Below are 57,671 nucleotides of genomic sequence, written 5' to 3'. Positions count from 1 at the left end.
CAGGTAGGCCATGTCGATGTTCACGTTCATCGGGTGCGGCGCCCAGCCGAAGAACACCACGGCCTCCTTGCGCCGCACCGCGCGGTCGACGGCGGCGAGCATGCCGGCCTCGCTGGACTCGACCAGCTGGAACTTGCCCAGGTCGAACTGGTTCTTGGTGATCATTGCCTTGATCTGCGTGTTGGCGCCGGAACCCGGTTCGATGCCATAGATCTTGCCGCCCAGCTCTTTCTCGAACTTGTGGATGTCGGCGAAGGTCTTCAAGCCCTTGTCGTAGAGGTATTTCGGCACGGCCAAGGTGGCGCGCGCGTCCTCCAGGCTTGGCTTGTCCAACACTTTGACCTGGTTGGCATCGACGAACGGGGTGATGGTCTGGGTCATGATCGGGTTCCAGTAACCCAGGAACATGTCCAGGCGTTTGTCGCGTATGCCGGCGAAGATGATCTGTTGCGAGGCACTGGTCTGTTTGGTCTGGTACCCCAGGCCGTCGAGCAGTACCTGGGCCATGGCGCTGGTGGCAATGACGTCGGTCCAGTTGACCACGCCAAGGCGCACGTTTTTGCAGGCGGCGGGCTCGGCGGCGAAAAGCGGGGTGGCGACGATGCTGCTCAGGGCAAGGGGCAACAGGCTGCGGCGGATCAAGCTGTGCATGGTGGCTCTCCATCGGCAGTGCATATTGTTATTGAGGGCGGCCTCTGCGGACCGTGTGAATACGCTACGCTGGCGCCACCTTGCCCAAGCGCACGCTAGCGACAGGAATTAGCACCGGGGCGACCAGTTTTCTGTGGAGGAGGGGATGATGGAGACGATAGCCTTTCTGTTGGTGCCCGGCTTTTCCGCCATGGGGTTCATTTCGGCGGTGGAGCCACTGCGGGTTGCCAATCGTTTTGGTGGGCAGTTGTATCGGTGGCAGGTGCTTAGCCTGGACGGTGAGGCGGTGCTGGCGAGCAATGGCATGTCGATCAATGCCGATGCCGCCCTGGGGGAGGGGGAGCCAGCCAACATTCTGCTGGTGGTTGCGGGCTTCGAACCGCTGGCCAATGTCGCACCCAAACTGCTGCATGCGCTGCGCCGGCTCAACCACGAAGCGGTCATGCTCGGTGGCATCGACACGGGCGCGATGGTGCTGGCCGAGGCAGGGCTGCTCGAGGGCTACCGGGCGACACTGCATTGGGAGGCCCTTGAGGCATTCAAGGAGCGCTATCCAGGCCTTCAAGCCACCCAGGAGCTGTTCGAGATCGACCGCAGCCGCATCACCTGTGCCGGCGGAACGGCCTCGATCGATCTGATGCTGTACTTGATTGCCCAGTCCCACGGCAGCGAACTGGCGGTCAAGGTGTCCGAGCAGTTCGTGCTGGGTCGTATCCGTCAGCGCCAGGACCACCAGCGCATGCAGATCGGTGCGCGTTATGGCATCAGCAACAAGAAGCTGATCCATGCCATTGGCGAAATGGAAAAACACATCGAACCACCGCTGAGCACGCTGGATCTGGCTGCCGCGATCAAGGTGACCAGGCGTCAACTGGAGCGTTTGTTTCGCATGCACCTTGATGCAACACCGAGCAGTTTCTATCTCGCGTTACGGCTGGACAAGGCGCGCCAGTTGCTGGCCCAGACCGACATGTCGGTGACTGAGATCAGCCTTGCGTGTGGGTTTGAACTGCCTTCGTATTTCACGCGGCGCTACAAGCTGAGGTTTGGGCGGTGCCCGCGGGAGGAACGTAGGCCTGGCGCTGCAAAGTGAGCTTCAATCCAGCTCGCGCTCGAGAATCGCCCTCAGTTTTTCGCGGTTCCTCGCTTGCAGGTCCTTGCGAAGCGGGGCGAAGCCCGCTGCATTGAAGCGTGCACCCAGATGGTCGAATATCAGGTTCAACTTTCTGGTGGGCTCGATCGGGTCGGTAATGCAGTAGGCATAAAACAGGATTGCAACCGGGACTTGGTCCCCTTCATGGTCCATTTCGATACTGAGATGTGAAGAGGCGTTCATGACGGTGAAGGTACGCGTACCTGCCGACTGCAGAGCGGCTTGAACATTTTCGTCGAGGCTCTTGAACCAAGGCCCTTTCTCGCGGGGCGGGGGTAGATAGCCACTGTAAACATCGCTTAATGCAAGCAAGTGCGGCTCATACACGATGGTTTTATGAGTATGTTCGAACAGGGTGAATTTCAGTGATTGCAAGGTGGCGAGAGCGACAGTGAACCATTGCTGAGGCTGGGTTTCCATCGAGTATTTTTCATTGGCCACTGCTTGTGAATAACGCAGGCATAGCTGCAAATCTTCCCATGTATCGAGTGTCAGCCAGGGCGCAGGCTTGATGCTTAGCCGCTCCTCGAATATTCGGGTGTCCAGGCTCGTATCGTCCATGTGGCATTGCTCCTTGATGGATGCAGATGACCAGAACCGGGTACCAGCGCGCGCGGGTACCCGGCCTCGCTAATCAGATAGCGAGAAACGCGCCGAGGTCGCCTTTGATCTTCTCATTCACAAGGTCACGTGCAGCGTCGAAGTGACGAACGCTGAACGTGCCTTGTTGCGAAGCGCGATAAACGCGGGTAGAGGTTTTGTCGACCTTGCGGGTCAGGGCGCCTTCACGCTCGACTTTCGAGTCGTAGCTGGCCTGGAAGCTGGTCATGTGCATCGCGGGCAGGCCTTGTGGCGTCATTTCGCACTGGGCGACCACGAAGTTGCTCGATTTGCCGGTTTCGCTATGGCTGTGCTTTTCCAGGTGCGCCTTGACTTCCGGTTTCTGCACGACAATTTGCAGAACACGCCGGGCGCAGGCGGCGCGACGAGGGTCCGCGGAGACGCTGATGGTGACGGACTTGGTGATCAGCTCTGCCAGGGTCAGGTTGTCCTCATCAATGGCATCTTCGGCATGTGCAGCACCTGTCATGGTCCAGCCGAACTTGATCAGGCCATCGTTGTAGAAGTTGTACCACTCGCGCTGCTGGGTTTCCTTGTCGAACTTCTTGTTGGCCAGTTCGGTCATCAAGCGCATGCCGGCCAGGATGTCTTCCGCAATGTTGGCAGGCACATTGTCAGCGAAGATGCAGATGGTCTGGCCGGTAGCGGCTACGCGCTCTTGACCCTCTTTGCGGATTTTTTCCATTTCAACTTTGATGTCAGCCACTTTGTAATTCCTTGATAGTTGTGAGTTCCAAGACGCACATGGGGAGCACGTGGTCTGAGGGCACTATCGAGCAATCAAGCAGGGGGCATCAGCGGCATGTTGTTCCTCTGGAGCTGATCCTTCACTCGCGCGAGCTGATCAATCTTCGGGTGCCAGCTCTTCACTGTTTTGCAGGCCCAGGCTGCGCAAGTACTCCGCTCGCTCATCGCTGCGCTGTGCAATGCAGCTGTTCCAGGCGATCTGGTAGGCCTTGCTGCCTGGTTGTTCAGCATGGGTTTCGACCTTGCAGTCTGCATCGCGCAGTTGGCTCCAGACTTGCTCGGCTGCGTCAATTCGCGACATCAGGCCAGCCTCGTCGCCAAACTGATCACGCATGCGCTCGATCAGGTCGTCGTAGGCCGACTGCAGTTCACGCTCGGCGATCTGCTTGTTGAATGCTGCGCAGGCGAAGGTCTGCTGGTCGGTCTCCACATTGTCGCAAGGTGTGCTTTCTTCCTCGCTGGCCTGGGCACCGCTCACGATGGCCAGCAGCACCAGCCATGCCATTGATTTCATCCGTTTTCTCCTCAACAGGCTGTCGAATCGCAGGGATTCTCGCTCAGCCTGAGGTCCGGTGGTAGCTCCCTGGTCAAATGTTCATGTACCGGCCGCAAATGGCGTTATCGAGACTGTCTCTCATCCCCGGAACACGCGCCAGACGCGCTCTTGTCGCGCATTGACGCTTTCGGCAAACCCCCTGTCGTTTTTGCACCGGGGCGCCTCGGGGCACAGGCATATGCTGGCCTCAAAGCGCCGGCAGAAGGTTTGGCGCGACCCAACTCTATAAAAGGGGACAGCCTGATGAGCCCAGCCGAATTACACGCCGACAGCATCGTCATCGATGGCCTGATCATCGCCAAATGGAACCGCGAGCTGTTCGAAGACATGCGCAAAGGCGGCCTCACTGCGGCCAACTGCACGGTGTCGGTCTGGGAAGGGTTCAAGGCTACTGTCGACAACATTGCGTCCAGCCAGAAGCTGATCCGCGACAACAGCGACCTGGTGATGCCGGTGCGCACCACCGCCGACATCCGCAAGGCCAAGGAGCTGGGCAAGACCGGCATCCTCTTCGGCTTCCAGAACGCCCATGCGTTCGAAGACCAGATCGCTTATGTGGACGTGTTCAAGCAGCTGGGCGTGGGCATCGTGCAGATGTGCTACAACACCCAGAACCTGGTTGGCACCGGCTGCTACGAGCGTGACGGCGGGCTGTCCGGCTTCGGTCGCGAGATCGTTGCCGAGATGAACCGTGTCGGCATCATGTGCGACCTGTCCCACGTCGGCTCCAAGACTTCCGAAGAAGTCATCCTCGAATCGAAAAAGCCGGTGTGCTACTCGCACTGCCTGCCCTCGGGCCTGAAAGAGCACCCGCGCAACAAGTCGGACGAAGAGCTGAAGTTCATCGCCGATCACGGCGGTTTCGTCGGCGTCACCATGTTCGCGCCGTTCCTGGCCAAAGGCATTGATTCGACCATCGATGACTACGCCGAAGCCATCGAGTACACCATGAACATCGTCGGTGAAGACGCCATCGGTATCGGTACTGACTTCACCCAGGGTCACGGCCAGGACTTCTTCGAATACCTGACCCATGACAAGGGCTACGCCCGCCGCCTGACCAACTTCGGCAAGATCATCAACCCGCTGGGCATTCGCACCGTCGGCGAATTCCCCAACCTCACCGAGACCTTGCTCAAGCGCGGCCACTCCGAGCGTGTGGTGCGCAAGATCATGGGCGAGAACTGGGTAAACGTCCTCAAGGATGTCTGGGGCGAGTAAGCCGCTCTCCAAGCCTGATAGCCCCTGCCAGCAACGCCGGGGCACCCACAAAAAATTTTTATGGAGTTGAGTTTCCATGGCCAAAATCGCCCCGCAATTGCCAATCGAAGTCGACAGCGAGACCGGTGTCTGGACCAGCGACGCCTTGCCGATGCTGTATGTGCCTCGTCATTTCTTCGTCAATAACCATATGGGCATCGAGGAAGTGCTGGGCGCCGACGCCTATGCCGAAATCCTCTACAAGGCTGGCTACAAGTCCGCCTGGCACTGGTGTGAGAAAGAGGCCGAGTGCCATGGCCTGGAAGGCGTAGCGGTGTTCGAGCACTACATGAAGCGCCTGAGCCAGCGTGGCTGGGGCCTGTTCGAGATCCAGGATATCGACCTGGATAAAGGTACCTGCAGCGTCAAGCTCAAGCACTCTGCGTTCGTGTACGTCTATGGCAAGTGCGGCCGCAAGGTCGACTACATGTTCACCGGCTGGTTCGCCGGCGCGATGGACCAGATTCTCGCTGCCCGCGGCAGCAAGATCCGCACCGTGGCCGAACAGGTCTATGGCGGGTCGGAAGAAGGCCACGAAGATGGCCTGTTCGTTACAAAGCCGTTGTAAGCCGGAGATAGCGTCATGGCATTCGAAGCAATGTTCCAGCCGATTCAGATCGGCAAACTGACCATCCGCAACCGTGTGCTCAGCACCGCGCACGCCGAGGTCTACGCCACTGACGGCGGCATGACGACCGACCGCTATGTGAAGTACTACGAAGAGAAGGCCAAGGGCGGCATCGGCCTGGCCATCTGTGGCGGCTCGTCGGTGGTGGCCATCGACAGCCCGCAGGAATGGTGGGCATCGGTCAACCTGTCGACCGACCGCATCATCCCGCACTTCCAGAACCTTGCCGACGCCATGCACAAGCATGGCGCCAAGATCATGATCCAGATTACCCACATGGGCCGTCGCTCGCGTTGGGACGGCTTCAACTGGCCGACGCTGATGTCGCCATCGGGCATTCGCGAACCTGTGCACCGCGCCACCTGCAAAACCATCGAGGTGGAAGAGATCTGGCGGGTAATCGGCAACTACGCGCAGGCTGCGCGTCGCGCCAAAGAGGGCGGCCTGGACGGCGTGGAATTGTCGGCGGTGCACCAGCACATGATCGACCAGTTCTGGAGCCCACGGGTCAACAAGCGTACCGACGAATGGGGCGGTACCTTTGAAGGCCGCATGAAATTCGGCCTGGAAGTACTGAAAGCCGTGCGCGCCGAAGTGGGTGACGACTTCTGTGTGGGCATGCGTATCTGTGGTGACGAGTTCCACCCCGATGGCCTCAGCCACGAGGACATGAAGCAGATCGCCGCCTACTACGACGCCACCGGCATGCTCGACTTCATCGGTGTGGTCGGCTCGGGTTGCGATACTCACAACACCCTGGCCAACGTCATCCCCAACATGAGCTACCCGCCGGAGCCGTTCCTGCACCTGGCGGCCGGTATCAAGGAAGTGGTCAAGGTCCCGGTGCTGCACGCGCAGAACATCAAAGACCCGAACCAGGCCACGCGCATCCTTGAAGGCGGCTACGTGGACATGGTCGGCATGACCCGTGCGCACATGGCAGACCCGCACCTGATCGCCAAGATCAAGATGGGCCAGATCGACCAGATCAAGCAGTGCGTCGGTGCCAACTACTGCATCGACCGCCAGTACCAGGGCCTCGATGTGCTGTGCATCCAGAACGCCGCGACCTCCCGTGAATACATGGGTGTGCCGCACATCATCGAGAAGACCACCGGCGTCAAGCGCAAGGTGGTGGTGGTTGGCGCAGGCCCTGCGGGCATGGAAGCGGCCCGTGTGGCTGCTGAACGCGGCCACGATGTGACCCTGTTCGAGAAGAGGGACCAGATCGGCGGGCAGATCACCATTGCCGCCAAGGCCCCGCAGCGTGACCAGATTGCCGGTATCACCCGCTGGTACCAGCTTGAGCTGGCTCGCCTGAAAGTCGACTTGCGCCTGGGCACTGCCGCTGATGTGGCCGCCATCCAGGACCTGCGCCCGGACGTCATCGTGCTGGCCGTAGGTGGGCACTCGTTCCTGGAGCAGAACGAGCACTGGGGCGCCGCTGAAGGGCTGGTGGTCAGCAGCTGGGATGTGCTCGATGGCAAGGTAGCGCCGGGCAAGAACGTGCTGGTGTACGACACCATCTGCGAATTCACCGGTATGTCGGTGGCCGACTTCATCGCCGACAAAGGTAGCCAGGTCGAGATCGTCACCGACGACATCAAGCCAGGCGTGGCCATGGGTGGTACCACTTTCCCCACCTACTACCGCAGCATGTACCCCAAAGAAGTGATCATGACCGGCGACATGATGCTGGAAAAGGTCTACCGCGAAGGCGACAAGCTGGTGGCGGTACTGGAGAACGAATACACCGGCGCCAAGGAAGAGCGCGTGGTCGATCAGGTAGTGGTCGAGAACGGCGTGCGCCCTGACGAAGAGCTGTACTACGCGCTCAAGGAAGGTTCGCGCAACAAGGGCCAGATCGACGTGGAGGCGCTGTTCGCCATCAAGCCACAGCCGATCCTGAGCCAGCCGGGCGAAGGCTACCTGTTGTATCGCATCGGCGACTGCGTGGCCCAGCGCAACGTGCATGCGGCGATCTACGACGCCTTGCGCCTCTGCAAGGACTTCTGATCGTTAACAGTCGCCGCCATCGGGCGCGATCCCTGTAGGAGCGGGTTTACCCGCGAATGCGTCAGCACTGACAACACTGTTGCCTGACCGGACGCATTCGCGGGTGAACCCGCTCTTACATGGGGCCAGTCTCGCCCTCTGGTCGGCGCAAGAATCCAGCTGTTTGTGGGAGTCTCCCATGTTGAACACCCTTCTACCCATCCTGCTGTTCGCTGCCCTTGGCCTGGCAGTGCTCGGTGCCTTGCGCCGGGTGCGCATGTGGCGCCGTGGCCGGCCATCCAAGGTCAACCTGATCGGCGGCCTGCTGGCCATGCCGCGCCGCTACCTGGTGGACCTGCACCACGTGGTTGAGCGCGACAAATACATGTCCAAGACCCACGTGGCCACTGCGGGCGGCTTTGTGCTGTCTGCTGCCCTGGCCATTCTGGTGCATGGTTTTGGCCTGCAGAGCAAGATCCTCGGCTACGCACTGCTGGTAGCCACGGTGATCATGTTCACCGGTGCCATCTTTGTCTTCAAACGCCGCCTCAACCCGCCTTCTCGCCTGTCCAAGGGCCCGTGGATGCGCCTGCCGAAGAGTTTGCTGGCGTTCGCCGTGAGCTTCTTCATTGCCACCCTGCCGGTCGCCGGTATCCTGCCGGCCAACACCGGAGGCTGGGTGATGGTCGCCATTCTGGGCCTGGGTGTGCTGTGGGGTGTGTCGGAGCTGTTCTTTGGCATGACCTGGGGCGGCCCGATGAAGCACGCCTTCGCCGGTGCCTTGCACCTGGCCTGGCACCGCCGTGCCGATCGCTTCGGCGGCGGCCGCTCCACCGGCCTAAAGCCGCTGGATCTGGAAGACCCGAACGCCCCTCTGGGTGTGGAAAAACCGGTGGACTTCACCTGGAACCAGCTGCTGGGCTTCGATGCCTGCGTGCAGTGCGGTAAATGTGAAGCCATGTGCCCGGCCTTTGCCGCTGGCCAGCCGCTGAACCCGAAAAAACTCATCCAGGACATGGTCATCGGCCTTGCCGGTGGCACTGACGCGCAATTCGCCGGTAGCCCGTACCCTGGCAAACCGATCGGCGAACACGGCGGCAATCCGCACCAGCCGATCGTCAATGGCCTGGTCGACGCCGAAACACTGTGGTCCTGCACCACCTGCCGTGCCTGCGTCGAAGAGTGCCCGATGATGATCGAGCACGTCGATGCCATCGTCGATATGCGCCGCCACCTCACCCTGGAAAAGGGCGCTACCCCGAACAAGGGCGCCGAGGTGCTGGACAACCTGATCGCCACCGACAACCCCGGCGGCTTCGCCCCCGGCGGGCGGATGAACTGGGCTGCCGACCTTAACCTGCAACTGCTGTCTGAAGTCAAAGCGACCGAAGTGTTGTTCTGGGTTGGCGATGGTGCCTTCGACATGCGTAACCAGCGCACTTTGCGTTCGTTTGTCAAAGTGTTGAAAGCCTCGGGTGTGGATTTTGCCGTACTCGGCCTGGAAGAGCGCGACAGCGGCGACGTGGCGCGTCGCCTGGGCGATGAGGCGACCTTCCAGCAACTGGCCAAGCGCAACATCCAGACCTTGGCGAAATACAAGTTCCAGCGCATCGTTACCTGCGATCCGCACAGCTTCCATGTGCTGAAGAACGAATACGGCGCCTTGGGCGGTGACTACCAGGTGCAGCACCACAGTACCTACATCGCCGAACTGATCGCGGCCAAGAAGCTCAATCTCGGCCAGCACAAGGGCGGCAGCGTCACCTACCATGATCCGTGCTACCTGGGCCGCTACAACGGCGAGTACGAAGCCCCGCGCGAAGTGCTCAAGGCGCTGGGAATCGAGGTGCGCGAGATGCAGCGCTCGGGCTTCCGTTCCCGTTGCTGCGGTGGCGGTGGCGGGGCGCCGATCACTGACATCCCTGGCAAGCAGCGTATTCCCGATATGCGCATGGACGACATCCGTGAGACCGAGGCCGAGCTGGTAGCCGTGGGTTGTCCGCAGTGCACCGCCATGCTTGAAGGCGTGGTCGAACCGCGCCCGCAGATCAAGGATTTGGCTGAACTGGTGGCCGACGTGCTGATCGAGGAGGACGGCTCCACTGTCCCAAAGCCGCAAACGGCTAAACGTGAACCTGCGGAGGTGCACTGATGAGCGACATTATCCGCCGCGACCCACGCGCCGAGTGGATCGCCCGTAACCGTCTGCACCCGCTGCATGCTGCGATGCAGACGCAACAGACCAGCTGGATGGGGCCCAACGGCATCATCCGCAAGAACCCGCATGCGATTGCCGCGGGCTTTGTCGGCCCGGCCGGCATCAAGCGTATCGATCGCAGCGGCGCCCAGCAGGGCACCGGTGCGGGTGGACGGCGCACGGCAGCGGTCGAGGTCAAGTTGCCATTGCACCAGGTGCCGGAGCCGGCGTTCTACATTGCCGTTGTGCCGGACATGGTTGGTGGCCGCCTGAGCAGCCACGACCGCGACCTGCTCGGCCTGGCTCACAGCCTGGCCGGCAGCGACGGGGCAGTGCTGGCCGTGGTGTTCAACGAGCACAAGGAAAGCAACTTTTCCACAGCCGGTGTCGACCGCCTGCTGGTTATCGAAGGCGAGGCCTTTGAAGGTTATGCACCGGAGCAACTGGTGCAAGGCCTGTGGACTGTGGATAACCAGTTCACGCCGCGCCACTGGCTGCTGCCCGACAGCCGCACCGGTGGCGGTGAACTGGGTCGGCGCCTGGGCGCAGCGCTGGGCGAGCGCCCGGCAACGCGGGTATGGCAGGTCAAGGACGGCCAGTGCATCGGCCGCGCCGGTGCCGGCCAGCAAGACCTGCAACGCGCCGTGCCGCGTCTGATCCTGGCGGCGGCCGAGTGCGCCGAACCGGTCAGCGAAACCCGTCACGAAGCCTTGCCGGTAGAGTTGTCCACAGGTGTGGTGCGCAGCCTGCCGCGCATCGAAGACCTTGGTTCGGTGGCCGTCGACCCGGCCACCATTGCCATGGCCGAAGCCGAGTTCATCGTCTCGGGCGGCAACGGTGTCAAGGACTGGGACCTGTACCACAAGGCCACTGCAGCCCTCGGCGCTACCGAAGGTGCCTCGCGGGTGGCAGTGGACGACGGCTTCATGCCGCGTAACCGCCAGGTGGGGGCTACCGGCACCTGGGTTACCGCGCGTGTCTACGTGGCTGTGGGTATCTCGGGCGCGATCCAGCACCTGCAGGGTATCGGTGCCTGCGACAAGGTGGTGGCGATCAACATGGATCCGGGCTGCGACATGATCAAACGGGCTGACCTGTCGGTGATTGGCGACAGCTCGGCGATTCTCAAGGCGCTGATCGAGGCTGTGGACAACTTCCGCAGCGGCGGCCATCGCGACGCGGCATAAGGGCACGAGCATGAGTACGAAAGTGATCAGCCTGGTTTCCATTGGTGCCCACCCCAGCTCTGGCCGCGCCCGCCGCGCCGAGCAGGATGCCCGCGCCGTGGAGCTGGGTTTGCAGCTGGCTGGGGATAACTTGCAGGTGGTGCATGCGGGCGACCCGCGTGAAGAGGCGCTGCGCGCCTACCTGGGCATGGGCCTGGACCACCTCGACGTGCTGGAGCAACCGGCCGGTGCCGATGTGCTGGGCGTGCTGGGCGATTATCTGCGCGACGCCGGGGCCCAGTTGGTGCTGACCGGCAGCCAGGCCGAGACTGGCGAGGGTTCGGGCATGTTGCCGTTCCTGTTGGCCGAAAAGCTTGGCTGGCCACTGATTGTCGGGTTGGCCGAGGTGGAGTCGATCGATAACGGTACCGCCCAGGTGTTGCAGGCTTTGCCACGTGGTCAGCGGCGTCGGCTGAAGGTGCGCCTGCCATTGCTGGCGACTGTGGATAACGCTGCGCCCAAGCCGCGCCAGAGCGCTTTTGGGCCTGCGCGCCGGGGGGTGTTGGCGGCGCGTAATGTGGCCATCGTCGAAGACGAATTGTTGGCCGAAGCCGAGCTGCAACCGGCCCGGCCTCGACCCAAGCGCTTGAAGGTGATCAAGGCCAAGAGCGGCGCCGATCGGATGAAGGCGGCAACCGCCAAGGCCAGTGGCGGTGGTGGCAAGGTGATGAAGGACGTTTCGCCGCAAGAAGGCGCTGAGGCGATCCTCAAGCTGCTGGTGGAAGAGGGTGTCCTGCGCTGAAGCAGCAGGGCTAGAGGTCTCTTTGTGGGAGCGTCCCGGCAAGGCCGCTCCCCTCATTCAATACTCAGCATCGAGCGAGCGCTTTTGCCCACCGAATCTGTTCGCCAAGGTGTGGATAAAGTGTTTGTGCATGTCTACAGGCCTGTTGTGACGGGCTCTCCAAGGTTTTGGTCAAAAAACGATCAGGCACTCTTCCAATCTTCGCATGCGCGTATGTCAGCATTTTTCTGATTTTGCCCACAATCGCTGTTAGCCGGTCTGTGGATAATCTGTTCGGTTACGGCTGCAGGCTGCGTAGTTGAAGGCCTGGAGAGATTTGTTCAAAAAATGATCAATATCAACTTGATCCTACTCAATCCTTGCTAATCATGGCCTTTAGCCGTTTATCCACAACCGATTGCATTAAATTATTGGGTTGCTCACAAAGTCTGTTGGTGTCTCTGTGGACAAGGTGTATGAACTCCGCTGTAGCCCAGTGATAATGCGGGCTAGGCCAATATGATCAAATAATGATCAGTATCGTGCCTGACATTTTTGCCAGTACTCAAGCACACGATCGCTCATTACCCTGTCCACATTATGCAAGTAGTGTGGATAACCATGACGACATGCCTGCTTGACATCGACCAGCAGCAATCGGGATTGGGGGCGGGATATTACGAGCCGCGCGCCTACTCGCCTTACGGTGGCATGAGTGCAGTCTCGGTACGAGGTCTGGCTTTCAGCGGCCAGTACCTGGATCTGGTGACAGGTAGCTATCCATTGGGCAATGGCCATCGCTTCTACCGGCCGAGCCTCAGGCGGTTCATAAGCCCTGACGTGTTAAGCCCGTTCGGAAAGGGCGGGCTCAATGCCTACGCCTACTGCCAAGGTGACCCTGTAAACTTTGCTGACCCTAGTGGCCGTTTCCCCGCCATCATTGCGCCAGTCAGAAACCTCGTCACGGGAGTGATCAACCTAGGCATCAGTGTCGTGAAAATGTACCGAAACTACCGTACAGGGCGAGACTTCGCCCTCAATAGTGGTTACCCGGCGAGCCGCTCAGGGGTTTTCACGTACGGTACGTCGGAGCATGCGGTCGCGCGATGGTCTGTAGCGGATAAGGTGGTGTCGGCCGCGGGAAGCATCAGCGCCTCATTGAGTATTGGTACGGCTACCGCGCGGTTGATTACACCGGGATCCGAGGTGTTGGCGTGGGTTGATTTTGGGGTGGCCTCATTCGCCACAGTTTTGTCAGCTTATGAGCTTTACGGATTGGCAACGTCGTCTGCCGAGCGGCGCTATCCCATACAGCCGGTGGCTTATGAGATGCGTAGGGGAGTGCAGCCTTAAGATGCAGTGGCGTGAAAGCGCCATGCTTCGGTCGCCGAAGCATGGCGGGTGTATCAGTTACTACTGCGCCTGCACTTCTTTCAGGTATGGCGCCGGCTCTGCCCCCAGGTTGTTCAGCACGCGCTGGCTGTACCAGTCAATGAAATTCACCACACCAAACTCGTAAGTCTTCGAGTAAGGGCCAGGCTGGTACGCCGTGGAGTTGATACCGCGCTGGTTCTCTTCGGCCAGACGACGGTCCTGGTCGTTGGTGGCGTCCCACACCTTGCGCATGTTCTCGGGGTTGTAGTCCACACCCTCGACGGCATCCTTGTGCACCAGCCACTTGGTGGTGACCATGGTTTCCTGTGCACTGATCGGCCACACGGTGAACACGATCATGTGGTCGCCCATGCAGTGGTTCCAGGAGTGCGGCAGGTGCAGGATGCGCATCGAGCCAAGGTCCGGGTTCTTGATGCGACCCATCAGCTTCTGGCAGGCCTGCTTGCCGTCCATGGTCATCGACACGGTGCCCTTGAGCAGTGGCATGCGCACGATACGGTTACGCAGGCCGTGGCTCTTGTGCAGATACGGGATCTTCTCGGCTTCCCAGGCAGCGGCGGAGGCGGCCACGTGGTCCTTGAATTCCTGGCTGGCGCGCGGGTCGTTGGTGTCGTCCCACTCCAACAGGGTTTGCAGCAGTTCCGGGTGCGAACCGTTGCAGTGGTAGCACTCGCGGTTGTTTTCCAGCACCAGCTTCCAGTTGGCCTTTTCCATCAAGGTGGTTTGCACCGCCACCTTGGTGTTCTCCATGTCGTACGGTTCCATGTAATGGTCCAGGGTGGCCAGGAACTCGTCGATGGCAGGCGGGTTTTCCGCCAGGCTGATGAAGATGTAGCCGCCGGCAACCTTCACGTTCACGGGCTTGAGGCCATACTGGTTCATATCGAAGTCAGCACCCATCTCGGTGCCGGCGAACAGCAGGCGGCCGTCCAGCTCGTAAGTCCACTGGTGATATGGGCACACCAGTTTGGCCACCTTGCCTTTCTCGCTGACGCACAGGCGCGAACCGCGGTGGCGGCAGACGTTGTGGAACGCATGTACCTTGCCTTCGGCACCGCGCACTACAATGATCGGGTTCTTGCCGATCTGCAGGGTGATGTAGTTGCCCTTGGCCGGGATCTCGCAGGTCATGCCGGCGATCAACCATTCTTTATGGAAGATTTCCTGCATGTCGATCTGGAACAGACGCTCGTCGGTGTAGAAAGGCTGGGGTAGCGAGTAGGTGCGCTCGCGGGTCTGCAACATCTCGGCGGTGGCCTTGCGTGCAGGTTCAAGTGGATCGCCCAGGCTCAGGGTTGCGGTGACGTCCATCGTGTATTCCTCGGGGCCGTATGCGGCCGGCAAAAGGTGGCTAATCGTTGTTGTGGTGCCGCAAGGCTGTTTCAGACAAAACAGCGAGTTCTTTTGCCGTGGAGTGTGCGTCCGAAGACGCCGCGAACCGTATCCACGGGCGACATGGCCGATTTGAATAACGACGCGCCAGCCCTTGTGCCACGGGGCTGGTCGCGATAAGCACGTCGATGTCGCAGGCAGGAATGTACGTCGTCTTCAGCTTGCGCATTATCGCAGCCATGAAAAGGGCCATAGTCGGCCGCTGGAGATGAACATGTCCGATACCTTCCTCAATCCGGTCACTACCCAGACCTGGGCCAACGGCCGCCACATCGTGCGCTGCGTCAAGGTCATCCAGGAGACCTGGGACGTGCGCACCTTCTGCTTCATGGCCGACCAGCCGATCATGTTCTTCTTCAAGCCGGGGCAGTTCGTCACCCTGGAGCTGGAGATCGAAGGCAAGCCCGTGATGCGGTCCTACACCATCTCCAGTTCGCCGTCAGTGCCCTACAGCTTCTCGATCACCGTCAAGCGTGTGCCGGGCGGCCTGGTCTCCAACTTCCTGCACGACACCATGCACGAAGGCCTCGAGCTGCCGGTGCACGGCCCTGTGGGCCTGTTCAACGCCATCGACTTCCCGTCGAGCAAGGTGCTGTACCTGTCGGGCGGTGTGGGTATTACCCCGGTGATGTCGATGGCGCGCTGGTTCTACGACACCAACGCCAATGTCGACATGGTGTTCGTGCACAGCGCCCGTTCGCCGAAGGACATCATCTACCACCGCGAGCTGGAGCAGATGGCTTCGCGCATCCCCAACTTCAGCCTGCACATCATTTGCGAAAAGCATGGCCTGGGCGAGCCGTGGGCGGGGTACCGCGGTTACCTGAACCAGCGGCTGATGGAGCTGATCGCGCCGGACTACATGGAGCGCGTGGTGTTCTGCTGCGGCCCGACGCCGTACATGACAGCGGTCAAGCGCCTGCTCGAAGCGGTCGGCTTCGACATGGCGAATTACCATGAGGAATCGTTCGGCGCGACGCCGGCAGAAGCCAAGGCCGATGCCGTGGAGCACGCCGAGCAGGCGGCCGATGCACCGGAGCTGGACGTGTCCGACCTCAATCTGGTGGAGTTCATCGGCAGCGAGAAGAGCATCCGCATCGCCCCGGGCGAGACCGTGCATGCGGCGGCAGCCAAGGTTGGCCTGATGATCCCGAAAGCCTGCGGCATGGGTATCTGCGGCACCTGCAAGGTGCTCAAGCTGGGCGGCGAGGTGGAGATGGAGCACAACGGCGGCATCACCGAAGAGGATGAAGCCGAGGGTTACATCCTGTCGTGCTGCAGCGTGCCGAAAGGGGATGTGCGGATCGATTACTGATCCAGTGGCCAGTCTGGATTCTTCGCGGGCACGCCCGCTCCCACAGGGTCATCGCTATCTTCAGGACTGCGGTGAACCTTGCGGGAGCGGGCGTGCCCGCGAATGCTTCTAGGTGCGGAACCGGGCTACCAGGCCATTGAGGTCTACCGCCAGGCGCGACAGCTCGGCACTCGCCGCGCTGGTCTGATGCGCCCCGGTAGCGCTCTGCACCGACAGGTCGTTGATGTTCACCAGGTTGCGGTCCACTTCCCGCGCTACCTGGGCCTGCTCTTCCGCCGCACTGGCAATCACCAGGTTGCGCTCGTTGATCTGCGCCACCGCGCCGGCGATGGTGTCCAGTGCCATGCCCGCGCCACGGGCGATGTTCAGTGTCGACTCCGCACGCTCGGTGCTGGTGCGCATCGATTCTACCGCCTCTTCCGTACCGCCCTGGATGCTGCCGATCATGCGCTCGATTTCGCTGGTCGACTGTTGGGTACGGTGAGCCAGTGCCCGCACCTCATCCGCCACCACGGCAAAACCACGGCCCGCTTCACCGGCGCGCGCCGCTTCGATGGCTGCGTTGAGCGCCAGCAGGTTGGTCTGGTCGGCCAGGCCACGGATCACGTCGAGCACCTTGCCAATGTCGCGCGACTGCTCGGCCAGGTGGGTGATCAGCTTGGCGGTAGCTTGCACATCACCGCTCATGCGCTCGATTGCACCCACGGTTTCCATCACCAGGTCACGACCATCACCGGTGGAGCGGCTGGCTTCACTGGACGCTTCTGAGGTGCTCACGGCATTGCGCGCCACTTCTTCCACTGCGCTGGTCATTTCGGTGACTGCAGTGGCGGCCTGTTCAATCTCATTGTTCTGCTGCTGCAGGCCACGGGCACTTTCGTCGGTGACGGAATTCAACTCTTCTGCTGCCGAGGCCAGCTGGGTGGCGGAGCCGGCGATCTGCTGCAAGGTGTCGCGCAGCTTGTCCTGCATGCGCGCCATGGCGCGCAACAACCGGGCGGCTTCGTCGGTGCCCTCTGCGCGGATGACGTGGGTCAGGTCGCCGTCGGCGACTTGTTCGGCGCTTTTGAGCGCTTCTTCGATCGGTTTGACGATGCTGCGGGTCAGCAGGAAGGCGCAGGCGAAGGTCAGTACGGTGGCGGCAACCAGCAGGCCGATCACCAGGGCGAAAGCGCTGGCATACTGGCTGGCGGCTTTCTCGTTGGTGGCGCGAGTCTGATCAGTGTTGATGCGTACCAAGGTGTCCATGACCTTGTTGATCTGCTCGGAGTTGGCCAGCAGGTCGCGGTTGAGCAGGTCCTGCAGTTCATCCAGGCGGTCGGCCTGGCTCAGTGTGCGCATGCGTGATTCCAGTTGGCGGTACTGGTTGAGCAACTGACCGTACTGGTCGAATGCTGCCTGTTCGTCGGCGGCGATGATCATTGGCAGGTAGGCCTGGCGTGCCCGGTCGATCTGGCTGTTGCGCTGGTCAAGAAGATTGAGGGTATCGCGTTGGGTTGCCGGCTCGCGGTTGAGCAGCAGGCGATAGGAAAGCGTGCGCATGCGCAGGTTCAGCGCGGTGAGTTCGTCGAGGATCTTGATGCTGGGCACGCTGACTTGCTCGATGGCAACGCCCGCCTGGCGGATGTTGCCCATCTGCACCAGGGAGAAGATACCAAGGCCGAGCATCAGCAGGCCGATGAGCGCGAAGCCGAGAAGCGCGCGCGGGGCGATATTCATGTTGCGTAGGGACATGGAGAGGAGGATCCAGGCAAGTGGGAAAAGAGCGACAAAACATGACTTGCCGGGCTATCGGTCGTGACTGGCCAGTCTTGAATGCGTTCGGGGAAAATTGTGCAACCGCTGGCCTTTTCCTGACCGGCGGTTGATCCAGGTCGGAACAAGGGGTCGATTACCCTGTCAATCTGCGGGTCAGACACCTTATGAATCCGATATTTAATGGCGATAGGGCGCACTTTTCTTTATCGTGTGTGCCCCTCGCAACAACCTGAGATAGACCCATGCTGGAAGCTTCCCTGAATCAAATCGAGCAACTGGTCAGCGACCTGATGCAGAAAAACGCTCAACTCATCGAGCAGAACACCGCCCTTGGCCAGGAGCTGGCCCAGGCCAAGGAAGAGAACGAAACCCTGCAGCTGTCGCTGATGGAGCAGGAAGAGAAGAACGGCGCTACCGCAGCACGCATCCAGGCCCTGGTCGAGCGCGCCAGCGCGGGCGTTGTTGGCGCATGAGACTGCAGGAGCAGCCGATCAATGTCGTGTCGATTCTCGGCATCGACTATTCGATCAAGGCGCCCGAAGGCCAGGAAGAAACCCTGGCCCAGGCGGTACGGATGCTCAATAAAGCCCTTAACGAGACCAAGCGTCAGTACCCGACCTTGATCGGTGACAAACTGCTGGTGCTGGCTGCCCTTAACCTGTGCTCCAAACAGGTCGAACTGCAGAAAGAGCATCAGCAGACCCTTGCGCGTACTCAAGCGCAGATCGATGCCACGGTGGATGCCATCGTGCGGACCATCGCTGAGCAATAAGGCCGTACACCGTCCCCGTAGGAGCGGGTTCACCCGCGAATGCGTCAGTGGCTTCAACATCGCATTCGCGGGTAAACCCGCTCCTACAGGCATCAGCAGACCCTTGCGCGTACTCAAGCGCAGATCGATGCCACAGTGGATGCCATCGTGCGGACCATTGCTGAGCAATAAGGCCGTACACCGTCCCCCGTAGGAGCGGGTTCACCCGCGAATGCGTCAGTGGCTTCAACGCTGCATTCGCTGCTGAACCCGCTCCTACAGGGTGCATCTGATTGCTTCAGATCACTGGATTAACTGGATACGCAAGTGTATACACTTTCCGCAGAACAATAATGTGCGGGGAGTAGGGGCATGCGTATCTGGCGTAAGAGCATTCAGTGGCAATTGATCACCAGCATGGGCGCTGCCTTGCTGGCGAGCATCTTGGTTGTAGTCATTATCTTCACCGTGGCGCTCAACCGCCTCACCGACCGCTACCTGGTCGACACTGCCCTGCCTGCCAGCATCGAAGCCATCCGCAACGACATCGAGCGCATGCTGGGCCAGCCGCTGGTCGCTGCAGCGGACGTTGCCGGTAACACCCTGCTGCGCGACTGGCTTGCTGCCGGTGAAGATCCCGCGCAGGCACCCCAATTCATCGAATACCTGGCCGCCGCCAAGCAGCGCAATCAGGCCTTCACTGCGCTGTTCGCCTCGACCGAAACCGGCCACTACTACAACGAGAACGGCCTGGACCGTACCCTCAGCCGCAGCAACCCCAAGGACAAGTGGTTTTACGGTTATATCGACAGCGGCGCCGAGCGGTTCATCAACATAGACATCGATGGTGCCACCGGCGAGCTGGCACTGTTCATCGATTATCGTGTGGAAAAGGAAGGCAAGCTGGTGGGTGTGGCCGGCATGGGCCTGCGCATGACCGAGTTATCGAAGCTGATCCACGACTTCAGCTTTGGCGAGCACGGCAAAGTGTTTCTGGTACGCAACGATGGTTTGATCCAGGTGCATCCCGATGCTGCCTTCAGTGGCAAGCGTCAGCTTGCCGAGCAGCTTGGCGCGGACGCAGCCAAAGGCGTCATGACCGGAGGCGGGAGCCTGCGTAGCAGCCGCTTCAGCCGTGACGGTGAGCGCTACCTGGCGCTGGGCCTGCCGCTGCGCGACCTCAACTGGACCCTTGTGGCTGAAGTGCCAGAGTCGGAAATTTACGCGCAAATGCATCAGGCCGTCTGGCTGACCAGCCTGATCGGTGGCGCCGTAGCGTTGGTGTCACTGCTGTTGGTGGTACTGCTGGCGCGAGGCCTGGTGCGGCCGATCCGCCGCGTTACCGCCGCATTGGTTCAGATTGGCGGTGGAGCGGGTGATCTCAGCCACCGCCTGGACGATTCGCGCCAGGATGAACTGGGTGACCTGGCCCGTGGTTTCAACCGCTTCCTGGACAGCCAGCGCAGCCTGATCGGCGAGGTGCTGAGTACCTCCGAGCGGCTGCGGCGGGCCGTGGAGCAGGTAACCCAGGTGGTGGACAACACCGCCGAGCGCTCCGGGCGCCAGCAAGAGATGACCGAAATGGTCGCCACTGCTGTACACGAGATGGGCCTGACCGTGCAGGACATTGCCCGCAATGCCGGCGATGCGGCCCAGGCGTCGCAGTCGGCACGAGACGAGGCGTTGCAGGCCCGCGAGGTGGTGCAACGATCCATTCGTGGCATCGAGGGGATGTCGGGCGACATCGGCAAAGCGGCCGATGCGGTCAGCCAACTGGCCGACGAAGTCGCCTCGGTCGATGAAGTGCTCGCGGTAATCCGCAGCATTTCCGAGCAGACCAACCTGCTCGCGCTGAACGCTGCGATCGAGGCCGCGCGGGCAGGGGAGATGGGGCGCGGGTTCGCTGTGGTGGCCGATGAAGTTCGTACGCTGGCCAGGCGCACACAACTGTCCACCGATGAAGTGCAGCAGATGATCCAGCGGCTGAAGTTGGGTGCAGGTTCGGCGGTGAGTTCAATGCAGGCAGGGCAGCAGGCAACCGGCAGTGGTGTGGAGTCGAGCCAGCGCACCGGGGCATCGCTGAGCGCGATTACCGACCAGGTAGAGCACATCAGTGACATGAACCATCAGGTGGCCACGGCTACCGAGGAGCAGTCGGCGGTGACCGAGGAAATCAACCGGACAGTGCAGGGGATTTCCGATTTGGCGCGTGAGACGGCGGCTGAGGTGCAAGGGTGCCGCGAGGAGTGCCAGGCGTTGCGTGGGTTGGCTGATGACCTGGCGCGGCAGATGGGTGGGTTCAGGCTCTAGATCGCCGGGGCCGCAAGGCGGCCCCGGCACTCGCTCAGCCACCAATGATCGTGCGGATATCCGCGGCCAGCTCACGCACCCGCGCATCTTCGGTATCCCACGAGCACATGAAGCGCGCGCCACCGTTGCCGATAAAGGTATAGAAGCGCCAGCCCTTGCCCCGCAGCGCCTCGATGGCGTGCTCCGGCATCTGCAGGAACACCCCGTTGGCCTCAACCGGGAACATCAGCTCTACTCCCGGCAGGTCACTGACCAACGATGCCAGCAGCTGCGCGCAATGATTGGCGTGGTTGCCATGGCGTAACCAGGCGCCATCTTCCAGCAGCCCGACCCAGGGCGCCGACAAGAAGCGCATTTTCGACGCCAGTTGCCCTGCCTGCTTGCAGCGATAATCGAAGTCTTCGGCCAGTTGGCGGTTGAAGAACAGAATTGCCTCGCCTACCGCCATGCCGTTCTTGGTGCCGCCAAAGCACAGCACATCCACGCCGGCCTTCCAGGTCAGTTCGGCCGGGCTGCAGCCCAGGAATGCGCAGGCATTGGTAAAGCGTGCGCCGTCCATGTGCAGGTTCAGGCCCAGCTCCTTGCAGGTGGCGCTGATCGCCTTCAGCTCGTCGGGGCGGTACACCGTGCCTACTTCGGTAGCCTGGGTAATGGTCACCACGCGCGGCTTGGGGTAGTGGATATCCTGGCGTTTGAGCGCCACTTCGCGGATCGACTGTGGCGTCAGCTTGCCGTTGACGCTGGCCGCCGTCAGCAGCTTGGAGCCGTTGGAGAAAAACTCCGGTGCACCGCATTCGTCGGTTTCGACGTGGGCGGTCTCGGAGCAGATCACGCTGTGGTAGCTCTGGCACAGAGACGCCAGGGCCAGGGAGTTGGCCGCGGTGCCGTTGAAGGCGAAGAACACTTCGCAGTCGGTTTCGAACAGATTGCGGAAGTACTCCGATGCACGCTCGGTCCACTGGTCGTCGCCGTAGGCGCGGTCGTGGCCGCGGTTGGCTTTTTCCATCGCCGCCCAGGCTTCGGGGCAGATACCGGAATAGTTGTCGCTGGCGAATTGTTGGCTCTTGTCTGTCATGGCACGGTCCTGTGAACGACGCAGAACAGCACTCTAAACCATCGATTCAGCACTTGCCTATACAACCCGTACAGCGATTTCTGTTCATTACTGTGCCGGCCTCTTCGCGGGCGCGCCCGCTCCCACAATGGTCCTGCACACGCCAATCACTGTGGGAGCGGGCGCGCCCGCGAAGGGGCCCGCATGGGCGGCACAAAGAGAATGTCGTAAACGCGCCATTGCAAGGCGTGCGCAGGCATCTGACCCGACCCCGCCAGTCATAACATCGCCACAAAGGGCCACAGTGCCCCACGACAAAAAACGATCGCTGCCGGGAGATACACAATGTTCAGCAAGCAAGACCAGATCCAGGGTTACGACGATGCACTGCTGGCGGCGATGAATGCCGAAGAACAGCGCCAGGAAGATCACATCGAGCTGATCGCCTCGGAGAACTACACCAGCAAGCGCGTCATGCAGGCCCAAGGCAGCGGCCTGACCAACAAGTACGCCGAAGGCTACCCGGGCAAGCGTTACTACGGTGGCTGCGAGCACGTAGACAAGGTAGAAGCCCTGGCCATCGAGCGCGCCAAGCAGCTGTTCGGTGCCGACTACGCAAACGTCCAGCCGCACTCCGGCTCGTCGGCCAACGGCGCGGTCTACCTGGCCCTGCTGCAAGCCGGTGACACCATCCTGGGCATGAGCCTGGCCCACGGTGGCCACCTGACCCACGGCGCCAAAGTGTCGTCCTCGGGCAAGCTGTACAACGCTGTCCAGTACGGTATCGACACCAACACCGGCCTGATCGACTATGATGAAGTCGAGCGCCTGGCGGTCGAGCACAAGCCGAAAATGATCGTTGCCGGTTTCTCGGCCTACTCCAAGACCCTCGACTTCCCACGCTTCCGCGCCATCGCCGACAAAGTGGGCGCACTGCTGTTCGTCGACATGGCCCACGTTGCCGGCCTGGTTGCCGCTGGTCTGTACCCGAACCCGATCCCGTTCGCCGATGTGGTCACCACCACCACCCACAAGACCCTGCGCGGTCCGCGTGGCGGCCTGATTCTGGCCAAGTCGAACGAAGAGATCGAGAAAAAGCTGAACGCCGCTGTATTCCCGGGCGCCCAGGGTGGCCCGCTGATGCACGTGATCGCTGCCAAGGCGGTGTGCTTCAAGGAAGCGCTGGAGCCTGAATTCAAGGCCTACCAGCAGCAAGTGATCGAAAACGCCCAGGCCATGGCCAAGGTGTTCATCGACCGTGGCTACGATGTAGTTTCCGGTGGTACCGACAACCACCTGTTCCTGGTCAGCCTGATCCGTCAGGGCCTGACTGGCAAAGACGCCGACGCCGCCCTGGGTCGTGCGCATATCACCGTCAACAAGAACGCCGTGCCGAACGACCCGCAGTCGCCGTTCGTCACTTCGGGCCTGCGTATCGGCACCCCGGCCGTCACCACCCGCGGCTTCAAGGTCGCTCAGTGTGTGGCATTGGCTGGCTGGATTTGCGACATCCTCGACAACCTCGGTGACGCAGACGTCGAAGCCGATGTGGCGAAGAACGTCGCGGCCCTGTGCGCAGATTTCCCTGTCTACCGCTGAGTGGAGTCACACACCATGCAACGTTACTCGGGCTTCGGCCTTTTCAAGCACTCCCTCAGCCACCACGAAAACTGGCAGCGGATGTGGCGCACGCCAACCCCTAAAAAGGTTTACGACGTAGTCATCGTCGGCGGTGGCGGCCATGGCCTGGCCACGGCCTACTACCTGGCCAAAGAGCACGGCATCACCAACGTTGCCGTGATCGAGAAGGGCTACCTGGGCGGCGGCAACACCGCCCGTAACACCACCATCGTGCGTTCCAACTACCTGTGGGACGAGTCGGCGCACCTGTACGAGCACGCCATGAAGCTGTGGGAGGGCCTGTCCCAGGACCTCAACTACAACGTGATGTTCTCCCAGCGCGGTGTTTACAACCTGTGCCACACCCTGCAGGACATGCGTGACTCCGAGCGTCGGGTCAGCGCCAACCGCCTCAACGGCGTGGATGGCGAGCTGCTGAACACTGCCCAGGTTGCGGCCGAAATCCCGTACCTGGACTGCTCGAAGAACACCCGCTACCCGATCCTCGGCGCCACCGTACAGCGCCGTGGCGGCGTTGCCCGTCACGATGCCGTGGCCTGGGGCTTCGCCCGCGCTGCCGACGCCCTGGGCGTCGACCTGATCCAGCAAACCGAAGTGATCGGCTTCCGCAAGGAAAACGGCGCGGTCATCGGTGTGGAAACCAACAAAGGCTTCATCGGCGCCAAGCGCGTCGGCGTGGTCACCGCCGGTAACTCGGGGCACATGGCCAAGCTGGCCGGCTTCCGCTTGCCGCTGGAATCGCACCCGCTGCAAGCGCTGGTATCCGAGCCGATCAAGCCGATCATCGACAGCGTGATCATGTCCAACGCCGTACACGGCTACATCAGCCAGTCCGACAAAGGCGACCTGGTGATCGGTGCCGGTATCGACGGCTGGGTCGGCTACGGCCAGCGCGGTTCGTACCCGGTGATCGAGCACACCCTGCAGGCCATCGTCGAGATGTTCCCCAACCTGTCGCGTGTTCGCATGAACCGCCAGTGGGGCGGCATCGTAGACACCTCGCCGGACGCTTGCCCGATCATCACCAAAACCCCGGTCAAGAACATGTTCTTCAACTGCGGTTGGGGTACTGGCGGCTTCAAGGCGACCCCCGGTTCGGGCAACGTCTTCGCCGCGAGCCTGGCCAAGGGCGAAATGCACCCACTGGCCGCGCCGTTCTCCATGGACCGTTTCTACAACGGCGCATTGATCGACGAACACGGCGCCGCCGCCGTCGCCCACTAACCGGAGACACCGTCATGTTGCATATTTTCTGTCCCCACTGCGGCGAGCTGCGCTCCGAAGAAGAGTTCCACGCCTCTGGCCAGGCGCACATCGCCCGCCCGCTGGACCCTAACGCCTGCTCCGACGAGGAGTGGGGTACCTACATGTTCTACCGTGACAACCCACGCGGTATTCACCATGAACTGTGGGACCACGTTGCCGGCTGCCGCCAGTACTTCAACGTCACCCGTGACACCGTGACTTACGAAATTCTGGAAACCTACAAGATTGGCGAGAAGCCGCAAGTGACCGCCAACGGCAAAGCCGCCAGCGCCACGTCGACCGTCAAAGGCCAAGGGGAAAAAGTATGAGCCAGACCTATCGCCTCGCCAGCGGCGGCCGTATCGACCGCAGCAAGGTCCTGAACTTCACCTTCAACGGCAAGACCTACCAGGGTTATGCCGGTGACAGCCTGGCCGCCGCGTTGCTGGCCAACGGCGTCGACATCGTCGGCCGTAGCTTCAAGTATTCGCGCCCGCGCGGCATCATCGCTGCCGGTACCGAAGAGCCGAATGCCATCCTGCAGATCGGCTCCAGCGAAGCTACCCAGATCCCCAACGTGCGCGCTACCCAACAGGCGCTGTACGCGGGTCTTGTCGCCACCAGCACCAACGGCTGGCCGAACGTCAACAACGACGTCATGGGCATCCTCGGCAAGGTTGGCGGCAGCATGATGCCGCCGGGTTTCTACTACAAAACCTTCATGTACCCCAAATCGTTCTGGATGACTTACGAGAAGTACATCCGTAAAGCCGCCGGCCTGGGCCGTGCGCCGCTGCAGAACGACCCTGACAGCTACGACTACATGAACCGGCACTGCGATGTGCTGATCGTCGGCGCCGGCCCTGCTGGCCTGGCTGCTGCACTGGCCGCTGCGCGCAGCGGTGCCCGTGTGATCCTGGCTGACGAGCAGGAAGAGTTCGGTGGCAGCCTGCTCGACACCCGCGAAACCCTCGACGGCAAGCCTGCCGCCGACTGGGTCAACGCCGTGGTCAAAGAGCTGGAAAGCCTGCCGGAAGTAACCCTGCTGCCACGTGCCACGGTCAACGGCTACCACGACCATAACTTCCTGACCATTCACGAGCGCCTCACCGACCACCTCGGCGATCGCGCCCCGATCGGCCAGGTTCGCCACCGCGTGCACCGCGTCCGCGCCAAGCGCGTGGTACTGGCTGCCGGCGCCCACGAGCGCCCGCTGGTGTATGGCAACAACGACGTGCCGGGCAACATGCTGGCCGGTGCTGTTTCCACCTATGTTCGCCGCTATGGCGTGGCCCCGGGTCGCAAGCTGGTACTGTCGACCAACAACGACCACGCCTATCGCGCCGCGCTGGACTGGCACGACGCAGGCCTGCAAGTGGTCGCCATCGCCGACGCCCGCCACAACCCACGTGGCTCGCTGGTTGAAGAAGCGCGTGCCAAAGGCATTCGCATCCTCACCTCCAGCGCCGTGGTCGAGGCCAAAGGCAGCAAGCACGTTACCGGTGCCCGCGTGGCGGCCATCGATGTGCAGGCGCACAAAGTCACCAGCCCAGGCGAAGTCCTCGAGTGCGACCTGATCGCGTCCTCGGGTGGTTACAGCCCTATCGTGCACCTGGCTTCGCACCTGGGCGGTCGCCCGGTATGGCGTGACGACATCCTTGGCTTCGTGCCGGGCGATGCGCCGCAGAAGCGTGAGTGCGTCGGTGGTATCAACGGCGTATATGCCTTGGGCGATGTGATTGCCGATGGCTTTGAGGGCGGCGTCCGCGCAGCCACCGAGGCCGGTTTCAAGGCCACTGTCGGCACCCTGCCAAAAACCGTGGCGCGCAAGGAAGAGGCCACTGTGGCACTGTTCCTGGTGCCGCACGACAAAGGCACCAAGGGGCCGAAGCAGTTCGTCGACCAGCAGAACGACGTGACCGCAGCCGGTATCGAGCTGGCCACCCGTGAAGGCTTCGAGTCGGTCGAGCACGTCAAGCGCTACACCGCGCTGGGCTTCGGTACCGACCAGGGCAAACTGGGCAACATCAACGGCCTGGCCATCGCCGCCCGTTCGATCGGCATCACCATCCCGGAAATGGGTACCACCATGTTCCGCCCCAATTACACGCCGGTGACGTTCGGCGCGGTAGCGGGCCGTCACTGTGGTCACCTGTTCGAGCCCGTGCGCTTCACTGCCCTGCATGCCTGGCACGTGAAGAACGGCGCCGAGTTCGAAGACGTCGGCCAGTGGAAGCGCCCGTGGTACTTCCCGAAAGCCGGTGAAGACATCCATGCTGCCGTGACTCGCGAATGCAAGGCCGTGCGCGACAGCGTGGGCCTGCTGGACGCCTCGACCCTGGGCAAGATCGACATCCAGGGCCCGGACGCGCGCGAATTCCTCAACCGCATCTACACCAACGCCTGGACCAAGCTCGACGTGGGCAAGGCCCGCTACGGCCTGATGTGCAAGGAAGACGGCATGGTCTTCGACGACGGCGTAACCGCTTGCGTCGGCGACAACCACTTCATCATGACCACCACCACCGGCGGCGCTGCCCGCGTGCTGCAGTGGATGGAGCTGTATCACCAGACCGAATGGCCAGAGCTGAAGGTGTACTTCACTTCGGTCACCGACCACTGGGCCACCATGACCCTGTCCGGCCCTAACAGCCGCAAGCTGCTGAGCGAGCTGACCGACATCGACATGGACAAGGAAGCCTTCCCGTTCATGACCTGGAAGGAAGGCAACGTCGGTGGCGTGCCGGCCCGCGTGTTCCGTATCTCGTTCACCGGCGAGCTGTCGTACGAAGTGAACGTGCAGGCCAACTACGCGATGGGCGTGCTGGAACAGATCATCGAAGCTGGCAAGAAGTACAACCTGACCCCGTACGGCACCGAGACCATGCACGTACTGCGTGCAGAGAAGGGCTTCATCATCGTTGGCCAGGACACCGATGGTTCGATGAACCCGGACGACCTGAACATGAGCTGGTGCGTTGGCCGCAACAAGCCGTTCTCGTGGATCGGCCTGCGTGGCATGAACCGCGAAGACTGCGTGCGTGAGAACCGCAAGCAGCTGGTGGGCCTGAAACCGGTCGACCCGACCAAGTGGCTGCCGGAAGGCGCTCAACTGGTGTTCGACCCGAAACAGCCAATCCCGATGGACATGGTCGGCCACGTCACCTCCAGCTACGCGTCCAACTCCCTGGGCTACTCGTTCGCCATGGGTGTGGTCAAAGGCGGCCTCAAGCGCATGGGCGAGCGTGTCTACTCGCCGCAGGCAGATGGCAGCGTGATCGAGGCGGAAATCGTGTCTTCGGTGTTCTTCGATCCGAAGGGTGAGCGGCAGAACGTCTAAGGCCCCCGGTCCAACCGGTGCCAGGCGTGGAATGAGGTCTCTGTGGGAGCGGGCGTGCCCGCGAAGAGGGCGGTGAATTCTACATCGCATTCGCGGGCATGCCCGCTCCCACAGGATGGCCGTCTCCCGCAGGCATCGTGGTCGAATCCAGAATTCAAGGCAGGTAAGAAATGAGCGCTATCAACGTCTTCCAGCAAAACCCCGGCGCCGAGGCCAAAGCCCAGTCGCCACTGCACCATGCCGACCTGGCCAGCCTGGTAGGCAAAGGCCGCAAGAACGCAGGCGTGACCCTGCGTGAACGCAAGTTCCTCGGCCACCTCACCCTGCGCGGTGATGGCCACAACCCGGAATTCGCCGCCGGCGTGCACAAGGCCCTTGGCCTGGAGCTGCCAGTGGCGCTGACCGTGGTCGCCAACAAGGATATGTCGCTGCAATGGGTCGGCCCCGACGAGTGGTTGCTGATCGTACCCGGCGGCCAGGAGCTGGCAGTCGAGCAAAAGCTGCGCGCGGCCCTTGAAGGCCAGCACATTCAGGTCGTCAATGTCAGTGGCGGGCAAAGCCTGCTGGAACTGCGCGGCCCGAACGTGCGCGACGTGCTGATGAAGTCCACCAGCTATGATGTTCACCCGAACAACTTCCCGGTGGGCAAGGCTGTGGGCACCGTGTTCGCCAAGTCGCAACTGGTGATCCGCCGCACTGCAGAAGACACCTGGGAGCTGGTGATTCGCCGCAGCTTTGCCGACTACTGGTGGCTGTGGCTGCAGGACGCTTCTGCCGAATACGGCTTGAGCATCGAAGCTTAAGGAGACCAGAACATGAGTCGGGCACCGGATACCTGGATTCTCACCGCCGACTGCCCGAGCATGCTCGGTACCGTCGACGTGGTGACGCGTTACCTCTTCGAGCAGCGCTGCTACGTGACGGAGCACCACTCCTTCGATGACCGGCAGTCGGGACGCTTCTTCATTCGCGTCGAGTTCCGTCAGCCGGACGATTTCGACGAGGCGGGCTTCCGGGCCGGCCTCGCCGAGCGCAGCGAAGCGTTCGGCATGGCTTTCGAGCTGACCGCACCCAACCACCGCCCCAAGGTGGTGATCATGGTGTCCAAGGCCGACCATTGCCTGAATGACCTGCTGTATCGCCAGCGTATTGGCCAACTGGGCATGGATGTGGTCGCGGTGGTGTCCAACCACCCTGATCTCGAACCGCTGGCGCAGTGGCACAAGATCCCTTACTACCACTTCGCCCTCGACCCCAAGGACAAGCCTGGGCAAGAGCGCAAGGTGCTGCAGGTAATTGAGGAGACCGGTGCTGAGTTGGTCATCCTTGCCCGCTACATGCAGGTACTGTCGCCCGAGCTTTGCCGCCGTCTGGATGGTTGGGCGATCAATATTCACCACTCGCTGTTGCCGGGTTTCAAAGGCGCCAAGCCTTATCACCAGGCGTACAACAAGGGCGTGAAAATGGTTGGTGCCACGGCGCACTACATCAACAACGACCTGGACGAAGGGCCGATCATTGCCCAGGGCGTCGAGGTGGTGGATCACAGTCACTATCCCGAAGACCTGATTGCCAAAGGGCGGGATATTGAATGCCTGACCCTGGCGCGGGCTGTGGGTTATCACATCGAGCGGCGGGTGTTCCTCAACGCCAACCGGACTGTCGTTCTGTAATAACCGGTACCGGCCTCTTCGCGGCTAAAGCCGCTCCTACAGGTACAGCACAGCCCTCGGGTTGGTGCGGTCCCCCGTAGGAGCGGCTTTAGCCGCGAAGAGGCCCGCACAGGCCGCCCCTCTGTCTGCCCATATTCCCCAACGACAACCCTGCCGCTAAAAGGCATCTCCCTGTCGCTTCCAGTCAGTGCGTCCGGCCCCATCCGGCCCACAATTCCCTGCATTCCAGTAGTACATGCCGCCCACGGATGGCGGCGCTTCAACCAACGCTGCATAAATAATAATCAAGCGAGGTACAAGCAATGTCTGGCAATCGTGGAGTGGTATATCTCGGCGCCGGCAAGGTCGAAGTGCAACACATCGACTACCCGAAAATGCAGGACCCGCGCGGCAAGAAAATCGAACACGGCGTCATCCTGAAGGTGGTCTCCACCAACATCTGCGGTTCTGACCAGCACATGGTCCGTGGCCGCACCACTGCCCAGGTCGGCCTGGTCCTGGGCCACGAAATCACCGGTGAAATCGTCGAGAAGGGCCGCGACGTCGAGCGCATGCAGATCGGCGATCTGGTATCGGTCCCGTTCAACGTCGCCTGCGGTCGCTGCCGCTCCTGCAAAGAGATGCACACCGGTGTCTGCCTCACTGTAAACCCGGCCCGCGCCGGCGGTGCCTACGGCTACGTCGACATGGGCGACTGGACCGGCGGCCAGGCCGAATACGTGCTGGTGCCATACGCCGACTTCAACCTGCTGAAGCTGCCTGAGCGCGACAAGGCCATGGAAAAGATCCGTGACCTGACCTGCCTGTCCGACATCCTGCCCACCGGCTACCACGGTGCCGTAACCGCTGGCGTCGGCCCAGGCAGCACTGTCTACGTTGCCGGTGCCGGCCCGGTCGGCCTGGCCGCCGCGGCCTCGGCGCGCCTGCTGGGCGCCGCCTGTGTGATCGTCGGTGACCTCAACCCGGCCCGCCTGGCCCACGCCAAGTCGCAAGGCTTCGAAGTGGTCGACCTGTCCAAGGACACTCCGCTGCACGAGCAGATCGTCGACATCCTCGGCGAGCCGGAAGTGGACTGCGCCGTCGACGCGGTCGGCTTCGAGGCCCGTGGCCATGGCCACGAAGGTGCCAAGCACGAGGCCCCGGCCACCGTGCTGAACTCGCTGATGCAAGTGACCCGCGTGGCCGGCAACATCGGTATCCCGGGCCTGTACGTGACCGAAGACCCAGGCGCGGTGGATGCTGCAGCCAAGATCGGCGCGCTGAGCATCCGCTTCGGCCTGGGCTGGGCGAAATCGCACAGCTTCCACACCGGCCAGACCCCGACCATGAAATACAACCGCCAGCTGATGCAGGCGATCATGTGGGATCGCATCAACATTGCTGAAGTGGTGGGGGTGCAGGTGATCAACCTGGATCAGGCGCCGGAAGGGTATGGCGAGTTTGATGCAGGTGTGCCGAAGAAATTCGTTATCGACCCGCACAAAATGTGGGGTGCGGCGTAATCAGCGTCGAGTAAAAAGAGCCCCTCGCATCGAGGGGCTTTTTGTCTATTCTGATAAGGCATCTCGGCCGGAGGTGCTTGTAATAAGCCTTTCATCGCTTTTGAAATCGAGCGCCGCCCGCACATACCTCATCAGTTCCGAAGCCTGGTGAGTGGCCCTGGAGCGAAGGGCCACTGCGCAGTCATTTTCATGCAGACAGTTAATTACTTCGATTTTGGCCGACGCGTCTCATTGTTTGAGTCGACTGCCCCGAATTGGTAGTTTCTGTCGTCATTAGGATCGTCATATTTTTTTTGCGTGTAGAACATGTTTCCACTATCGGTGTGCCCGCTCGTTGGGCGGTAAGTATCAGGTTTTGAACTTTTTATGGATTCTTCGGCGTAGTAATGTTCGGAGAAAATGTATGCATGATCTTTCTTTTCTACGTATTTATTTATGCCGTGTGCCTTTCTTTTGCTGTGTTTAAGCGTTTTTTGTACGGTTTTTGCATTGGCCTTAATTTGTTTCTCGACTGTTTTTCCTCCGTATGTTCTTTCCTCGACTAAACTGGTGAGATTGGTGGTTTGCTTTTTCAGTTCTGCATTAATAACCTCGATGCTTTCCAGACGCTGCTCCAATTTTACTTGGTTACTACGAAACCACGTTCTAGGCTTGAGAAGGCTCCACATCCCCGTTTCGTCTTTCCGATTGACTGGGTCATTCACACAGTACGCGAAAGCATTGACCCCGCCTCGGGCGAATGGGCTTTCAGCGTTGTCCGGTCCGATGAACCGTCTCATCTCGGTGCTAAAGCCACGGTGTCCCTGGCCTAGAAGATAAAGGTGCATGTTTTCCAATATGAACTCGCCGTTGAATCCCAACGCTGTGGATCCTGATGGCAGTTTGTCGTTGTATCCAAAGGGGGTATAGTTGTGATTGTTTTGCTTTCCGTCAGGCGTGCTCACGACAAGCACTGAGTCCATCTCATCCGTTGCGAGAAGCTGGGAGCTTCTTGCTTCTTTGCCAGCGGATTCAGCAAGAGGGAGCGTTCCAATCCGCAGGATTGAACGCTTCTGATCGTTTCCAATGACAGTGGTCAGTTTGTTGGTCTGGTAGAAATATTTGGGGGTATCAGGACTGTTTTTCACCGACGTGCTCCCGTTGTCTGCAGTTGGCCCCGGAAATGGATGGCGTGGGCACTACGATTATCTGGAGTGTCTTGAGCAGTTGACTACTGGCAGAAATATCAGGTATGCGCCTGTTGGGGCCCGGAACAATCCCCCAGATTTCCAGTCAAACCCTTCGTTTTCCAGGCCATCCCGGCCGACGAGGTCCCTTCCGATGAAAGCACTCACCTTGGCAACCCTGATGACCCTGGCCGCCAGCCCGGTGTTCGCCTTCAACCTCAGCGACGCCGCCAATGCCGTGTCCGCCATGCAGAACCCGCAACAGCAAGGCCAGGTGCAGGCCCCCGAGGCGCAGGCCAATCTGCTCAACACCTTGGGCAGCGAATTGAAGATCACCCCCGAACAGGCCGTGGGCGGCGCAGGGGCGATGTTGGGGTTGGCGCGCAACAACCTTAGCAGTGAGGACTATGGCCAATTGACCAAGGCCGTGCCGGGTCTGGACCTGTTGTCCGGTGCCAATATGCTGGGTGGGTTGAGCGGGCTGGGCGATTTGCTGGGCAAGAACAGCGAAAGCCAGTCGGCATTGAGCAACGCGTTGGGCAACGACGTGGAGAACCGTAATGACCTGGACAATGCGTTCAAGGCACTGGGCATGGACACTGGAATGATCGGCCAGTTCGCCCCGCTGATCCTGCAGTACCTCGGCCAGCAGGGCATCGCCGGGTCGTTGCTGCAGAACCTGGGTAGCCTGTGGACCACCCCAGCGCCAGTGAGTACGCCATCGGTTTGAGATTATCACAAGGCCAGACGTCATACATCGAAGGTCTTGAGCGTCACTTCCAGGGCTCTGATTCGATATTGTGCTTCAGTCAGCCAGACTGCGCGTGATTCCATTTCTGTACGATATCGTTGGTCACTGATCCCTTGGATTTTGGCGAAGGCTTTCGAAGATGGTTTCAAAAGCTCGGTGTATTCTTGCTGTTTTTGCGCTGCGCGTTTAGTGAGATTTTTTATATAGATGGCTAATGACCGTCTTTCTTTGAGAAGGTGGTTTTTGTGGGCAATCTGTTCCTTCAGGTACGTCTTGATCGTTATGTCTTTGTTAAAGGCAACAGTCTTTGTTTTCGCCAAATGGTGTGAAGCGGAGTGCCTGGTGTTCAACAGAGGAGGCTCTATTACCTGCGCCGCAAGCTTTTTTGTCAGCGGTGCTGTTCGGTGAGGTTTCGGGTTAGACTTTTGCTCCCAAAACTTTTGTAAATTGGCGAATTCCCGTTGTTGCCCTGTATCATCCCGGTAATTGATGGGGTCACAGGCACAGTATGCGTAGGCGTTATAGCCACCGTCGCTGAACGGGCTGAGATCATCGGGCTTGAGGAAGCGCATCAAGGCTGGACTATAGCTTCGGTATCCTCGCCCCAATGCATAGGTGCCAAGGAGCGGATCAAATCGTTCATCCTTGAAGCCTATTATCGTGGCTCTACCTGCTTGGCTGCCGATGTGCCCGTAAGGGCTGTAGACCAGGGCGGTGATTTTCACTTGAGAGCGGCTCGCAAGAGACATGCTGCTTAAGTCTTCGTCTTTGCGAGGCCGGGCACAACTAGCAGAATTATCAGGGGGCGCAACGTAACCGTGCTGATGTCAACCGGCTGCCTGCTTCGGCCTCTTCGCGGGTAAACCCGCTCCTACGCAGGTAGAGCCTATCCTTGGGGATGTGGTAATCCGCGTAGGAGCGGGTTTACCCGCGAAGAGGCCAGCTCAGGCGGCAGAGGTCTCAGCCCATCTCCGCCCGCAGCTGCTCGATCCGCTGGTCCTTCGCCACCCACAACTGGTTCACCCAAGCCTGCACCGCCTGACGAAACTCGGGATCATTCTCGTAATCCCCCGCCCACAACGCCGGGTCCAGCTCCCGCACCTGAATGTCGATAATCACCCGGCTGATGCTGCCATTGAGCAGGTCCCAGAACCCCGGCGCCTTGTTGCCGGGGTACACGATGGTCACATCCAGCAGGGCATCCAGCTGCTCGCCCAATGCCGCGAGCACAAACGCCACACCACCCGCCTTGGGCTTGAGCAGGTAGCGATACGGCGACTGCTGCTCCTGGCGCTTGGCTTCGGTAAACCGGGTGCCCTCCAGGTAATTGACCACGGTCACCGGCTGGCGCTTGAACAGCTCGCAGGCCGCCTTGGTGATTTCCAGGTCCTTGCCCTTGAGCTCCGGGTGCTTTTCCAGAAACGCCTTGCTGTAGCGCTTCATGAACGGGTAATCCAGCCCCCACCAGGCCAGGCCCAGCAACGGTACCCAGATCAGTTCCTTTTTCAGGAAGAACTTGAAGAACGGTGTACGGCGGTTGAGGCTTTCGATCAACGCCGGGATGTCGACCCAGGTCTGGTGGTTACTCACGGCCAGGTACGAGGTGTCCTTGCGCAGGTTTTCCACGCCACGGATGTCCCACTGGGTAGGGATGCACAGGGCGAAGATGGCTTTGTCGATTTCCGACCAGGTTTCGGCCACCCACATCACCGCCCACGACGCGTAGTCGCGGCCACGGCCCGGCAACACCAGCTTGAGCAGGGCGAAGACCAGCAGCGGGCAGATCAACACCACAGTGTTGAGCAGCAGCAGGGTGGTAGTGAGAATGCCGGTCAGCAGGCGACGCATAAAGAGACTCTTGTTGTGGGAGATAAACGGTTGGCAATGATAAGCAGGGCGGTGGCCTACGCCAAATGTCCAATGCCCGGCGGCGCGAACAAATGTTTCACGTTATGTTGTTTAGTCTTGTGGAAGCGAACCTCTCTTGCCAGTGCAGTCTAAGCACTGACCCTTTTCAAGGAAGCCTGCCTGTGAAATCACTGCTAGCCCTGTTGTCGATGTTGGCGCTGCCGGTAATGGCCGCCGAGCCCACCCTCTACGGCCGTTACGAGAACATCGCCCTGCCCGAACTGGGTGAAACCCTGAAAGCCAAGATGGACACCGGCGCCTTCACCGCGTCGCTGTCGGCCAAGGATATCGAGCTGTTCACCCGCGATGGGGACGAGTGGGTGCGCTTCCGCCTGGCGACCAAGGACTCGGACGGCAAGGTGTATGAGCACAAGGTCTCGCGCATCAGCAAGATCAAGGGCCGTGCCGATGAAGAGGACGAAGGGGATGCGCCAGAGGTCTCCAAGCGCCCGGTGGTCGACCTGGCGTTGTGCCTGGGGGATGTGAAGCGCACCGTCGAGGTGAATCTGGTGGACCGCAGCAACTTCAACTACCCGCTGCTGGTGGGTTCCAAGGCGCTGCGCGAGTTCAAGGCTGCGGTCAACCCGGCGAAAAAGTTCACTGCTGGCAAGCCAGGCTGTTGATCTGAAGCGTGCGCCATACAATGTAGGAGCGGGCTTGCCCGCGAACACACATAATGTGGTGTCAGGCACCGGCCTCGCCGGTGTTCGCGGGCAAGCCCGCTCCTACACTGAGATGTGCCAACCTTCAAAACCGCAAGGCCGGACGCCATGCCCCATATCCTCATCGTCGAAGACGAAGCCGCCATCGCTGACACCCTGGTCTACGCCCTGCAGGCCGACGGTCACAGCACCGAGTGGGTAACCCTGGGCAGTGCCGCCCTCGACCAGCAGCGCCAGCGCCCGGCCGACCTGGTCATCCTCGACATCGGCCTGCCCGACATCAGTGGCTTCGAAACCTGTCGCCAGCTGCGCCGGTTCACCGAGGTGCCGGTGATGTTTCTCAGCGCCCGGGACGGTGAAATCGACCGCGTAGTAGGCTTGGAAATCGGCGCCGACGACTACGTGGTAAAACCTTTCAGCCCTCGTGAAGTGGCAGCGCGCGTTCGGGCGATCCTCAAACGCATGGCCCCGAGGGCCGAGGCTGCCGGCGGAACCTCCTTGTTCCAGCTCGACACCCTGCGCATGCAGATCACCTACCGCAGCCAGCCGCTCACGCTGACCCGGCATGAGTTCCGCCTGCTGCAATGCCTGCTCGAACAACCGCAGCGGGTGTTCAGCCGCGAACAGCTGCTCGACGCTTTGGGCGTGGCCTCCGACGTGGGCTATGAGCGCACCATCGACAGCCATATCAAGAGCCTGCGCGCCAAGCTGCGCCAGGTAGCGGGTGATGCCGAGCCGATCCAGACCCATCGCGGCCTCGGTTACAGCTATAGCCCGGACCACGCCTGATGCGCTTGGGCATTCGCATCTTCCTGGTGTACTTCCTGTTCGTCGGCTTGGCCGGTTACTTCTTGCTCAATACCGTACGCGAACAGATTCGCCCGGTGGTACGCCAATCCTCTGAAGAAACATTGGTAGACACTGCCAACCTGCTGGCAGAAATCCTGCGGGATGAGGTCAAGGCCGGCACCCTGAACCAGGGCCGCCTGCCCGAGGTGCTCAAGGCCTACGGCTCGCGCAGCCCGGGCGCACAGATCTGGGGGCTGGCCAAGAACCAGGTCAGCCACCGCATCTACGTCACTGACGCCAAGGGCATCGTGTTGCTGGACTCCAGTGGCGAGGCCCTGGGCAAGGATTACTCGCAGTGGAATGACGTGCTGCTGACCCTGCGTGGCCAATATGGCGCCCGCTCCACCCGCAGCGATCCCAACGATGAAAGCACCTCGGTGATGCACGTTGGCGCACCGATCATCGACGACGGCAAGATCATCGGCGTTGTCACTGTCGCCAAGCCCAATAGCTCATTGCAACCCTACATTGACCGCTCCGAGCGGCGCCTGCTCACCCTGGGGCTGGGCCTGATCGGCCTGGGCTTGCTGATCGGCGCGGCTCTGTCGTGGTGGCTTGCGCGCTCACTGCGCAAGTTGGCAGGTTATGCGCAGGCGGTCAGCGAAGGTGAGCGTGCGGAGCTTCCGCATTACAAGGGTGGCGAGCTGGCGAACCTGGCACAGGCAGTGGAGCGCATGCGCACCCAGCTGGAAGGCAAGGCCTATGTCGAGCGCTACGTGCACACCCTGACTCACGAGCTGAAAAGCCCGCTGGCGGCCATCCGTGGTGCTTCCGAGCTGTTGCAGGGCGAGGATATGCCCGCTGATCAGCGGGCACGCTTTGCCGGCAATATCGAGCGCGAGAGCGAGCGTTTGCAGCAGATGATCGAGCGGCTGCTCAACCTGGCCAGGGTCGAGCAGATGCAGGCGCTGGAGGACGAGCAGCAGGTGGCGCTGGCGGCGTTGGTCGATGAGTTGTTGCTGGCCCATGCGGCGCGTATCGAAGGCGCCAGTTTGCAGGTACGTCAGCGGGTGCCTGCCACTTTGCGTTTGCGCTGCGATCCGTTCCTGATGCGCCAGGCGTTGGCCAACCTGCTCGACAACGCGCTGGACTTCACCCCGGAAGGTGGCACGCTGCTGTTCGACCTGGAGCGCGATGGCGAACGGGTAGCGTTGAGTTTGTTCAACCAGGGGCAAGCGATACCGGCGTATGCCATCGGGCGGGTCAGCGAGCGGTTCTACTCGCTGCCGCGGCCCGGGAGCGGGCGCAAGAGCACTGGGCTGGGGCTGAATTTCGTGGCCGAGGTGATGCAGCTGCATGGCGGGGCCTTGGCGGTGGACAACGTCGATGGCGGGGTGCGGGTGCGGTTGTGGCTGCCGGTGCGGCGCATTAGCTGAGATAGCCGGGGCTGCACAGCAGCCCCAAATACACGTAAATCACACACGCTCTCCACAAAGCCTCCATGCAAGGCGCAGACACTGCGCCCACTGCCACAGGAGGCCACATGAACAAGACCCTAGGTTTCAAACTCGGCATGATCGCCATGCTGATGTTGCTGTTGCTCATCCCACTACTGCTGATCAACGGCCTGATCGACGAACGCCAGGCCATGCGCGACGGCGTGCTGCGCGATATCGCCCAGAGCACCAGCTTCGATCAGCAACTCAGCGGCCCGCTGCTGGTGGTGCCTTACCGCAAGTACCAGCGCCGCTGGATCGAAAAGGACGGTGAGCGTACCCAGGAAACCAGCACCATCGCCGGCCACCTGTACTTTCTGCCGGAAACCTTCGACGCCGACCTGGGTGTGGACACCGAACTGCGCGCCCGAGGCATCTACCAGGCGCGGTTGTTCCACGCCAAAGGCCGTATCAGCGGCCGCTTCAAGCTCCCGGAGCATTGGGGGATCGACAAGGACTTTGACGACTACCGCTTCGACACGCCGTTCCTGGTGGTGGGCATCAGTGATATCCGCGGTATCGAAAGTGCTCTGGAGCTGAGCATGGACGAGCAAAAAGTGCCGTTCGAGGCCGGCACCCAGCTCGACTGGATGCGTGGCGGCGTGCACGCCAGCCTGCCGGGGCTGGACGGGCTACAGGCGCGAGCGTTCAGCTATGGCTTTGACCTGGCGCTGCAAGGTACCGGCCAGTTGCACGTGGTGCCCGTGGGCCGTACCAGCAGCGTGGACATGCGCGCCAACTGGCCGCACCCGAGCTTCGTCGGCAACTACTTGCCCAACCGCCGCGATATCGATGCTCAAGGCTTCAGTGCCCACTGGCAAACCTCGTTCTTCGCTACCAACCTTGAGGACGCGATACGCCAGTGCGCTAACGCCGGGCAGTGTGCAGATTTCAGTGAGCGCAGCTTTGGCGTGAGTTTTATAGACCCGGTGGACCAGTACCTGAAAAGCGAGCGGGCGATCAAATACGCGTTGTTGTTCATTGCCCTGACCTTTGCCGGTTTCTTCCTGTTCGAGGTAATGAAGAACCTGAGTGTGCACCCGGTGCAGTACATCCTGGTGGGCGTGGCGCTGGCGTTCTTCTATCTGCTGCTGCTGTCGTTGTCCGAGCACATCGGTTTTGGTTTGGCGTATGGGCTGTCGGCTTCAGCCTGTGTGCTGCTGATCGGCTTCTACCTGAGCCATGTGTTGCGCAGCCTGGGGCGAGGGGTGGGTTTTGCCGCGGGTTTGGCGGCGTTGTACGCGCTGCTCTTCGGGCTACTGAGTGCCGAAGACTATGCGCTGCTGATGGGGTCGCTGCTGTGTTTCGGCCTGCTTGGGGTGTTCATGGTGCTGACCCGGCGGCTGGACTGGGCACGGGTGGGGAGGGCGGCATGAGGGAGGACAAAGAGATCGGGCGCTGGTTGGCCCTCAGGATCGGGCTGTTGTTTCCTGTGATACCGAGGTGAGGCCTTCGCGGGCACGCCCGCTCCCACAAGCCCACCACAGATAGCGAACACTGTGGAAACCTGTAGGAGCGGGTTCACCCGCGAAGGGGAACTGTCAGGCCACTGGCGCTGTAGCGACCATCGATGGCCGCTTGACCACCTCGGCATACCACGACGCCAACCCAGGCTGGTGCTCGCGCCAGCCGAATCCGGGCTGACGCAAATCCAGATAGCCCAGCGCACAGGCCACGCCAATCGCCGCCAGGTCGAAGCCGGACATCAGCTCCGGCAAGTGCTCCTGCTCCAGGTTGGCCAGGCTCCGGCGGATCTTGTCACCCTGCGCCTGCAGCCAGCCCTCCCAGCGCTTTTCTTCTGGCCGCAGGAAGCTCTCATAACGGCTCGACACCGCCGCATCCATGATCGCATCGGCCTGTGATACCAAGGTCATGCGCCGCCAGCGCGCCGAGCCTTCTCGTGGCAGCAGCGGCAGGCCTACGTGCTGCATGTCGAGGTACTCGCAGATTACCCGGCTGTCATGCAGCACGGTGCCGTCTTCCAGGCGCAGGGCCGGGATCTTGCCGATCGGGTTGTCCAGGTTGAGCTGCGGGTCGCCGCTCACCGGGCTGATGTTCACCGGCTGCAACTGCACACGCTCAAGCTGGCCGGTTTCGTGCAACACCACCATGACCTTGCGCACGAAAGGCGACAACGGCGAGTGGAACAGGGTCATCGTGCTCATGCTTCAGTTACCTTGCAGGCTGGGTGGCAGACACACGCCGGTGCCACCGATGCCGCAGTAGCCGTCCGGATTCTTGGCCAGGTACTGCTGGTGGTAGGCCTCGGCGAAATATACGGTCGGTGCCTGGTCGATTTCGGTGGTGATTTCACCGAAGCCGGCCTTGCTCAGCTCGGCCTGGAAGGCGTCGCGGCTGGCCTTGGCCTGTTCCAGCTGTTCCGGGCTGGTGCAGTAGATGGCCGAGCGGTATTGGGTGCCGATGTCGTTGCCCTGGCGCATGCCTTGGGTCGGGTTGTGCAGCTCCCAGAACATCGCCAGCAGTTCGCGGTAGCTGACCTTGTCCTTGTCGAACACCACCAGCACCACTTCGGTGTGGCCGGTCAGGCCCGAGCAGACTTCTTCGTAGGTAGGGTGCGGGGTGAAGCCGCCGGCGTAGCCGACCACGGTGCTGACCACACCTTCACGCTGCCAGAAGCGGCGCTCCGCGCCCCAGAAGCAGCCCAGGCCGAAGATGGCGAAGTCGATGGCGCCTTCGAAGAACGGGCCGAGCAGCGGGGTGTCTTTGAATACGTAGTGGAACTCGGGCAGGCTCATTGGCGTGTCGCGGCCAGGCAGGGCCTGTTCCGCAGTGGGCATGACGTTTTTGTTCACCAGGATTTCCGAACGCAGGACCATGGCCGTTCCTCTGTGTTTATTCAGTGGGGGAGTGGTTTGGGCCTTCGCGGGCATGCCCGCTCCCACAGGTACAGCACAGGTTTCAAAGGTTGTGGTGTTCCTGTGGGAGCAGGCGTGCCCGCGAAAGGGCCCGAATGGCTTCTATAGTGCCCGAGGATTACGCAGCTGTCAGGCCAGCGGGCCACGCGGATAGCGCTTCAGCCGTTCAGCCAGCTCGCGCCCGGGAATTGGCCGGTCGAACAGGTAACCCTGGCCCACGTCGCAGCGGTGGCGGCGCAGGAACGCCAGTTGCTCCGGCGTCTCGATCCCTTCGGCCACCACCTTCAGCTTCAGGTTATGGGCCATGGCCACCACCGCCGAGGTGATTTCCATGTCGTCCTGGTTGTCGGGGATTTCGTTGATGAAGCTGCGATCGATCTTGAGGATGTCGATCGGAAACTTCTTCAGGTAGCTCAGCGACGAATAACCGGTGCCGAAGTCGTCCATGGCCAAGGTCAGGCCCAGGGCCTTCAGTTCATCCAGCTGGCGGTGGGTGTCCTCGCTGGCTTCCAGCAGCAGGCCTTCGGTCAATTCCAGCTCCAGCAGGTGCGGGGGCAGGGCTTCTTCCTTGAGGATGGTGCTGATTGACGCCACCAGGTCCGGGTCGGAGAACTGTTTGGGCGACAGGTTGATGGCTACATGCAGGTTGCCCAGGCCGGCCTTGCGCAGTTGCTGGCTCATGCAGCACGCCTGGCGCACCACCCATTTGCCGATAGGGATGATCAGGCCGGTTTCCTCGGCCACGCTGATGAACTGGTCCGGGCGGATCATGCCGCGTTCGGGGTGGTTCCAGCGCAGCAGTGCTTCCAGGCCCAGCAGGCGACCGCTGCGCAGGCACAGCTTGGGCTGGTAGAACACGTCCAGCTCATTCTGGGTCAGGGCACGGCGCAGGTTGTTTTCGACGAACAGCTTGTAGCTGGCTTCGGCATTGAGCACTTCGGTAAACACCTGTACCTGGTGTTTACCGTTGGCCTTGGCCTTGTGCAATGCAAGGCCGGCATTCTTCATCAGGCTGGCTGGGTCGATGCCGTGCAACGGTGCACAGGCCAAGCCTACCGAGGCGGTGACGTTGATCAACTGGTTATCGACGAACATCGGCTTGTCGAGGGTGCACAGCAACTGCTGGGCAACGCCTTGGCCATCTTCAAGGCTGGTGTCGTCGAGCAGCACGGCGAACTCGTTACTGGCAAAGCGCGCGAGGATGCCACCGCTGTGCAGGCTGTTGCGCAGACGCCTGGCCAGGCTGATCAGCAGCTTGTCGCCGGTCTGGTGGCCAAGGCTGTCGTTGATGCGCTTGAAGTTGTCGATGTCCACCAACAGCAGGCACATCGAGCTTTCGCCATCGCGGGCGAAGCGCTCGTCCAGGCTGCGAATGAACGCCGGGCGATTGCCCAGGTTGGTGAGGTTGTCGGTGTAAGCCAGGCGCTCGATGCGTTGCTGGGCCAGCTTGGTCTGGGTGACGTCTTCGTAGATGCCGATGTAGTGGGTCAGCTCACGGTTGTCACCGTATACCTTGGAGATCGACAACTGGCCCCAGTACGGCTCCAGGTTCTTGCGCCGGCTCTTGAACTCGCCCTGCCAACTGTTGCCCATGGCCAGGCTCGACGGCGAGTCGAACAGCAGTTCGCTGAGGTTCTCCAGTGCCGGTAGCTCGCCCAACTGGCGGCCCTGCACTTCGTCGGTACTGTACTGGGTGATGGCGGTGAAGCTGGGGTTGACGTACTCCACCCGGCCGTCGCGGTTCACCAGCAGAAAGGCGCTGGCGCTCTGCTCGACCGCGCGCTGGAACAGATGCAGGGCACTGGCCGCGGCCCGCCGTTTGTGGTTTGTGATCACTTGGGCGAACTGGTCGGCCAGCTCGCCGGCAAAGGCAATCTCGTCCGACTGCCAGGCCCTTGGCTGGCCGCTTTGCTCCAGGCACAACACGCCGATCACCTGGCCATCGACGCGGATGCTGGCGTCGAGCATGGCCTTGTTTTCCGGGCGCATGCTTTGCGCCAGAGCACGGGTACGCGGGTCGTGGCCGGCGTTGTGAGCGTCAATGGCGCGGCTTGCGTGCAGTGCATCCAGGTAGTCGGGGAAGCGGCTGGCATCGATGGCTTCGGGCTGGCGGTGCTCCTGCGCATCGCGGTACCAGGCGATGATCGGTTCCAGGCGTTGGTCTTCCAGGTGCCAGATGCTGGCGCAGTCGACCTTGTAGATTTCGCAGGCGCTCTGGGTGATCAGTTGGGCCGCTTCGAGTAGCGAGTTGCCCGCGCTGTAGCGCTGGCGGGCGAGGCGCAGGATAAGGTCCTGCTGGCCGCGCACACGCTCCAGGTGCTCCAGCTGTTCTTGCTGTGTGCGCTGGTTCAGTTGCAGGGCCAGCTGCAAGCGATTGTTGCGTGACTCCAGGTCGCTGGCGCCAAGTTCGCCGCTATCTTCCTGCTGGTCGTCGAGTACGCTCAGGTAGCCGCGTAACAGCTGGCGGTTGTGTTGTTTGTAAGCTTCACCCGCTTCCAGCAGGCGCAGCGAGGTGCTCGGCGTGTGCAGGGTGTAACGCACGCGGTAGTAGCCGCGTTGGGCCAGTTGCAACTGGATTTCGTCGTGCAGCCGGTAGCGTGCTTCGGGTTCCATCAGGCTAGCGTAGGGCGCGTCAATCAGGGCACACAGCTCGCCGGTTTGCATGCCGAACTGGCGCTCACAGGCCGGGTCAAGGTAGAGCATGGCCCAGGTGGCTTCGTTGAGCCTTTCGAAACGCAGCATGCCGAGCCGCGAGGGCACGGGTAACTGCGTCACGACCTCGGCCGCCACACGGCTGGCGGCATCGGGTTGGCTTTTCATCGAAGACTCGCTTGAAGAGGGAACGCTGCCTTTTGGCTGCGGCGGATTTGGCAAGGTTGCATCATGTCCCGAGGGCTGGCAAGCGGCCATGCTTGATGCTGTGGACAGGTTATCGGCTGACGTGGCCGATTCTGTAGTTTGGCTGGAGATTTTGGGGCCGCTTTGCGGCCCATCGCGACACAAGGCCGCTCCCACACGGATCGCGCCAGCTTTCAGAAATTGAGCAAGACAGTTGCCCCCACAATGGACTGCGATTGCCTGTGGGAGCGGCCTTGTGTCGCGAAAGGAGGGCGAAGCCCTCCCAGCTTTTTCCAGGCAAAAAAAAGCCCCGCCAATCGACGGGGTTGAGGTACGAGCGTGGCAGCTCGAAAAGGGAACTGCCCCTCGCAAGGAGGGGCAGAGTGCTGCCTTACAGCAGCATGGTGCGGATATCGCCCAGCACGTCGCCCAGGCGCTTGGTGAAGCGCGCGGCGGCAGCGCCGTTGATCACACGGTGATCGTAGGACAGCGACAGCGGCAGCATCAGCTTTGGCTGGAAGGCCTTGCCATCCCAGACTGGCTGCATGGTCGCCTTGGAGACGCCCAGGATAGCCACTTCCGGCGCATTGACGATCGGCGTGAAGCCGGTGCCGCCAATATGGCCGAGGCTGGAGATGGTGAAGCAAGCGCCTTGCATCTCGTCAGCCGACAGCTTCTTGGTGCGCGCCTTCTCGGCCAGTGCAGCGGCTTCGGCAGCCAGTTGCAGCAGGCTTTTCTGGTCGACGTTCTTGATCACAGGGACCAGCAGGCCGTCCGGGGTGTCCACGGCGAAGCCGATGTGCACGTACTTCTTGCGGATGATGGCCTTGCCGCTTGGCGCCAGCGAGCTGTTGAAGTCCGGCAGTTCCTTGAGCAGGAAGGCGCAGGCCTTGAGCAGCAGTGGCAGCACGGTCAGCTTCACCCCAGCCTTCTCGGCCACGGCCTTCTGCGCCACGCGGAAGGCTTCCAGCTCGGTGATGTCGGCAGAGTCGAACTGGGTCACGTGCGGCACGTTGAGCCAGCTGCGGTGCAGGTTGGCAGCACCGACCTGCATCAGGCGGGTCAGGGCCACTTCTTCCACTTCACCGAACTTGCTGAAGTCCACGGCAGGGATTGGCGGGATGCCAGCACCACCGGTCGCACCGGCGGCTGCCGGCGCTTCCTTGGCCTTCTGCATCATGGCCTTGACGTAGACCTGCACGTCTTCTTTCAGGATGCGACCGTGCGGGCCGGTGGCAGCAACTGCACCCAGCTCGACACCGAATTCACGGGCCAGCTGACGAACAGCGGGACCTGCGTGAACCTTGGCATTGCTGCCAGCGGCCGGTGCGGTAGCAGCCGGTGCGGGGGCAGCAGCCGGTGCGGCCGGTGCGGCGGCCGGAGCAGCCTCAGCCTTGGCTGGCGCAGGGGCGGCAGCTGGTGCCGGCGCGGCAGCCGGGGCTGCACCCGCCACTTTCAACTTGAAGATCAGGTCGCCAGTGCCGACTTCGTCTTCCAGCTTGCACAGTACTTCTTCGACCACGCCGGCGGCCGGCGACGGGATTTCCATGGAGGCCTTGTCGGACTCCAGGGTGATCAGCGACTGGTCGGTTTCGACGGTGTCGCCGACTTTGACCAGTACTTCGATGATCTTGGCCTTGCCCGACGAACCGATGTCCGGCACATGGATGTCCTGCACGCTGGCGGCAGCCGGGGCTGCGGCCGGAGCAGGGGTGGCTTCGGCGGCGGGAGCCGGCGCAGCTGCCTGAGCCGGAGCGGCAGCAGCCGGTGCCTCAGGGGCCGCAGCAGCGGCGCCCTCGGCTTCCAGGACCAGCAGCTCGTCGCCTTCTTTCAGGCGGTCGCCCAGCTTGACCTTCAGCTCCTTGATGACGCCGGCCTTGGGCGCCGGGATTTCCATGGAGGCCTTGTCGGACTCCAGGGTCAGCAGGCTTTGGTCAGCCTCGATACGGTCACCGACCTTGACGAACAGCTCGATGATTTCACCTTCACCGCTGCCGATGTCAGGTACGCGAATGAGTTCGCTCACTTAAAAATACTCCTCAGCAGTCCAGTGGGTTGCGCTTGTCCGGGTCGATACCGAACTTGACGATAGCGTCTGCGACAACCTTGGGTTCGATCTCGCCACGGTCAGCCAGGGCTTCCAGGGCAGCCAGCACCACGAAGTGGCGGTCGACTTCGAAGAAGTGACGCAGCTTCTTGCGGCTGTCGCTGCGACCGTAACCGTCGGTACCCAGGACTTTGAACTCTTTGCTCGGTACCCACTGGCGAATCTGCTCGGCGAACAGCTTCATGTAGTCGGTAGAGGCAATGACCGGGCCTTTGCGACCGTTCAGGCACTGCTCGACGTAGGTCTGCTGTGGCTTCTGGCCAGGCTTCAGGCGGTTGGCGCGTTCCACGGCCAGGCCGTCGCGGCGCAGTTCGTTGAAGCTGGTGACGCTCCACACGTCGGCACCGACGTTGAACTCTTCACGCAGGATCTTCGCGGCTTCGCGGACTTCGCGCAGGATGGTGCCGGAGCCCATCAGCTGTACGTGGTGTGCGGCTTCGCGGGTGTCCTCTTCCAGCAGGTACATGCCCTTGATGATGCCTTCCTCGACACCGGCCGGCATGGCTGGTTGCTGGTAGGATTCGTTCATCACGGTGATGTAGTAGAAGATGTCCTGCTGCTCTTCGGTCATCTTCTTCATGCCGTCCTGGATGATCACCGCCAGCTCGTAGCCGTAGGTCGGATCGTAGGTGCGGCAGTTCGGGATGGTGCCCGCCATCATGTGGCTGTGACCGTCTTCGTGCTGCAGGCCTTCACCGTTGAGGGTGGTACGGCCGGCGGTACCGCCGATCAGGAAACCACGGGTGCGGCTGTCGCCAGCGGCCCAGGCCAGGTCGCCAATACGCTGGAAACCGAACATCGAGTAGAAGATGTAGAACGGCAGCATCGGCTGGTTGTGGCAGCTGTACGAGGTACCGGCAGCGATGAACGACGACATGGCGCCGGCTTCGTTGATGCCTTCCTCGAGGATCTGGCCCTTCTTGTCTTCGCGGTAGAACATCACCTGGTCTTTATCGACTGGCTCGTAGAGCTGGCCGACCGACGAGTAGATGCCCAACTGGCGGAACATGCCTTCCATACCGAAGGTACGGGCTTCGTCCGGGATGATCGGGACGATGCGCTGGCCAATGTCCTTGTCCTTGACCAGCTGCGCCAGAATACGCACGAAGGCCATGGTGGTGGAGATTTCGCGGTCGCCCGAGCCATCCAGGATCGCTTTCAGCGTTTCCAGTGGCGGGGTCGGCACGCTGAAGCTCTTGGCACGGCGCTGTGGCACGAAACCGCCCAGGGCAGCACGGCGCTCGGCCAGGTACTTGGCTTCGGCAGAACCTTCTTCCGGCTTGAAGAACGGCAGGTTCTCCAGGTCGGCATCCTTGACCGGGATGTCGAAGCGGTCACGGAAGTGACGCAGGCTGTCGACGTCGACCTTCTTGGTGTTGTGCGCGGTGTTCTTGGCTTCGCCAGCACCGGTGCCGTAACCCTTGATGGTCTTGGCCAGGATGACGGTCGGCTGCTCTTTGTGGTTAACAGCCTGGTGATACGCCGCGTAGACCTTGTACGGGTCGTGACCGCCACGGTTGAGCTTCCAGATCTCTTCGTCGGACAGGTCTTCGACCATGGCCTTGAGTTCCGGGGTGTTGAAGAAGTGCTCGCGAACGTACGCGCCGTCTTTGGCTTTGTAGTTCTGGTACTCGCCGTCGATGACTTCGTCCATGCGGCGCTGCAGGGCACCGTTGGTGTCCTTGGCCAGCAGTGGGTCCCAGAAACGGCCCCAGACGACTTTGTTGACGTTCCAGCCACCGCCACGGAACACGCCTTCGAGTTCCTGGATGATCTTGCCGTTGCCGCGAACCGGGCCGTCGAGGCGCTGCAGGTTGCAGTTGATGACGAAGATCAGGTTGTCCAGCTTCTCGCGGCCGGCCAGGGCGATTGCACCCAGGGATTCCGGCTCGTCGCACTCACCGTCGCCCATGAAGCACCAGACCTTCTGCTTGCCGGCCGGGATGAAGCCACGGGCTTCCAGGTACTTCATGAAGCGTGCCTGGTAGATCGCCTGGATCGGGCCCAGACCCATCGAAACGGTCGGGAACTGCCAGAAATCAGGCATCAACCATGGGTGCGGGTACGAAGACAGGCCGTTGCCGTCCACTTCCTGGCGGAAGTTGTTCATCTGGTCTTCGCTGATACGGCCTTCCATGAAGGCACGGGCGTAGACGCCTGGCGATGCGTGGCCCTGGAAGAAGACCAGGTCGCCGCCGTGTTCTTCGGTAGGGGCCTGGAAGAAGTAGTTGAAGCCGATGTCGTACAGGGTGGCACTGGAGGCGAAGCTAGAGATGTGTCCGCCCAGGTCCGAGTCTTTCAGGTTGGTACGCATGACCATGGCCAGCGCGTTCCAACGCACCATCGAGCGAATGCGGCGTTCCATGAACAGGTCGCCAGGCATGCGTGCTTCGTGGGTGACAGGGATGGTGTTGCGGTATGGCGTGGTGATCGCATATGGCAGCTGGGAGCCACTGCGGGTGGCCAGCTCGCCCATACGGGTCATCAGGTAATGAGCGCGGTCTTCGCCTTCTTTGTCGAGGACCGACTCCAGGGCATCCAGCCATTCCTGGGTTTCGATTGGATCGAGGTCTTGCATGGCTTGCTCCAGGGCGGAAAGGCAACCAGAATCGATTGCCTGAGATTGCGACTGGCCTTATGGGCAGACGTCGTGAATTCTTGGATTACCGGGGTGTCTTCCGGCGCGTTGTAGTTTTACTACATTTGCTTTCGCATTTCATGCTTTTACACGACACGAGTAGTAGTAAAACTACATTTGTGCGACGTTTGGTCGCACCTTGGCTTGTGAGGAAAAACGTTCATGTTGGTTGGCATTGTGTCGCGAACGGGTGGTTCTTGATGTTTATTGCCAAGATTTCGTTTTTTTCAGCTATTTCCAACTTTTGTACGACAGTCCAACCGTGGTCCGGCTTCCCCTTGGCCGCTTTTTCCCCTCTATTTCACGCCGATCAAGGATAGACCATGCGCCTACCTTTGCCCTCCGATCTGCCCGCCACCTTGCAGCCGCTGGTCACTCGCAACCAGCAGTTCATCAGCGATGCCGTGGCCGGCCACCCCGAACTCGACCTGCAGGCCTGGAGCCCGCTGCACCGGCAGCAGTTCGACCAGGTGGCTGCTGCCAGTGAATTCGTGCTCAGCCTGGCCCAGCGCGAGCCGGCCATGCTGTTCGCCCTGCTGGCCAGTGGCGAGCTGGAGCGGCGTTACGCCCCCGGTGAGCTGCGCGGGCAAATCGCCGCAACGGCCCAGGCGGCACAGAGCGAGGACGAACTGGCGCGCAACCTGCGCCGCGCGCGCAACCGCCAGCAGTTGCGCATTATCTGGCGCGACATCACTCGCCAGGCGGAGCTTGGCGAAACCTGCCGTGACCTGTCGGACCTTGCCGATGCGGCCATCGACGAAGCCTACCAATGGCTGTACCCGCGCCATTGCCAGCAGTTCGGGACACCCATCGGCAACCGCAGCGGCCAGCCGCAGCACATGGTGGTGCTGGGCATGGGCAAGCTGGGAGCGGTAGAGCTTAACCTGTCGTCGGACATCGACCTGATCTTCGGTTTCCCCGAGGGCGGTGAAACCGAAGGGGTGAAGCGCTCGCTGGACAACCAGGAGTTCTTCACGCGCCTGGGCCAAAGGCTGATCAAGGCGCTGGACCCGGTTACTGTCGACGGCTTTGTATTCCGCGTTGACATGCGTCTGCGTCCCTATGGTTCGGCGGGTGCCCTGGTGCTCAGCTTCAATGCACTGGAGCAGTACTACCAGGACCAGGGCCGTGACTGGGAACGTTACGCGATGATCAAGGCGCGGGTGGTGGCCGGCGACCAGGCGGCTGGCGCGCAGTTGCAGGAGATGCTGCGCCCGTTCGTGTACCGCCGCTACCTGGACTTTTCCGCAATCGAAGCGCTGCGCACCATGAAGCAATTGATCCAGCAGGAAGTGCGGCGCAAGGGCATGGCCGAGAACATCAAGCTGGGGGCCGGTGGTATTCGCGAAGTGGAGTTCATCGCCCAGGCCTTCCAGCTGATCCACGGCGGGCGCGACCTCAGCCTGCAGCAGCGGCCGTTGCTCAAGGTGCTGGCCACCCTGGAAGGCCAAGGCTACCTGCCGCCAGCAGTGGTGGCCGAGTTGCGTGAGGGCTATGAGTTCCTGCGGTACACCGAGCACGCGATCCAGGCCATTGCCGACCGCCAGACGCAAATGTTGCCGGAAGGTGAGACCGATCAGGCACGCGTGGCCTACATGCTCGGCTTTGCCGACTGGCAGAGCTTCCATGACCAGTTGATGTACTGGCGTGGCCGCATCGACTGGCATTTCCGCCAGGTCATTGCCGACCCGGATGATGAAGACGGTGAAGGCGAACTGGTGGTGGGTGGCGAGTGGTCGCCGTTGTGGGAGCAGGCGCAGGACGAAGAAGCCGCTGGCCGGCAATTGCAAGAGGCTGGCTTCAAACAACCCGCCGAAGCCTTGCGGCGCCTGGCCGGGCTGCGTTCCAGCCCGCAGTTGCGCTCGATGCAGCGCATCGGCCGTGAGCGACTAGACGCATTCATCCCGCGGCTGTTGGCCCAGGCGGTGGAGCATGACAACCCCGACCTGGTGCTTGAGCGGGTGCTGCCATTGGTCGAGGCTGTGGCGCGGCGTTCTGCCTACCTGGTACTGCTGACCGAAAACCCGGGTGCCTTGCGCCGTTTGCTGACGCTGTGCGCTGCCAGCCCGTGGATTGCCGAGCAGATTGCCTTGTACCCGCTGCTGCTCGACGAACTGCTCAATGAGGGCCGTTTGTTCAGCCCGCCCTTGGCGCCAGAACTGGCCAGCGAACTGCGCGAGCGCCTGACGCGCATCCCCGAGGACGACCTGGAGCAGCAGATGGAGGCGCTGCGCCATTTCAAGCTGGCCCACAGCCTGCGCGTGGCTGCCTCGGAAATCAGCGGCAACCTGCCGTTGATGAAAGTCAGCGACTACCTGACCTGGCTGGCTGAAGCCATCCTCGACCAGGTGCTGGCCCTGGCCTGGCGCCAGACCGTGGCCCGCCACGGCCAACCCAAGCGCAGCGACGGCAGCCTGTGCGACCCGGGTTTCATCATCATCGGTTACGGCAAGATGGGCGGCCTGGAACTGGGCCACGGTTCGGACCTGGACCTGGTCTTCATCCATGACGGCGATCCGCAGGCGGAAACCGACGGTGCGAAGCCTATCGACAGTGCGCAGTTCTTCACGCGTCTGGGGCAGCGCATCATCCACTTGCTGACCACCCAGACCAACTCGGGCCAACTGTACGACGTGGATATGCGCCTGCGCCCGTCCGGCGCCTCGGGGCTGCTGGTCAGCTCGCTGGGTGCGTTCGAACGCTACCAGCAGAACGAAGCCTGGACCTGGGAACACCAGGCGCTGGTACGGGCCCGTGTGCTGGTGGGTTGCAAGCAGGTGGGGGCGGCATTCGAAGGTGTGCGCGCCAAGGTACTGGGCCAGGCGCGCGACCTGGAAAAACTGCGCAGCGAGGTGAGTGAAATGCGCGCCAAGATGCGTGACAACCTCGGTACCAAGGCTACGGTTGCCGGTACGGGGGCGAACGCCTTCGACGCCGGCGTGCCGTTCGATATCAAGCAGGATGCCGGCGGTATCGTCGATATCGAATTTATGGTGCAATACGCCGCTTTGGCCTGGTCCCACGACCATCCGGCCATACTTCGATGGACCGATAACATCCGCATTCTGGAAGAGCTGGAGCAGGCGAACTTGATGCCGGCCAGTGACGCGGTGCTGTTGCGTGAAGTGTACAAGGCGTTCCGCTCGGCCTCGCACCGCCAGGCCCTGCAGAAGCAGGCCGGGGTGATCGATGCGGCGCAGTTTGCCGATGAACGCCGTGAAGTGCGGCGGATCTGGGGTGAGTTGGGTTTAAGCTGATACCGTGTTGGCTTGTTCGCGGGCAAGCCCGCTCCCACAGGTACTGCACAGGCCCTGAGCAGTGTGCAATCCCTGTGGGAGCGGGCTTGCCCGCGAATAGGCCATGTGAGTGGTACACTGTCCGCCACATAGCCTGAATATAAAGAGGGGAGGCCAGGCTGGACCGCAGCCTGTAGCCTCCCCGAGCGTTTCTGGACTGAGCATGAGAATACTGATCATTGGCCCCAGCTGGGTTGGCGACATGGTGATGGCGCAGACCCTGTTCCAGTGCCTGAAACAGCAGCACCCCGACTGCGTGATCGACGTGCTGGCCCCCGAGTGGAGCCGGCCGATCCTCGAACGCATGCCTGAAGTGCGTCAGGCCTTGAGCTTCCCGCTCGGCCACGGTGCGCTGGAACTGGCCACGCGGCGGCGCATCGGCAAGTCCCTGGCCGGCCAGTACGACCAGGCCATCCTGCTGCCCAACTCGCTCAAGTCGGCGCTGGTGCCTTTTTTTGCCGGCATTCCAAAACGCACCGGCTGGCGCGGTGAAATGCGCTTCGGTCTGCTGAACGACGTGCGCAAGCTGGACAAGACCCGCTACCCGCTGATGATCGAGCGCTTCATGGCCCTGGCTTACGCGCCCGGCGCCGAGCTGCCGCAGCCATACCCGCGTCCCAACCTGCAGATCGAAGCGCAAAGCCGCGACGCCGCCCTGGCCAAGTTCGGCCTGGAACTGGACCGTCCGGTACTGGCGCTGTGCCCTGGCGCCGAGTTTGGCGAAGCCAAGCGCTGGCCGGCAGAGCACTATGCCGCTGTGGCCGATGCGATGATTCGACAAGGCTGGCAAGTGTGGCTGTTCGGCTCCAAGAACGATCACCCGGTCGGTGAGCAGATCCGCGACCGGCTTATTCCGGGGTTCCGTGAAGAGTCGTCCAACCTGGCCGGTGAGACCTCGCTGGCCGAGGCCATCGACCTGATGTCCTGCGCCCATGCCGTGGTGTCCAACGACTCCGGCCTGATGCACGTGGCCGCTGCGCTGAACCGTCCATTGGTGGCGGTGTACGGCTCGACTTCACCCGGCTTCACCCCGCCGCTGGCCGAACAGGTGGAAGTGGTGCGCACCGGTATCGAGTGCAGCCCGTGCTTTGACCGCACCTGTCGCTTCGGCCATTACAATTGCCTGCGTCTGCTGGATCCGGGCAAAGTGATCGCCGCCCTGCACAGCCTAAGCGGACCGGACCTGATCGATACCGTGGCCGAGGTCGACTAAGTGCGGGTACTGATCATCAAGACCTCGTCGCTGGGGGATGTCATCCACACCCTGCCGGCGCTTACCGATGCCGCCCATGCCATTCCAGGCATCCGTTTCGATTGGGTGGTGGAAGAAGGCTTCGCCGAAATCCCCAGTTGGCACCCTGCGGTCGACCAGGTCATCCCGGTGGCGATCCGTCGCTGGCGCAAGAACCTCTGGCAAACCATCAAGAGTGGCGAGTGGAAGGCGTTCAAGCAGCGCGTTCGCGAGCGCAAGTATGACCTTGTGATCGACGCCCAGGGCCTGGTCAAGTCGGCTTGGTTGACCCGTTACGTGAAGGCACCCGTAGCCGGCCTGGACCGCTACTCGGCCCGCGAAGGCTGGGCCAGCCGCTTCTACGACCGGCCTCTGTCGGTCGCCACCGGCCAGCATGCGGTGGAGCGGGTACGCCAGCTGTTTGCCATGGCCCTGGCCTACGACCTGCCAGAAGGCATCGGCAACTACGGCCTGGACCTCGACCGCCTGCAACTGCCGCCGGCTGCGCCCTATGTGGTGTTCCTGCATGGCACCACCTGGGCGACCAAGCACTGGCCCGAAGCCTACTGGCGCGAACTGGCCGAGCGCATGGGCCGGCGCAAGCTGGAAGTGCGCCTGCCCTGGGGTAATCCGGCCGAGAAGGCGCGGGCCGAGCGAATTGCCCTAGGCTTGAACAACTGCCAGGTGCTCCCCAAATTGAACCTTGCCGGCGTCGCTCGTGTACTGGCGGCGGCAAAGGCCTGCGTGGCGGTCGACACCGGCCTTGGCCACCTGGCGGCGGCGCTCGATGTGCCCACCCTTTCGCTGTTTGGCCCGACCAACCCGGGCCTGACTGGCGCCTACGGACGGACCCAGATTCACCAGGCCAGTGACTGGCCTTGCGCTCCCTGCCTGCAGAAGAAGTGCACCTACAAACCGAGCGCCGATGACCTGGCCCGGTTCGATCTGAAACGCGAGTGGCCGCTGTGCTTCACTCGCCTGAATCCCGAGCATGTGGCGAGCCGCTTGAGCGCGTTGCTGCTGGCTGAGGATGTCCGTTGATGCAACTGGCTTTCGTGCTTTACAAATATTTCCCCTTCGGCGGGCTGCAGCGCGATTTCATGCGCATTGCCCTGGAGTGCCAGAAGCGGGGCCACCAGATCCGCGTGTACACGCTGATCTGGGAGGGTGACATTCCACCGGGTTTCGAAGTGCTGGTGGCGCCGGTGAAGGCGATTTTCAACCACCGCCGCAACGAGAAGCTCAGTGCCTGGATGGCCGCTGACCTGGCCAAGCGCCCGGTCGACCGCCTGATCGGCTTCAACAAGATGCCGGGGCTGGACGTGTACTACGCCGCCGACGGCTGCTTCGAAGACAAGGCGCAGACCCTGCGCGGTGGCTTGTACCGTCGCTGGGGCCGCTACCGGCACTTTGCCGAGTACGAGCGTGCGGTGTTCGCCAAGGACGCCCATACCGAAGTGCTGATGATTTCCGAAGTGCAGCAGCCGCTGTTCATCAAGCATTACGGCACCCCGGTAGAACGCTTCCACCTGCTGCCGCCAGGCATTTCCCAGGATCGCCGTGCGCCGGCCAATGCCGCCGAGATCCGCGCCGAGTTCCGCAAGGAATTCGAACTGGGGGATGACGACCTGCTGCTGGTGCAGATTGGCTCAGGCTTCAAGACCAAAGGCGTGGACCGCAGCCTCAAGGCACTGGCCGCGCTGCCGTCAGCCCTGCGCAAACGCACCAGGCTGATGGTGATCGGCCAGGACGACCCCAAGGTATTCCAGCTGCAAAGCGCTACCCTGGGCCTGGGCGACCAGGTGCAGTTCCTCAAGGGCCGCAGCGACATCCCGCGCTTCCTGTTGGGCGCCGACCTGCTGATTCACCCGGCTTACAACGAGAATACCGGTACGGTGCTGCTCGAAGCGTTGGTCGCCGGCTTGCCGGTGCTGGTGTCCAAGGTGTGCGGTTATGCCCACTACATTGCCGAGGCCGACAGCGGCCTGGTGCTGGATGAGCCGTTCGAACAAGAGCAGCTCAACGGCTACCTGCAGCGCATGCTCGAAGACCCGCAGGCGCGTGCCAGCTGGTCGCGCAATGGCCTGGCATTTGCTGATAGCGCCGATCTGTACAGCATGCCACAGCATGCTGCCGACGTGATCCTGGGGCAAAAAACCGCATGAAGCTGATATTGGCCGAGCCCTTCAAACGCCTGTGGGCCGGGCGTGATGCCTTCGACGCCGTGGAGGCGCTGCAAGGCGAGGTCTATCGCGAGCTGGAAGGGCGCCGCACGCTGCGCACCGAGGTGGCTGGCGAGGGCTTTTTCGTCAAGATCCACCGTGGCATCGGCTGGGGCGAGATCTTCAAGAACCTGTTCACCGCCAAGCTGCCGGTACTCGGTGCCGGCCAGGAATGGCGGGCGATCCAACGCCTGCACGAAGTGGGTGTGCCGACCATGACCGCAGTCGCCTACGGCGAGCGTGGCAGCAACCCGGCCACGCAGCACTCGTTCATCATCACTGAAGAGCTGGCGCCCACCATCAGCCTGGAAGACTTCAGTATCGACTGGGTCAAGCAGCCCCCCGAGCCGCGTCTGAAGCGTGCACTTATCGCAGAAGTGGCGAAGATGACCGGCGGCATGCACCGCGCCGGGGTCAACCACCGCGATTGCTACATCTGCCATTTCCTGCTGCACACCGACCGACCGGTGACGGCGGATGACTTCAAGCTGTCGGTGATCGACCTGCACCGTGCGCAAACCCGTGCCACGATCAGCCGCCGCTGGCGTGACAAGGACCTGGCTGCGCTGTACTTTTCGGCCCTGGACATCGGCCTGACCCAACGCGACAAGCTGCGCTTCCTGCGTGCTTACTTCCAGCGTCCGCTGCGGCAGGTGCTGAAGGAGGAAGCCGCGCTGCTCGCCTGGCTGGAGCGCAAGGCCCAGAAACTCTACGATCGCAAGCAACGCTATGGGGATGCACTCTGATGGCGAGTTGGACACTGGCGCCGGGGTACGAACACCTGGCGGCGGACTTCGGCAGCCTCGATGCGGTATTCGCCCTCCAGGGCGAACGGCTGACCCGCGATCCGCTCAGTGAGGTGGTACGCATCGAGCGTGACGGGATCAACTACTATGTCAAGCGCTACACCGGGGCCGGCAAGCACATGCGCCGGTACCTGGGGCGGCCACGCATCAAGGCCGAATGGCAAAACCTCAAGCAGTTCGCCAAATGGGGTATCCCCACCGCCGAAGTCGTGGCCTGGGGCCTGGAGCGCAACGGCCTGGCCTTTGGCCGTGGCGCGATGATCACCCGTGAACTGCCGCGCACCGAAGACCTGTCGGCATTGGCCGAACACAACGATCCGCGCTTGGCCGACCGCACCTGGGTCGACCATATCAGCCGTCAACTGGCGCGCCATACCCGGGTCATGCACGAGCACCGCTTCGCCCATAACGATTTGAAGTGGCGCAACCTGCTGGTCGATGACCAGGGCACGCTATTCTTCATCGACTGCCCCACCGGCGACTTCTGGCGCGGATTCATGTGGCGCCACCGGATGATCAAGGACCTGGCATGCCTGGACAAAGTGGCCAAATACCACCTGTCAGCTACCCAGCGCCTGCGCTTCTACCTGCAATACCGTGGCCGTGACCGGCTGAATGTGCGTGACAAGAAGCGCATTCGTCGGGTACTGGGCTTTTTCGAGGGAAGGGAATGACCGATTACCTGGCCAGCGCGGACCTCGCGCTGCTCAAGCGCCATGGCCTGGACGACTTCGAGGCGCTGTGGGCGCTGCAACTTGATGCGGTGGACGAACCCAACACCGGCCGCGGTGGCTGGAGCAGCGTCTTCCGTCTGGAACTCGAAGGCAAGGGCTACTACCTCAAGCGCCAGAGCGACTACCTGACCCGTACCTTGCACCGGCCGTTCGGCGAGCCCACCTTTGCCCGGGAATTCCGCAACATCAGTCGCTACCAGAAGCTGCGCATTCCGGCATTGCAGGCGGTGTTCTACGGAGAGCGCAAGCAGGGTGGCAAGCACCGGGCCATCCTGATGACCCGCGCTCTGGACGAATGGGCCGACCTCGAAAGCCTGCTGGCGCAATGGCCGCGGTTGGGTAAGGCCGAGCGCACTGGCATCCTGCAGGCCTGCGGCCAGCTGGCGCGTACCCTGCACAGCGCCGGCCAGGTGCATGGCTGCTTCTACCCCAAGCACATTTTCTTGCGCCAACGGCGTGACGGCTGGGATGCGCAACTGATCGACCTGGAAAAGACCCGTCCCCTGCTGCTCGGCATGCGTGACCGCCTCAAGGACCTGGAGCCACTGCTGCGCCGCGCCCAGGCGTGGAGCGTGCAGGATGTACGTACTTTGCTGGCTACCTACCTGGGGCAGCCCGCCGACGGCGCGCTGGTCGATAGCTGGCTGCAACGGTTGACGCAACGCCGTCGTGAAAAAGAGGCCCGCTGATGCGTTTGTCTGAATTGAAGGATGCCGGGCGCAGCCCATCGCTGCCCCTGAGCATCACGTTGGTTGATGCCGCTGGCAGCGCCGACTTGCAATTGCTCAGCCTGCTGCGCGTGCTGCCGGGCCAGCGTTATGTGGGCGCTGGTGTCTGGCGCGGTACACCGGTGCTGGCAAAGTTGCTGGTCGGTGGTAACGCCGCACGGCATTTCCAGCGCGAACTGCAGGGTGTGAAATTGCTGGCCGAACAAGGACTGACCACGCCGACGCTACTGGCCGACGGCCTCAAGGAAGGTGAGGGTGGCTGGCTGCTGTTCGAATTCCTTGACGGTGCACA

Annotated in this window: 47 protein-coding genes and 3 pseudogenes (2 of these 50 cut by a window edge); 34 read left to right on the top strand and 16 right to left on the bottom strand. The window is 61.8% G+C overall.

Annotated features, from left to right (window positions below; genetic code table 11):
- Positions 1-651, bottom strand: partial view of a choline ABC transporter substrate-binding protein gene (gene choX / locus ACF8RA_RS16225; RefSeq protein WP_014589378.1) — the 5' portion only. 294 nt of this gene lie to the left of the window's left edge; only the first 651 of its 945 coding nucleotides appear in the window; the start codon lies at positions 649-651; its stop codon lies off the left edge, out of view.
- A gap of 145 nt (positions 652-796) precedes the next feature.
- On the opposite strand from choX, the gene ACF8RA_RS16220 reads away from it, so the two are divergent.
- Complete coding sequence (locus tag ACF8RA_RS16220) at positions 797-1,744, top strand: GlxA family transcriptional regulator (RefSeq protein WP_176683573.1); 948 nt, start codon at positions 797-799, stop codon at positions 1,742-1,744.
- Between the two features lie 3 nt (positions 1,745-1,747).
- Here the strand turns inward: ACF8RA_RS16220 and ACF8RA_RS16215 are convergent, their stop codons facing one another.
- The 3 genes from ACF8RA_RS16215 to ACF8RA_RS16205 all read right to left on the bottom strand — a co-directional run bounded on the left by ACF8RA_RS16215 (position 1,748) and on the right by ACF8RA_RS16205 (position 3,686).
- The gene (locus tag ACF8RA_RS16215) at positions 1,748-2,365 is read right to left on the bottom strand and encodes a hypothetical protein (protein ID WP_176683572.1); all 618 of its coding nucleotides are present in this window, start codon (positions 2,363-2,365) and stop codon (positions 1,748-1,750) included.
- Between the two features lie 73 nt (positions 2,366-2,438).
- Positions 2,439-3,131: a hypothetical protein gene (locus ACF8RA_RS16210; RefSeq protein WP_020193117.1), complete on the bottom strand. Its 693-nt coding sequence runs from the start codon at positions 3,129-3,131 to the stop codon at positions 2,439-2,441.
- Positions 3,132-3,269: 138 nt separating this feature from the next.
- A complete protein-coding gene (locus ACF8RA_RS16205) occupies positions 3,270-3,686 on the bottom strand; it encodes a lysozyme inhibitor LprI family protein (RefSeq protein ID WP_392460600.1) in 417 nt (138 codons plus the stop codon).
- A 285-nt stretch (positions 3,687-3,971) separates the two neighbouring features.
- On the opposite strand from ACF8RA_RS16205, the gene ACF8RA_RS16200 reads away from it, so the two are divergent.
- The 7 genes from ACF8RA_RS16200 to ACF8RA_RS16170 all read left to right on the top strand — a co-directional run bounded on the left by ACF8RA_RS16200 (position 3,972) and on the right by ACF8RA_RS16170 (position 13,108).
- Positions 3,972-4,949 (top strand): dipeptidase, encoded by a 978-nt coding sequence (locus ACF8RA_RS16200; RefSeq protein WP_003255700.1) that lies wholly within the window; start codon positions 3,972-3,974, stop codon positions 4,947-4,949.
- Between the two features lie 76 nt (positions 4,950-5,025).
- Positions 5,026-5,556: a DUF5943 domain-containing protein gene (locus ACF8RA_RS16195; RefSeq protein ID WP_003255698.1), complete on the top strand. Its 531-nt coding sequence runs from the start codon at positions 5,026-5,028 to the stop codon at positions 5,554-5,556.
- Positions 5,557-5,571: 15 nt separating this feature from the next.
- Positions 5,572-7,632, top strand: coding sequence for a dimethylglycine demethylation protein DgcA (dgcA, locus tag ACF8RA_RS16190; RefSeq protein WP_003255697.1), 2,061 nt, complete (start codon positions 5,572-5,574; stop codon positions 7,630-7,632).
- A gap of 178 nt (positions 7,633-7,810) precedes the next feature.
- A complete protein-coding gene (gene dgcB / locus ACF8RA_RS16185) occupies positions 7,811-9,763 on the top strand; it encodes a dimethylglycine demethylation protein DgcB (protein ID WP_021782649.1) in 1,953 nt (650 codons plus the stop codon).
- Positions 9,763-10,995, top strand: a complete 1,233-nt coding sequence (locus ACF8RA_RS16180; protein WP_392513996.1) for an electron transfer flavoprotein subunit alpha/FixB family protein — start codon at positions 9,763-9,765, stop codon at positions 10,993-10,995. Before dgcB ends, ACF8RA_RS16180 begins: the two co-directional genes overlap by 1 nt.
- A gap of 10 nt (positions 10,996-11,005) precedes the next feature.
- The gene (locus tag ACF8RA_RS16175) at positions 11,006-11,776 is read left to right on the top strand and encodes an electron transfer flavoprotein subunit beta (RefSeq protein WP_176683569.1); all 771 of its coding nucleotides are present in this window, start codon (positions 11,006-11,008) and stop codon (positions 11,774-11,776) included.
- 600 nt (positions 11,777-12,376) lie between these two features.
- Entirely contained in the window at positions 12,377-13,108 is a 732-nt protein-coding gene (locus ACF8RA_RS16170) for an RHS repeat-associated core domain-containing protein (protein WP_392460599.1), read from the top strand.
- A gap of 60 nt (positions 13,109-13,168) precedes the next feature.
- On the opposite strand, the gene gbcA is transcribed toward ACF8RA_RS16170, so the two are convergent.
- On the bottom strand, positions 13,169-14,461 hold the full coding sequence (gene gbcA / locus ACF8RA_RS16165) for a glycine-betaine demethylase subunit GbcA (RefSeq protein WP_143494265.1): 1,293 nt from the start codon (positions 14,459-14,461) through the stop codon (positions 13,169-13,171).
- A gap of 295 nt (positions 14,462-14,756) precedes the next feature.
- Between gbcA and gbcB the strand changes: the two genes are divergently transcribed.
- Complete coding sequence (gbcB, locus tag ACF8RA_RS16160; protein WP_176683566.1) at positions 14,757-15,857, top strand: glycine-betaine demethylase subunit GbcB; 1,101 nt, start codon at positions 14,757-14,759, stop codon at positions 15,855-15,857.
- Between the two features lie 108 nt (positions 15,858-15,965).
- Here gbcB and ACF8RA_RS16155 read toward each other — a convergent pair whose 3' ends face one another.
- Both ACF8RA_RS16155 and ACF8RA_RS16150 read right to left on the bottom strand, forming a co-directional pair.
- Positions 15,966-16,829, bottom strand: a complete 864-nt coding sequence (locus ACF8RA_RS16155; protein WP_370844219.1) for a methyl-accepting chemotaxis protein — start codon at positions 16,827-16,829, stop codon at positions 15,966-15,968.
- Positions 16,821-17,576: pseudogene (locus tag ACF8RA_RS16150) on the bottom strand (MCP four helix bundle domain-containing protein); the annotation flags it as partial. The gene ACF8RA_RS16155 and the pseudogene ACF8RA_RS16150, both read right to left, overlap by 9 nt.
- A gap of 281 nt (positions 17,577-17,857) precedes the next feature.
- Between ACF8RA_RS16150 and ACF8RA_RS16145 the strand changes: the two are divergent.
- From ACF8RA_RS16145 to ACF8RA_RS16125, 5 genes and pseudogenes are all read left to right on the top strand, one after another.
- Positions 17,858-18,088, top strand: a complete 231-nt coding sequence (locus ACF8RA_RS16145; RefSeq protein ID WP_003255686.1) for a hypothetical protein — start codon at positions 17,858-17,860, stop codon at positions 18,086-18,088.
- Positions 18,085-18,387 (top strand): cell division protein ZapA, encoded by a 303-nt coding sequence (locus tag ACF8RA_RS16140; protein WP_003255684.1) that lies wholly within the window; start codon positions 18,085-18,087, stop codon positions 18,385-18,387. Before ACF8RA_RS16145 ends, ACF8RA_RS16140 begins: the two co-directional genes overlap by 4 nt.
- Before the next feature lie 90 nt (positions 18,388-18,477).
- Positions 18,478-18,558: pseudogene (locus ACF8RA_RS16135) on the top strand (cell division protein ZapA); the annotation flags it as partial.
- A gap of 180 nt (positions 18,559-18,738) precedes the next feature.
- Positions 18,739-19,812, top strand: a pseudogene (gene mcpH, locus ACF8RA_RS16130) (methyl-accepting chemotaxis protein McpH); the annotation flags it as partial.
- A 126-nt stretch (positions 19,813-19,938) separates the two neighbouring features.
- Positions 19,939-20,676, top strand: coding sequence for a methyl-accepting chemotaxis protein (locus ACF8RA_RS16125; RefSeq protein WP_370588310.1), 738 nt, complete (start codon positions 19,939-19,941; stop codon positions 20,674-20,676).
- Between the two features lie 34 nt (positions 20,677-20,710).
- Here ACF8RA_RS16125 and ACF8RA_RS16120 read toward each other — a convergent pair whose 3' ends face one another.
- Positions 20,711-21,751, bottom strand: coding sequence for a low specificity L-threonine aldolase (locus ACF8RA_RS16120; RefSeq protein WP_392519357.1), 1,041 nt, complete (start codon positions 21,749-21,751; stop codon positions 20,711-20,713).
- Positions 21,752-22,075: 324 nt separating this feature from the next.
- On the opposite strand from ACF8RA_RS16120, the gene ACF8RA_RS16115 reads away from it, so the two are divergent.
- The 7 genes from ACF8RA_RS16115 to fdhA all read left to right on the top strand — a co-directional run bounded on the left by ACF8RA_RS16115 (position 22,076) and on the right by fdhA (position 31,131).
- The gene (locus ACF8RA_RS16115) at positions 22,076-23,329 is read left to right on the top strand and encodes a serine hydroxymethyltransferase (RefSeq protein ID WP_021782655.1); all 1,254 of its coding nucleotides are present in this window, start codon (positions 22,076-22,078) and stop codon (positions 23,327-23,329) included.
- A 15-nt stretch (positions 23,330-23,344) separates the two neighbouring features.
- Positions 23,345-24,595: a sarcosine oxidase subunit beta family protein gene (locus ACF8RA_RS16110; protein WP_003255680.1), complete on the top strand. Its 1,251-nt coding sequence runs from the start codon at positions 23,345-23,347 to the stop codon at positions 24,593-24,595.
- Positions 24,596-24,609: 14 nt separating this feature from the next.
- Positions 24,610-24,945 (top strand): sarcosine oxidase subunit delta, encoded by a 336-nt coding sequence (locus ACF8RA_RS16105; protein WP_003255679.1) that lies wholly within the window; start codon positions 24,610-24,612, stop codon positions 24,943-24,945.
- A complete protein-coding gene (locus ACF8RA_RS16100; RefSeq protein ID WP_021782656.1) occupies positions 24,942-27,956 on the top strand; it encodes a sarcosine oxidase subunit alpha in 3,015 nt (1,004 codons plus the stop codon). The genes ACF8RA_RS16105 and ACF8RA_RS16100 overlap by 4 nt, the downstream gene beginning before the upstream one ends.
- A gap of 170 nt (positions 27,957-28,126) precedes the next feature.
- A complete protein-coding gene (locus tag ACF8RA_RS16095; protein ID WP_014589391.1) occupies positions 28,127-28,759 on the top strand; it encodes a sarcosine oxidase subunit gamma in 633 nt (210 codons plus the stop codon).
- A gap of 12 nt (positions 28,760-28,771) precedes the next feature.
- A complete protein-coding gene (gene purU / locus ACF8RA_RS16090) occupies positions 28,772-29,629 on the top strand; it encodes a formyltetrahydrofolate deformylase (RefSeq protein ID WP_016714526.1) in 858 nt (285 codons plus the stop codon).
- 302 nt (positions 29,630-29,931) lie between these two features.
- Entirely contained in the window at positions 29,932-31,131 is a 1,200-nt protein-coding gene (gene fdhA / locus ACF8RA_RS16085; protein ID WP_011953256.1) for a formaldehyde dehydrogenase, glutathione-independent, read from the top strand.
- A 203-nt stretch (positions 31,132-31,334) separates the two neighbouring features.
- Here fdhA and ACF8RA_RS16080 read toward each other — a convergent pair whose 3' ends face one another.
- On the bottom strand, positions 31,335-32,258 hold the full coding sequence (locus tag ACF8RA_RS16080; protein ID WP_392460598.1) for an RHS repeat-associated core domain-containing protein: 924 nt from the start codon (positions 32,256-32,258) through the stop codon (positions 31,335-31,337).
- Between the two features lie 193 nt (positions 32,259-32,451).
- Here ACF8RA_RS16080 and ACF8RA_RS16075 point away from each other — a divergent pair, with 193 nt between their 5' ends.
- The gene (locus ACF8RA_RS16075) at positions 32,452-33,027 is read left to right on the top strand and encodes a DUF2780 domain-containing protein (RefSeq protein WP_020191608.1); all 576 of its coding nucleotides are present in this window, start codon (positions 32,452-32,454) and stop codon (positions 33,025-33,027) included.
- Positions 33,028-33,047: 20 nt separating this feature from the next.
- On the opposite strand, the gene ACF8RA_RS16070 is transcribed toward ACF8RA_RS16075, so the two are convergent.
- A complete protein-coding gene (locus tag ACF8RA_RS16070) occupies positions 33,048-33,797 on the bottom strand; it encodes an RHS repeat-associated core domain-containing protein (RefSeq protein ID WP_392519356.1) in 750 nt (249 codons plus the stop codon).
- Positions 33,798-34,008: 211 nt separating this feature from the next.
- Positions 34,009-34,896: an acyltransferase gene (locus ACF8RA_RS16065; RefSeq protein ID WP_076402456.1), complete on the bottom strand. Its 888-nt coding sequence runs from the start codon at positions 34,894-34,896 to the stop codon at positions 34,009-34,011.
- A 182-nt stretch (positions 34,897-35,078) separates the two neighbouring features.
- On the opposite strand from ACF8RA_RS16065, the gene ACF8RA_RS16060 reads away from it, so the two are divergent.
- From ACF8RA_RS16060 to creD, 4 genes are all read left to right on the top strand, one after another.
- The gene (locus ACF8RA_RS16060; RefSeq protein ID WP_392519355.1) at positions 35,079-35,579 is read left to right on the top strand and encodes an ATP-dependent zinc protease; all 501 of its coding nucleotides are present in this window, start codon (positions 35,079-35,081) and stop codon (positions 35,577-35,579) included.
- Between the two features lie 147 nt (positions 35,580-35,726).
- Positions 35,727-36,407 (top strand): two-component system response regulator CreB, encoded by a 681-nt coding sequence (gene creB / locus ACF8RA_RS16055; RefSeq protein WP_209968628.1) that lies wholly within the window; start codon positions 35,727-35,729, stop codon positions 36,405-36,407.
- Complete coding sequence (creC, locus tag ACF8RA_RS16050; RefSeq protein ID WP_209968625.1) at positions 36,407-37,843, top strand: two-component system sensor histidine kinase CreC; 1,437 nt, start codon at positions 36,407-36,409, stop codon at positions 37,841-37,843. The genes creB and creC overlap by 1 nt, the downstream gene beginning before the upstream one ends.
- A gap of 107 nt (positions 37,844-37,950) precedes the next feature.
- Entirely contained in the window at positions 37,951-39,279 is a 1,329-nt protein-coding gene (creD, locus tag ACF8RA_RS16045; RefSeq protein WP_392460595.1) for a cell envelope integrity protein CreD, read from the top strand.
- Between the two features lie 165 nt (positions 39,280-39,444).
- On the opposite strand, the gene ACF8RA_RS16040 is transcribed toward creD, so the two are convergent.
- The 5 genes from ACF8RA_RS16040 to aceE form a co-directional block, all read right to left on the bottom strand.
- Positions 39,445-40,068, bottom strand: a complete 624-nt coding sequence (locus tag ACF8RA_RS16040; protein WP_392514919.1) for a glutathione S-transferase — start codon at positions 40,066-40,068, stop codon at positions 39,445-39,447.
- Positions 40,069-40,071: 3 nt separating this feature from the next.
- Positions 40,072-40,740 carry a peptide-methionine (S)-S-oxide reductase MsrA gene (msrA, locus tag ACF8RA_RS16035; protein WP_010951691.1) on the bottom strand — a complete coding sequence of 223 codons (669 nt, stop codon included), beginning with the start codon at positions 40,738-40,740 and terminating at the stop codon, positions 40,072-40,074.
- A 168-nt stretch (positions 40,741-40,908) separates the two neighbouring features.
- Positions 40,909-43,599: a bifunctional diguanylate cyclase/phosphodiesterase gene (locus ACF8RA_RS16030; protein WP_176683554.1), complete on the bottom strand. Its 2,691-nt coding sequence runs from the start codon at positions 43,597-43,599 to the stop codon at positions 40,909-40,911.
- A 409-nt stretch (positions 43,600-44,008) separates the two neighbouring features.
- Positions 44,009-45,643, bottom strand: coding sequence for a dihydrolipoyllysine-residue acetyltransferase (aceF, locus tag ACF8RA_RS16025; protein ID WP_339444533.1), 1,635 nt, complete (start codon positions 45,641-45,643; stop codon positions 44,009-44,011).
- Between the two features lie 13 nt (positions 45,644-45,656).
- Positions 45,657-48,302 (bottom strand): pyruvate dehydrogenase (acetyl-transferring), homodimeric type, encoded by a 2,646-nt coding sequence (aceE, locus tag ACF8RA_RS16020; protein ID WP_003255651.1) that lies wholly within the window; start codon positions 48,300-48,302, stop codon positions 45,657-45,659.
- 383 nt (positions 48,303-48,685) lie between these two features.
- On the opposite strand from aceE, the gene glnE reads away from it, so the two are divergent.
- The 8 genes from glnE to ACF8RA_RS15980 all read left to right on the top strand — a co-directional run.
- Positions 48,686-51,619 carry a bifunctional [glutamate--ammonia ligase]-adenylyl-L-tyrosine phosphorylase/[glutamate--ammonia-ligase] adenylyltransferase gene (gene glnE, locus ACF8RA_RS16015; RefSeq protein ID WP_392460592.1) on the top strand — a complete coding sequence of 978 codons (2,934 nt, stop codon included), beginning with the start codon at positions 48,686-48,688 and terminating at the stop codon, positions 51,617-51,619.
- Between the two features lie 202 nt (positions 51,620-51,821).
- A complete protein-coding gene (gene waaF / locus ACF8RA_RS16010; RefSeq protein WP_176683551.1) occupies positions 51,822-52,871 on the top strand; it encodes a lipopolysaccharide heptosyltransferase II in 1,050 nt (349 codons plus the stop codon).
- Positions 52,872-53,930 carry a lipopolysaccharide heptosyltransferase I gene (gene waaC, locus ACF8RA_RS16005; RefSeq protein WP_176683550.1) on the top strand — a complete coding sequence of 353 codons (1,059 nt, stop codon included), beginning with the start codon at positions 52,872-52,874 and terminating at the stop codon, positions 53,928-53,930.
- Complete coding sequence (locus ACF8RA_RS16000; RefSeq protein WP_392519354.1) at positions 53,930-55,054, top strand: glycosyltransferase family 4 protein; 1,125 nt, start codon at positions 53,930-53,932, stop codon at positions 55,052-55,054. Before waaC ends, ACF8RA_RS16000 begins: the two co-directional genes overlap by 1 nt.
- Positions 55,051-55,857: a lipopolysaccharide core heptose(I) kinase RfaP gene (gene rfaP, locus ACF8RA_RS15995; RefSeq protein ID WP_392519353.1), complete on the top strand. Its 807-nt coding sequence runs from the start codon at positions 55,051-55,053 to the stop codon at positions 55,855-55,857. Before ACF8RA_RS16000 ends, rfaP begins: the two co-directional genes overlap by 4 nt.
- Complete coding sequence (locus ACF8RA_RS15990; protein ID WP_176683547.1) at positions 55,857-56,591, top strand: lipopolysaccharide kinase InaA family protein; 735 nt, start codon at positions 55,857-55,859, stop codon at positions 56,589-56,591. The genes rfaP and ACF8RA_RS15990 overlap by 1 nt, the downstream gene beginning before the upstream one ends.
- Complete coding sequence (locus tag ACF8RA_RS15985; RefSeq protein WP_392460591.1) at positions 56,588-57,340, top strand: lipopolysaccharide kinase InaA family protein; 753 nt, start codon at positions 56,588-56,590, stop codon at positions 57,338-57,340. The genes ACF8RA_RS15990 and ACF8RA_RS15985 overlap by 4 nt, the downstream gene beginning before the upstream one ends.
- Positions 57,340-57,671, top strand: partial view of a lipopolysaccharide kinase InaA family protein gene (locus ACF8RA_RS15980; RefSeq protein ID WP_392519352.1) — the beginning only. The gene runs 1,111 nt beyond the window's last position; 332 of the gene's 1,443 nt are visible here — the first part of the coding sequence; its start codon is at positions 57,340-57,342; the stop codon falls past the right edge of the window. Before ACF8RA_RS15985 ends, ACF8RA_RS15980 begins: the two co-directional genes overlap by 1 nt.

The sequence above is a fragment of the Pseudomonas sp. FYR_5 genome (genome assembly GCF_043106315.1).
Taxonomy (GTDB): Bacteria; Pseudomonadota; Gammaproteobacteria; order Pseudomonadales; family Pseudomonadaceae; genus Aquipseudomonas; species Aquipseudomonas putida_Y.
Note: the sequence above shows the minus strand (reverse complement) of the source record. Positions and strands in the feature narration are given on the sequence as shown.

Excerpts from the sequence above, each read along its gene's own strand:
- ACF8RA_RS16215 (WP_176683572.1), bottom strand. The coding sequence starts at position 2,365 with ATGGACGATACGAGCCTGGACACCCGAATATTCGAGGAGCGGCTAAGC.
- ACF8RA_RS16170 (WP_392460599.1), top strand. The coding sequence starts at position 12,377 with ATGACGACATGCCTGCTTGACATCGACCAGCAGCAATCGGGATTGGGG.
- rfaP (WP_392519353.1), top strand. The coding sequence starts at position 55,051 with ATGAAGCTGATATTGGCCGAGCCCTTCAAACGCCTGTGGGCCGGGCGT.
- gbcB (WP_176683566.1), top strand. The coding sequence starts at position 14,757 with ATGTCCGATACCTTCCTCAATCCGGTCACTACCCAGACCTGGGCCAAC.
- ACF8RA_RS16145 (WP_003255686.1), top strand. The coding sequence starts at position 17,858 with ATGCTGGAAGCTTCCCTGAATCAAATCGAGCAACTGGTCAGCGACCTG.
- ACF8RA_RS16175 (WP_176683569.1), top strand. The coding sequence starts at position 11,006 with ATGAGTACGAAAGTGATCAGCCTGGTTTCCATTGGTGCCCACCCCAGC.
- ACF8RA_RS16065 (WP_076402456.1), bottom strand. The coding sequence starts at position 34,896 with ATGCGTCGCCTGCTGACCGGCATTCTCACTACCACCCTGCTGCTGCTC.
- ACF8RA_RS16205 (WP_392460600.1), bottom strand. The coding sequence starts at position 3,686 with ATGAAATCAATGGCATGGCTGGTGCTGCTGGCCATCGTGAGCGGTGCC.
- gbcA (WP_143494265.1), bottom strand. The coding sequence starts at position 14,461 with ATGGACGTCACCGCAACCCTGAGCCTGGGCGATCCACTTGAACCTGCA.
- purU (WP_016714526.1), top strand. The coding sequence starts at position 28,772 with ATGAGTCGGGCACCGGATACCTGGATTCTCACCGCCGACTGCCCGAGC.
- aceE (WP_003255651.1), bottom strand. The coding sequence starts at position 48,302 with ATGCAAGACCTCGATCCAATCGAAACCCAGGAATGGCTGGATGCCCTG.
- fdhA (WP_011953256.1), top strand. The coding sequence starts at position 29,932 with ATGTCTGGCAATCGTGGAGTGGTATATCTCGGCGCCGGCAAGGTCGAA.
- ACF8RA_RS16095 (WP_014589391.1), top strand. The coding sequence starts at position 28,127 with ATGAGCGCTATCAACGTCTTCCAGCAAAACCCCGGCGCCGAGGCCAAA.
- dgcA (WP_003255697.1), top strand. The coding sequence starts at position 5,572 with ATGGCATTCGAAGCAATGTTCCAGCCGATTCAGATCGGCAAACTGACC.
- ACF8RA_RS16070 (WP_392519356.1), bottom strand. The coding sequence starts at position 33,797 with ATGTCTCTTGCGAGCCGCTCTCAAGTGAAAATCACCGCCCTGGTCTAC.
- ACF8RA_RS16140 (WP_003255684.1), top strand. The coding sequence starts at position 18,085 with ATGAGACTGCAGGAGCAGCCGATCAATGTCGTGTCGATTCTCGGCATC.
- ACF8RA_RS16000 (WP_392519354.1), top strand. The coding sequence starts at position 53,930 with ATGCAACTGGCTTTCGTGCTTTACAAATATTTCCCCTTCGGCGGGCTG.
- ACF8RA_RS15985 (WP_392460591.1), top strand. The coding sequence starts at position 56,588 with ATGACCGATTACCTGGCCAGCGCGGACCTCGCGCTGCTCAAGCGCCAT.
- ACF8RA_RS16075 (WP_020191608.1), top strand. The coding sequence starts at position 32,452 with ATGAAAGCACTCACCTTGGCAACCCTGATGACCCTGGCCGCCAGCCCG.
- creD (WP_392460595.1), top strand. The coding sequence starts at position 37,951 with ATGAACAAGACCCTAGGTTTCAAACTCGGCATGATCGCCATGCTGATG.
- ACF8RA_RS16120 (WP_392519357.1), bottom strand. The coding sequence starts at position 21,751 with ATGACAGACAAGAGCCAACAATTCGCCAGCGACAACTATTCCGGTATC.
- ACF8RA_RS16105 (WP_003255679.1), top strand. The coding sequence starts at position 24,610 with ATGTTGCATATTTTCTGTCCCCACTGCGGCGAGCTGCGCTCCGAAGAA.
- msrA (WP_010951691.1), bottom strand. The coding sequence starts at position 40,740 with ATGGTCCTGCGTTCGGAAATCCTGGTGAACAAAAACGTCATGCCCACT.
- glnE (WP_392460592.1), top strand. The coding sequence starts at position 48,686 with ATGCGCCTACCTTTGCCCTCCGATCTGCCCGCCACCTTGCAGCCGCTG.
- ACF8RA_RS16195 (WP_003255698.1), top strand. The coding sequence starts at position 5,026 with ATGGCCAAAATCGCCCCGCAATTGCCAATCGAAGTCGACAGCGAGACC.
- ACF8RA_RS16220 (WP_176683573.1), top strand. The coding sequence starts at position 797 with ATGATGGAGACGATAGCCTTTCTGTTGGTGCCCGGCTTTTCCGCCATG.
- creC (WP_209968625.1), top strand. The coding sequence starts at position 36,407 with ATGCGCTTGGGCATTCGCATCTTCCTGGTGTACTTCCTGTTCGTCGGC.
- ACF8RA_RS16200 (WP_003255700.1), top strand. The coding sequence starts at position 3,972 with ATGAGCCCAGCCGAATTACACGCCGACAGCATCGTCATCGATGGCCTG.
- ACF8RA_RS16110 (WP_003255680.1), top strand. The coding sequence starts at position 23,345 with ATGCAACGTTACTCGGGCTTCGGCCTTTTCAAGCACTCCCTCAGCCAC.
- ACF8RA_RS16030 (WP_176683554.1), bottom strand. The coding sequence starts at position 43,599 with ATGAAAAGCCAACCCGATGCCGCCAGCCGTGTGGCGGCCGAGGTCGTG.
- waaF (WP_176683551.1), top strand. The coding sequence starts at position 51,822 with ATGAGAATACTGATCATTGGCCCCAGCTGGGTTGGCGACATGGTGATG.
- ACF8RA_RS16040 (WP_392514919.1), bottom strand. The coding sequence starts at position 40,068 with ATGAGCACGATGACCCTGTTCCACTCGCCGTTGTCGCCTTTCGTGCGC.
- ACF8RA_RS16125 (WP_370588310.1), top strand. The coding sequence starts at position 19,939 with ATGACCGAAATGGTCGCCACTGCTGTACACGAGATGGGCCTGACCGTG.
- ACF8RA_RS16180 (WP_392513996.1), top strand. The coding sequence starts at position 9,763 with ATGAGCGACATTATCCGCCGCGACCCACGCGCCGAGTGGATCGCCCGT.
- dgcB (WP_021782649.1), top strand. The coding sequence starts at position 7,811 with ATGTTGAACACCCTTCTACCCATCCTGCTGTTCGCTGCCCTTGGCCTG.
- ACF8RA_RS16100 (WP_021782656.1), top strand. The coding sequence starts at position 24,942 with ATGAGCCAGACCTATCGCCTCGCCAGCGGCGGCCGTATCGACCGCAGC.
- ACF8RA_RS15990 (WP_176683547.1), top strand. The coding sequence starts at position 55,857 with ATGGCGAGTTGGACACTGGCGCCGGGGTACGAACACCTGGCGGCGGAC.
- ACF8RA_RS16155 (WP_370844219.1), bottom strand. The coding sequence starts at position 16,829 with ATGCAGGACAAGCTGCGCGACACCTTGCAGCAGATCGCCGGCTCCGCC.
- creB (WP_209968628.1), top strand. The coding sequence starts at position 35,727 with ATGCCCCATATCCTCATCGTCGAAGACGAAGCCGCCATCGCTGACACC.
- ACF8RA_RS16115 (WP_021782655.1), top strand. The coding sequence starts at position 22,076 with ATGTTCAGCAAGCAAGACCAGATCCAGGGTTACGACGATGCACTGCTG.